Here is a 50,517-nt window from a genome sequence, read left to right as displayed (position 1 = left end):
TTCTTCAACATCTTCTTCTGCCCGGTTGTCACGCCGTCCATTTTGTGGGTTACGACTTCACCCTCGCCGACGTCGAGGACCTGACGTCGGACGACGGCCGCGGCGCGCTCGCGGGGGGCGCCGACCGGGAGCTGTCGACGCGTACGCGCCTCGCCGACATCGGCTGGGCGCGTACGCGTTTCGGCGATCGTGCCGGAATGCTGGTCGAAACCGTCATCCTGCGGCGCAAGACGGAGGCGAAGATCGCCGGCGGCGGCGAGTGGGTGCTCACCGACGACGCTCTGCAGCAGTCCACGCCCACGCGCGTCGCGGCCCACCGCGCGAAGCGGTTGCGAGGGCGCACAGTGCACGACGTGACGTGTTCGATCGGCGCCGAGCTCACTGAACTCGTCGGGGTCGCCGAGACCGTGATCGGCAGCGATCTCGACGACGTGCGGCTGGCGATGGCCGCGCACAACGTCCCCGGGGCGTACCTCCTGCGCGCCGACGCCCTGCGTCCGGTCACGCGAGGCACCACCGTCATCGCCGATCCCGCACGCCGTTCGGGCGGGCGACGGACCCACGATCCGGCCGCGCTGCAACCACCGCTGCCCGATCTCCTCGACGCCTACGCGGGCCGCGATCTCGCCGTGAAGTGCGCACCAGGACTGGATTTCGACTCGTTCGACTGGGCCGGTGAGGTCGAGGTCGTCTCGCTCGACGGTGGAGTCCGCGAAGCGTGCCTGTACTCGCCGGGATTGAGCACTCCCGGCGTGCGCCGACGGGCTGCAGTACTGCGTTCGGACGGAACCGGTTTCGAGATCACCGACGCCGCGGACGACGACATTCCGGAACGGGAGCCGGGGGAGTGGATCGTCGACCCCGACGGCGCGATCGTGCGCGCCGGTCTCGTCCGCCACTACGCGGCAGCCCACGGACTGTGGCAACTCGACCCGCGGATCGCCTATCTCACCGGCGACAGCCTGCCCGACGGAGTACGGGGTTTCCGGATCGTCGAGCGTCTCAAGTACAGCGAGAAGACACTCCGTCAGGCGCTCGCCCGCCACGACTGCGGCGCGGTCGAGATCCTCGTGCGCGGCGTCGACGTCGACCCGGCGGTATTGCGTCCGCGCCTGAAACTGCGCGGGTCGGCCTCGCTCAGCGTGGTGCTCACCCGCATCGGCCGGACGCCGGAAGCCTTCGTCTGCACGCCGTCGCGCTGACCGCCCTCACACGGGCGGCCGTCCTCACACGGACTGCGGTTCGCGCAGCACCACCACGTCCCCGTCGAGGGTCGTGATCACGAACTCCCCGCCCGGGCCGACGCCGGTGCCGACCGGCAGTCCGGTGGCGGGATCGAGGGGTTCCTCCTCCATCGTCGCTCCGTCCGCGAGATCGAGCACCGCCGCTGCGAGACCCCGATCGCCGTCGACGACCACATAGGCCCGGCCGTCGGCGGTCACCGCCGGCGCACCGTACGGAGTCACGTCCGCCCGCTCCCACTCGACTTCGACGCTGTCGCCGCCGTCGCGCAGGGCCGTCAGCGGGGCGCTGCCGTCGGCCGACGCGAGGAGCAGCAGTCCGTCCTCGGTGACGGCGGGACCGAGCGCCGTGGGACGGCCGGTCTCGTGGGTCCATCGCGCTTCGCCTGTCTCGGCGTCGAGCGCCCACAGGGCACCCTCCCCGTCGTGGACGTAGACGGTCGAACCGTCAGCAGACAGAACCGGACTCGTCACCGCACCTCCGGGGAGGTCGGGTACCGACCACTCCTCGATGACCACGGCGTCGTCACCGGCCGTGTAGCGCAGCGCCACGAGCGCCGACCTGTCCGAACCCGGACGCCACACGGTGACGAAGACACGGTCGGTGGCGGTGTCGACGGCCGGGGTGGTGGCGACCGGGCAGTCCTCCGAGCCCCCGAAGCAGGCGGGGAGGCCGTGATCGCTCGCGAGTCGCGGCAGGTTCTGCCCGTCCTCGAGGGTCGGCACCGGCACCAGATCGAACAGCGGTGCCTCGAGTTGTCCCGTCTGCGGGTCGACGACGTTGACCTGACCGAAATGCGTGACCACCAACAGGCTTCCGTCGGAGGTGAACTGTGCGCTGCGGGGGCTGCCGCTCACGGGAATGCGCCAGCGACGCTGGCCGTGCTCGTTGAACGACAGCAGTCCGCCGTCCTCACCGACGTAGATGTTCGCGACGCCGTCGGAGACGGGGGTGATCGTCGTGACGGCCGGGGCGAGACGCGTGCACCAGCGCTTGCGGCCCGTGTCCATCTGGAAGGAGAACAGATTGCATCCGGCCTCCGTCGCGGCCGCCACCGAGACCTGGCCGTTGGCCGCGATCCCGGCGGGGGAGCCGACCGGGCCGCCCAGCGGACGCGTCCAGCCGGGCGCGAGGTCGTCGACGCTCTCGGCGGTCGCGGTGTTGCTGTTGCGGGCATCGGAGTGCCGTCCCGGCCAGCCCCCGCTCGACAACACGTCGTCGGTGCCGGCCCCACCGCCGCACGCGCTCAGCGCGAAGACCACCGTCAGCGCCGGGACCGCGGTCCGCAGGACACCCCGCATCACTCAACTCCTCCACAGGCGAACGATTCGACGTGTCAGCGTATCGGGCCGGGGGTCGTGAGCCGCGAACGAGGCGGACCGTAGGCTGCCCCTATGACGAGCATGTGGGGTGCACCTCTGACGGCGAGGTGGCGCGGGTCCCGTCGGAGGGATCCCGAACAGGTACGATTCCTGACGCTGTCCTCTCTGAAATGGGTGCTGGACAACAAGGCGTACACGCCCTGGTACCTGGTCCGGTACTACCGCCTGGCGAAGTTCCGGCTGGCCAATCCGCACGTGGTGCTGCGCGGCATGGTCTTCCTGGGCAAGAACGTCGAGATCCACGCGACGCCCGAACTGTCGCGCCTCGAGATCGGCCGCTGGGTCCACATCGGCGACGGCAACGCCATCCGCTGCCACGAGGGTTCGCTCCGGATCGGCGACAAGGTCGTCTTCGGCAAGGACAACGTCGTCAACACCTATCTCGACATCGAGATCGGCGCGTCGACGCTGGTCGCAGACTGGTGCTACATCTGCGACTTCGACCACCGCACCGAGGACATCACCTACCCGATCAAGGACCAGGGCATCGTCAAGAGCCCCGTCCGGATCGGTCCGGACACCTGGATCGCCGCGAAGGTCACCGTGCTCCGCGGCACCCGGGTCGGCCGCGGTTCGGTGCTCGGAGCGCACGCGGTCGTCAAGGGAGACATCCCCGATTTCAGTATCGCGGTGGGTTCGCCCGCCAAGGTCGTGAAGAACCGTAAGGTGGCGTGGGAGAGCGCCGCTGCCGAGCGTGCCGCCCGGGAAGCGGCGCTCGCAGATATCGCACGGAAGAAGTCGGTAGACACGCCCGCGGGCGTCCCCCAGTAGCGACGCGGGCCGGGACACTGTCGGGGGACAGCAGATGGACTACTCGGAGTATCGGAGTCACGACGCGACCGGCCTGGCCGAACTCGTCGCGACGGGGCAGGTATCGGCGAGCGAGTTGCTCGAGACCGCGATCGCGCGGCTCGACACGGTCGAACCGACACTGAACACCGTCGTCCGCAGGCTCGACGACAAGGCCCGGGTCCTGGCACGCGAACCGCTCGACGGTCCGTTCGCCGGGGTGCCGTTCCTGCTCAAGGATCTGGGGCAGGATCTGGCCGGTGAGCCGACCTCGTGCGGGTCCCGTGTCCTCGCGGACCTGCCGATGGACGAGAACTCGGTGATCGTCGACCGGTGGCTCGGAGCCGGCCTGGTCCCGTTCGCCAAGACCAACACCCCCGAGTTCGGGGCGAAGGGCATCACCGAGCCCGAGGCGTTCGGGGCCACCCGAAACCCGTGGGATCCGTCGGTGACGCCGGGCGGGTCATCGGGTGGTTCCGCCGCGGCGGTCGCGGCCGGCGTCGTTCCCGCGGCGGGAGCGAGCGACGGCGGCGGCTCCATCCGCATTCCCGCCGCCTGCTGCGGGCTCCTCGGGCTCAAGCCCGGACGCGGACTCGTGCCCACCGGTATGCGCGGCGGGGAACCGCTGCACGGCGCGGCTACCAACGGGGTGATCTGCCGGACGGTGCGCGACGCCGCTGCCTTCCTCGACGTCATGGCGGGCCCGTACGCGGGTGGGCCGTATCTCGTCGAGCGTGCCCGGTCGTACGCGGAGGCCGCGCGCTCGGCGCCGAAGCGGTTGCGGATCGGATACGAGACCGCGTCACCGATCGGGACGCCGGTCGATCCGGAGGCGAAGGCCGCGGTGGACGCTGCCGTCGCGGTGCTCGAGGAACTCGGCCATCACGTCGAACCCGCCTCGACGGGTATCGACGAACGGCGTCTCGCAGAGGACTTCCTCATCATGTGGTTCGCCACGGCTGCCGCGGAGGTCGCCGAGGCCTGCCGCCTCACCGGAGCACGACCCGAGGACTTCGAGTTCGACACCCGCATCATCGCCGCCGTGGGCAAGGCGACCTCGGCGTCGGACTACATTGCGGCCCATGCCCGCTGGGCCGAGTACGCGAGCGGTCTCGCGCAGTTCCACGAACGCTACGATCTGCTGCTCACGCCGACACTCGCCTTCCCGCCGTCGCGCATCGGCGAACTCGACACGCCCCGCTGGATGCGGCGTGCCGGCGAGGCGCTCCTGCGTACCCGCACCGCGTGGATCGCGACCCGGGCCGGTTTCATCGACCGGGTGGTGGACGACAATCTGGGGCGCACCCCCTACACGCAGCTGGCCAATATCACCGGGCGCCCGGCGATCTCGGTGCCGTTGCACTGGACGGTGTCCGGTCTGCCGCTCGGGGTGCAGTTCGTCGGCCCACTCGGTGGGGAGAGTGTGCTCCTCGCCCTCGCAGGCGAACTCGAACAGGCCCGGCCGTGGTTCGATCGGCAGCCGCCGCTCGCTCCGGCCGAGTTGTCCGCTACCTCGTGAGTCGAAGGTCGACTCAGGGTCGGCCCAGTGGCTTCCGGTAGACGACCGTTTCACATAGGACCGCAAGAGCCGGAACGAGTTCCGGATGGCGCGTATCGAGCGGCGCGGGCTCCTCCGGCACGTACCCGAGCCGGGTGTAGAGCCGGTCGAGGAACACCTTCGACTCGTGTGAGGTGTCGCGCGGACGGATCACCTCGAGTTGCATTGCCTCGAAACCTCGCTCGGCGAACTCCGTCTCGACGGTGTCGATCAGGACGCGGCCGACGCCCGTGCCGCGGACCTTCGGGTCGGAGGCGAGCATCCCGAACTCGGCCGTCGTCGCGTCGACCGGGGTCACGCGGATACAGCCGACCACCCGGCCGTGCGAGCGGGCGATGCGAATGCTGCCCTCCCGCGCACATCGGGTGATCTCGTCCGTGTCGGTCCGTGTGGTGCCCGGTACCCACATGCCGTCCTCGGCCACCGCGTAGACCGCGTTGAGCAGTGCGGTGACGGCGACGATATCGGATTCGTGCGGTGCCAGGCGCTCGATTTGGAGCGTGTGCTGCTCGTTCATCCGCGGTCCGGGAGGGGACGTTGGGGGACCGTGGGGCGTGCGAGCGGGTGACGCACCCGCCGCTTCGCCGACGAGTAGACCTGCGCGGTTTCTTCGGCGACGCGGCGCCAGTCGAAGTCGTCGGTCAGTCGTGCCCGGGCCGCCCGCGCGCGCACTCGGGCGGCCTCGGGATCGTCGAGGGTTTCCCGGACGGCCGAGACGAGTCCGGCCACGTCGCCGGGCCGGAACGACAGTCCGGTCACGCCGTCGACCACGGCTTCGCCCAGGCCGCCGGCGGTGGACGCGATGAGCGGGGTACCCGCTGCGGCGGCCTCGAGGGCGATGATGCCGAACGGCTCGTAGCGGCTCGGCAGCACGATCGCGTCGGCGCCGTGCAGCCAGCCGAGCAGTTCGGTGTGGTCGAGGTTGCCGAGGAAACTCACCGAGCGTGCGACGCGGTGTACGCGTGCCTGCTCGCGCAGCCACTCGAACTGGGTGCCCTCACCGGCGACCACGAGGGTCGTGCCGGGATGCGAGCGGCGGATGCGGGGGAGCGCGGCGATCGCGTCCTGCACACCCTTCTCGTATTCGAGGCGGCCGACGTACAGCAGTCGTGCCGGCCCGGGACGCGGTTCGCGGTCGCGGTACGACCAGGTGGTGATGTCGATGCCGTTGCGGATCACGGAGATCTCCGGCAGGTCCGGACCGTACAACTCGGTGACCTCGTCGTGCATCGACGCCGAACACGTGATGAGACGGTCGGATTCGTTGGCGAGCCACCACTCGACGGAATGCACCTGGCGGTTGATCCGGCCCGACAGCCAACCGCTGTGGCGACCGGCCTCGGTCGCGTGCAGGGTCGACACGAGCGGCACGTCGAAGTACTCGGCCAGCGCGATCGCGGGGTGGGCGACGAGCCAGTCGTGGGCGTGGACGACGTCCGGATACCAACCTTCGCCGATGCCGCCGCGGGTCAGCCCGATCCCGGCGCGGACCATCGCGTGGCCCATCGCCAGCGTCCAGGCGATCATGTCCTCGCCGAAGTCGAAGTGGGGTGCGTCCTCCGCGACCGCCACCACGAGCACGCCGTCGGCGATGTGGCTGATCGTGGGGTGGGTCGACGCATCGGTGCCGGTCGGGCGACGTGACAGCACCACCACCTCGTTGCCCGCCGCGGCGAGTTCGGTGGCGAGATGATGGACGTGTCTGCCCAGGCCGCCAACGACGACGGGTGGGTACTCCCATGAGACGAGCAGAATCTTCATCGCGGGCCTCCGTGGCGTCCGGGCAGTCGTCGGGCGTCGAGTCCTGGGAAGAGATTGTCGGCGCGGTTCCATCCGTCGGCCAGACGCCGTGCCGTCTCGGTGCGTCCGGAGTCGACCGCCTCGGCGATCTCACGCAGGGCGTGGGCGTGTTTGTGCGCGCGGTCGCGGGCATAGGCGGCGGCGGTGTCCTTGCTGACCATGAACGCCCAGTCGCTGGAGACCGTCAGCAGCGCTTCGCGCACCATCTGGTCGTGCACGCGGTTGCGGAGCGCGACCGACGACATGCTCTGCTCGCGGGACTTGTCGATGCTGTCGAGGGTCGTGCGCACCACCTCGTCGTTGAGACGCACGAGATCGGCGACCTGGTCGCCGGCCCAGACCCGCCAGTCCTTGCCCGAACCCCACGACGAATTCTCGAGATCGACGGAGGCGCCGACGTATCCGCGGTCGCGGGCATCGGCGAGGGTTCCCACCTCGATGCCGGCCTCGGGAAGCGCGCGGAGCAGTCGTTCGAGGAAGATCGGACCTTCGAACCACCAGTGGCCGAACAGTTCCGTGTCGAAGGCCGCGACGACGAGTGCGTCCCGGCCGATGCGGCCGGATTCGCTGCGCAATCGCTGCCGGACGGTCTCGACGAAGTCGGCGACGTGCCGGTCGACGGCGTGCGACGCGAGTTCGGGATCGTAGGGCGCCTTCTCGTGCGAGGGCACCGTGCGGCCCGTGACGCGGGACGGTTTGAGTCCGGTGTCGTGGCAGTAGGTGTGGAAGTCGCGGTAGGCGGAGTGGCCGGGATAGCCGGACTTCGGCGACCACACCCGGTACGAGACCTGCAGGTCGCGGCCGAAACACACGACGTCCGAGTCGCGGACCGTGCGGCCGAGCGAGGTGTCGCCGCGCAGCGCAGGACCGTCGACCATGAAGTGCTCGACTCCCGCTGCGGCGTAATCGTTCTCCATGCCCGGCGTGTAACCGCATTCCGGGCCCCAGATGCCGCGGGGGCGATGGTTCCAGCGGGCGTGCGCGTCGGCGAGACCTTCGGACAACGAGAAGGTGCGCAGTCGCGGGTCGAGGAGGGGCTGGAACGGATGGGCGAGAGGCCCACCGAGCAGTTCGATCGCGTCGGCGTCGATCAGCTGCCGCACGACGGGGGATCCGCCGTGGCGCCATTGGGTTTCGAAGTCCTCCAGTGCCGCGGTGGCGGCGCGGTGCTCGCGGGCGCCGAGTGCGCGGTAGGACTCCTCCCGCATGCCGGCCGCCTCGTGCGCGCGCAGTTGCCAGTTGCCGAGCCAGTGGTGCATCCCGGCGAGGCAGTGCGGGTCGTCGAGTTGCGCGGCCAGTACCGGGGTGATGCCGAGTGTGAGCATCCGGGTTCGGCCTTCGGCGGCGAGCCGCCGCAGCACGTCGGTGACGGGCAGATAGGTCGCTGCCCACGACTGGTAGAGCCATTCCTCGCCGACGGGCCACCGGCCGTGGTGGGCGAGCCACGGGAGGTGGGAGTGGAGGACGAGCGCGAACATCCCGGGTTCGCGGGACGATGCGGCACTCACGGAGCGGTGTCCTTCGCTGCGGGGTCCTTCACGGCGATCGCGACCAGATCGAGGCTCGCATCGATGTTCTCGGGGACGATGGCGAAGTCGTCGGTGGAGACCATCGCGACGTCGGCGGTGAGATCGTCCGGCCACGGCTGCCCGGCGAGGGCGCGCTCGATCTGGGCGTCGATGAACGATCCGCCGTGCTTGGCATCGAGTGCGCGCAGCGTGGGGCCGTGGTGCACGCCGGTCATGAGTTCGACGCGGAAGCCGGCGTCCTCGAGCAGTTCGGTCAGTTCGGCGGCGTTCAGCTCACGGGTGTGGAAGGGGTTGAGCGGGGTGTCGCGGCCGGGGGAGAAGGTGATCCGGTTGGGAGTGCTGATGAGCAATTCGCCGCCGGGGGTGAGAACGCGGTGACATTCGCGTAGGAACTGTGTCTGATCCCACAAATGCTCGATCACCTGGAAGTTCACGACCGTATCGACCGATTCGTCCTCGAGGGGAAGTTCGGCGAGGTTTCCGTGCCGGATGTCCACGCGGGGGTAGCGCGCGCGGATGTGTGCGACGGCGCTCTCGTCGTAGTCGAGGCCGATCACGCGCGTCGCCACATCGGCGATCATGTCGGCCCCGTAGCCTTCGCCGGCGCCGGCCTCGAGCACGGCCCGGTTCACGCAACGGGGGAGAAAGTTCTGGTAGACGACCTCGTGACGTCGGAACCAATAGTTCTCCTCGGCGATGCCGGGGACCGTCCGTTCGCCGGTGAGGGGGAGGGCGTGCGCGTCATCGGCGCGGGCGGGGGTGTCGCTCACCGCCACGACATTAGACCTCTCCCCGGAGGGGTGGTCTCCGGTGTTCCAGATCACAGGTTTCGTCGTCCTTCCGTACGGCTATGGTGAACCGGGAATCCCGTCAAGTTACTGACTGGTAACTTAGCGGCTGATAATCTATCGCACACGCCGTGCGAAAGACACGAGTGCTCGGTTCAGGCAGCGCCTTGCCGACCAAAGGCAGCTACACACAGGAGGTCGACGCAGACCCATGACGAACATCGTCGTTTTGATCAAGCAGGTCCCCGACACGTGGTCCGAGCGCAAGCTCAGCGACGGCGACTACACGCTCGACCGTGAGGCCGCCGACGCCGTGCTCGACGAGATCAACGAGCGCGCCGTCGAGGAAGCTCTGCTCATCAAGGAGCGCGACGGCGGTGAGGTCACCGTTCTGACCGCCGGCCCGGACCGCGCCACCGACGCCATCCGCAAGGCGCTGTCCATGGGCGCCGACAAGGCGATCCACCTCAACGATCCCGCCATGCACGGCTCCGACTCGATCCAGACCGCGTACGCGATCGCCGCTGCGCTCGGCCAGATCGAGGGTGTCGAGCTGGTCATCGCCGGTAACGAGGCCACCGACGGTCGCGTGGGCGCCGTGCCCGCGATCATCGCCGAGTACCTGGGCCTGCCTCACCTGACGCACCTGCGCAAGCTCACGATCGCGGACGGCAAGGCCGCCGGCGAGCGCGAGACCGACGAGGGCGTCTTCGGCATCGAGGCTCCGCTCCCCGCCATCGTCTCGGTCACCGAGAAGATCAACGAGCCCCGCTTCCCCTCCTTCAAGGGCATCATGGCCGCGAAGAAGAAGGAAGTTCAGACCCTCACCCTCGCCGACATCGGTCTCGATCCCGAGATCTTCGGTGTTGCGAACGCTGCGTCCACCGTCACCGGTGTGACTCCGAAGCCCCCGCGCACCGCGGGTGAGCGCGTCACCGACGAGGGCGACGGCGGCAGCAAGATCGCTCAGTACCTGGTCGGCCAGAAGATCATCTGATCGCGCCCCGCGACAACATCTGACATATCTAGGAGAGAAGTAGTAATGGCAGAAGTACTCGTGCTCGTCGAGCATGCCGAGGGCGCGCTCAAGAAGGTCAGCACCGAACTCATCACCGCCGCGCGTGTGCTCGGCGAGCCCTCCGCCGTCGTCGCAGGTGCCCCCGGCACCGCCGACGCGCTGCAGGACGCCCTCGCCGCCGCCGGTGCGGTCAAGGTCTACGCCGCCGAGTCCGAAGACGTCGACAACTACCTGGTGACCCCGAAGGTCGACGTCCTCGCGTCGCTCGTCGAGTCCACCAGCCCCGCCGCCGTCATCACCGCCGCGTCCGTCGAAGGCAAGGAGGTGTCGGGCCGCCTCGCCGCCCGCATCGGCTCCGGTCTGCTCGTCGATGTCGTCGACGTCAAGGCCGACGGCTCCGCCGTGCACTCGATCTTCGGTGGCGCGTTCACCGTCGACGCCAAGGCCAACGGTGAGGTCCCCGTGATCTCCATCCGCCCGGGCGCCATCGAGGCCAAGCCCGAGGCTGCCGCCGCCGAGCGTGTGGCCGTCGAGGTTCCGGCCCAGGAAGAGAACGCCGTGAAGATCGTCTCGCGCGATCCGATCGTCGGCGGCGACCGTCCGGAGCTGACCGAGGCGTCGATCGTCGTCTCCGGTGGCCGCGGTGTCGGTTCGGCCGACAAGTTCTCCGTCGTCGAGGAACTCGCCGACTCGCTCGGTGCCGCCGTCGGTGCTTCCCGCGCCGCCGTCGACTCGGGCTACTACCCGGGCCAGTTCCAGGTCGGTCAGACCGGTAAGACGGTCTCCCCGCAGCTGTACGTCGCGCTCGGCATCTCCGGCGCCATCCAGCACCGCGCCGGCATGCAGACGTCGAAGACCATCGTCGCCGTCAACAAGGACGAAGAGGCCCCGATTTTCGAGATCGCGGACTACGGCGTCGTCGGCGACCTGTTCAACGTCGCTCCGCAGCTGACCGAAGAGGTCAAGAAGCACAAGGGCTGATCCGCTCCGGCAGATCGATCCCTGCGCGGCCCCGCTCCTTCGAAAGGAGCGGGGCCGCGTGCATTCTGCGGGAGTGTTCATCGGCGATGCATCGCCGCGACACCCCGTCGCCGCCGGCGCGCCTCCCACGGTCGTTACACCTTGGGGCATGACCACATCGCCGGTGCTGTACCGCCCGAGTGGGTTCACCGCTCCCGTCCTGTCCGGCCCCCGCTACTCCCTCGTCGTGTCGACGGAAGCGTCGGATCGCCTGGCTGCGCAACGCCTTCGGTACCGGGTTTTCTCCGGTGAACCCGGCTTCCGGATCCCCGATGCGGGGGGCGGATCCGACGCCGACCGGTTCGACGAGTTCTGCGACCACGTGCTGGTGCGCGATCGGGTCACCGACGACGTCGTCGGCTGTTACCGGATGCTGCCGCCCGAAGCCGCCCGCGAGGCCGGTGGGTACTACACCGCCACCGAATTCGATCTCTCCGCACTCGACCCACACGGGCGCGGCCTGGTGGAGATGGGCAGGGCCTGCGTCGATCCAGCCCACCGTTCCGGATCGGTCCTCACCCTGATGTGGGCCGGCATCCTGCACTATCTCGAGGCGACCGGACACAACGAGGTCGTCGGATGCGTCTCGGTGCCCATGCGCACGACGCCCGACGAACCCGAGGCGTCGAACGTCCGGGCCGTGCGCGACCTGCTGCTCGAACGACACGCCGTCGAACCCGCAGCGCGGGTCCGACCGCTGAATCCCGTGATGGTCGAAGGCCACCCGCTCGACGAGATCGCTCCGTTGCCGCGTCCCGTGGTCCCGCCGCTCCTGCGCGGATACCTGCGGCTCGGTGCCCGGATCTGTGGTGAACCGGCCCACGATCCGGACTTCGGGGTCGCCGACTTCGTCGCGATACTAGCCGTGGACCGGGCGGACACCCGCTATCTCGCCCGCCTGCGCGCGGCCGCCGAGCGTGCCGAGCGGGGGTCGCGGTGACTCGGGTCGGTACGACACGGGTGCACGCGTGGATGCCGTCGAGTCCGTGCGGGATCCGGTGCCTGCCGGACGGGACGGATCGTGTGGGTCTGCCGACGGTGTGGTTGCGCATCGCGACGGTCGCGGTCGTGCTGACGGTGGTGCCGCTCCTGCTGGCAGGACGGATGATTCCCGCGGCGCGTCGGGAGAGCACGGTGCGGCGCAGTGCGCGCCTGTTGTTGTGGTGCGTAGGCATCCGTCCGACGATCGACGATCGGCGTGACCGACGGGCGCGCGCAGGGGGCGTGCTCGTCGTTGCACCGCACATCTCGTGGACGGATGTCCTCGTCCTCACCGCAGTCGCTCCCGCGGAGTTCGTCGCACGAGCGGACCTGCTCGACTGGGGCCTGCTGGGCGCGCTCGCACGCCGGATGCGTGTCATCCCCATCGAACGGGAACGACTGCGACTGCTGCCCGCCGTGATCGAGCGAGTACGCACCCGCTTGCTGGAGGGCGGGTGCGTCGCCGTCTTCCCCGAGGGCACGACGCGATGCGGACGGTCCCACGGCGGTTTCCGCCCCGCCCTGCTGCAGGCGGCCGTGGACGCGCAGTGCCCCGTCCAGCCCGTCGGCCTGCGATACGGCGAGCGCGGGGGAGACCTCACCGCCGCGCCGGCCTTCGTCGGTGACGAGACGATCGGTTCCTCGATCCGGCGGATGCTCCGGAACCGCGGTGTCGTCGTCGAAGTCGTGCTCGCTCCGCTCGAACATCCGGGTCGGGACCGGCACGATCTGGCAGCCCGATGCGCCCGCGCGGTCCGTGCCGAGCGCCCGGTCGAGGCCGTGACGTTCCTGCCGGTCGGCGGCTCACGGGCCGGTGGAGCGGCACGGACGGTGGACGCCGCCTGACGGGCGACCCCCCTGAGCGCGGCGGGCACCTGCGCCGACCCGCTATCCTGGATCGGTCATGACCTCGCCCGCCGCCGGTCCCTCCGGTACCTCCACGACCGTCTACCTCGATCACGCCGCGACGTCGCCGATGCTTCCTGCGGCCGTCGAGGCGATGACGTCGGTCCTCGCCACCGTCGGAAACGCGTCCTCCCTGCACGGATCGGGGCGCGCAGCGCGCCGGCGCGTCGAGGAGTCGCGGGAGTCGATTGCGGCCGCCCTCGGCGCCCGGCCCTCCGAGGTGATCTTCGTCTCCGGTGGCACCGAGGGCGACAATCTGGCCGTCAAGGGCATCTATTGGGGTCGCCGCGCCCAGGACCCCCGGCGTCGCCGGATCCTCGCGAGCGCGGTCGAACACCACGCCGTGCTCGACGCCGTCGAATGGCTCGTCGAGCACGAGGATGCCCAGGTGACGTGGCTGCCGGTGGACGGCTCCGGCCGCGTCGATCCCACCACGCTCCGCGAGGAACTCTCGCGCCACGCCGACGAGGTCGCCCTCGTGTCCGTGATGTGGGCGAACAACGAGGTCGGCACCGTCATGCCGATCACCGAACTCGCTGCGGTCGCCGCCGAGTTCGACGTCCCGATGCACAGCGACGCCGTGCAGGCGGTCGCGCATCTCCCAGTCGATTTCACCGCGAGCGGACTGTCGGCGCTGACCCTGGCCGCTCACAAGTTCGGTGGTCCGCAGGGAGTGGGAGCGCTGCTGCTCGACAGGCAGGTACCGTGCGTGCCGCTCGCCCACGGTGGGGGCCACGAACGCGACGTGCGGTCCGGGACGCAGGACACCGCGTCCATCGTGGCGATGGCCGCGGCGTTGCGCGAGGTCACCTCGGATCTGCCCGGCCGCACCGCCGAACTCGCGCACCTGCGCGATCTTCTTGTCGCGGGTGTCGAGGCGGCGATCCCCGACGCGATCCTCAACGGTCCTCGCGAGGTCGGACGACTGCCCAACAACGCGCACTTCACGTTCCCCGGATGCGAAGGCGACTCGCTGCTGATGTTGCTCGACGCGGCCGGTATCGAATGCTCGACCGGTTCGGCGTGCACCGCCGGGGTCGCGCGCGCGAGTCACGTACTCGTCGCGATGGGGGCGGACCCGATCACGGCACGCGGTTCGCTCCGATTCTCGTTGGGGCACACCACAACCCGCAGTGACATCGACAAACTGATCGAAACTCTCCCTTCCGTGGTGGACAGGGCTCGCGCCGCCGGACTGGCGAGCGCCGGTGGACGAGGAGGTGACCGGAGATGAGGATTCTTGCGGCAATGAGCGGCGGTGTGGACTCGGCGGTCGCCGCCGCCCGCATGGTCGAGGCCGGACACGACGTCGTGGGAGTGCATCTCGCGTTGTCGGCCGCGCCGGGCACACTGCGCACCGGCTCGCGCGGATGCTGCTCGAAGGAGGACGCCGGCGATGCTCGCCGCGCCGCCGACGTGCTCGGAATTCCCTTCTACGTCTGGGATTTCGCAGACCGCTTCAAGGAGGACGTGATCGACGACTTCGTCGCGTCCTATGCCGCCGGTGAGACCCCGAACCCGTGCCTGCGTTGCAACGAGAAGATCAAGTTCTCGGCGCTGGCCGACCGTGCCGTCGCGCTCGGCTTCGACGCCGTCGCCACCGGTCACTACGCGCAGTTGAACGACGGGGTGTTGCGTCGGGCCGTCGACGCCGACAAGGACCAGTCGTACGTACTCGCTGTGCTCACGGCGCAGCAGTTGTCGCGCGCGGTGTTCCCCGTCGGCGACACCCCCAAGAGCCGGATCCGCGAGGAGGCCGCCGAGCGCGGACTCGCGGTGGCGAACAAGCCCGACAGCCACGACATCTGCTTCATCCCGTCGGGCGACACCCGCGCCTTCCTCGGTGCCCGCATCGGTGTGCGTCCCGGCGCCGTCGTGGACGACCGTTCGGGTGAGGTGCTCGCGCAGCACGAGGGCGTGCACGGTTTCACCATCGGCCAGCGCAAGGGACTCGGTATCGCCGGGCCCGGACCGGACGGACGCCCCCGCTACGTCACCGCGATCGAACCGGAGAGCGGCACCGTCCGGGTCGGCAGCGCCGAACAGCTGAAGGTCGAGTCGATCCGGGCCGAACGCGCCGTGTGGACCTCCGGCACCGCTCCTGTCGGACCGATGGAGTGCGTCGTCCAGGTCCGCGCTCACGGTGGCCTGGCCCCGGCCGTCGCCGAAGCGGTGGGTCCGGGCATCGAGATCTCGCTGCGCGAACCGCTCACCGGTGTCGCCGCCGGTCAGGCCGCCGTGCTGTACCGGTCCGACGCTGCGGGCGACATCGTCCTCGGCAGCGGAACCATCGCGGCAGGGGACCGGTGACGGCACCTGCCACCGGCCGCGAGGTGTGGTCCGGTCTCGCGACAGGCATCGGTTCGTGGCCCGGGACGGACCCGCGCGAGGCCGCGGCGGTCGTCGTCGGCGAACTCACGGATCTGCCCCACCTCGTCGAACTGCCGGCACGCGGCCTCGGTGCCGACATGATCGGGCGGGTCAGCGCCCTGCTCGTCGACATGTACCTCGACACCTCGACCACCGGCTACCGCCTCGTGTCGCGACGCGGCGGTGTGGCCGCCCGGGCGCGCGACCTGCTCGCCCAGGACCTCGATGCGCTCGAGGAAGCCTGGGAACGTGCCGGGCTGGATGCCGGCCGCCCCGTGAAGGTGCAGGCTGCCGGGCCGCTCACCCTCGCCGCCCACGTCGAACTCGCCACGGGACGCCGGGTGCTCACCGACCGCGGCGCCGTTCGCGACCTGGCCGAATCGCTCGCGGAGGGCCTGGCCCGACACGCCGCCGAGATCACCCGCCGGCTCGGGGTTCAGGTGGTCGCGCAACTCGACGAACCGTCGCTGCCGGATGTGCTCGCCGGAACGCTGAAGGGCCGGACCGTCCTCGAGACCGTCCCTGCCGTGCCGGACCCGGAAGCGCTGGACGTGCTCGACACGACGATTCGGGGCACTGGGCTCTCCGTCGCGGTGCACTGCTGCGCGGGCACCTTCCCGGCCGACTTCCTGCGGCGCAGCGCTGCCGACGCTGTGGCCTTCGACGTCGGATGCGTGCGACGCTCCGACCTCGACGGACTCGGGGAGCTGTTCGACTCGGGCACGGTCCCGATACTCGGACTCGTGCCCGCCACCGCGCCGGCCTCGACGGGCTGGCGCGAGTACGCGGCACCGGCCGTCGAGCTGATCGACCGGCTCGGGTTCCCCAGGAAGGTGCTGCAATCGGTGGCGGTGAGCCCGGTCTGCGGGCTGGCCTCGGCCTCCACGGAGGGGGCACGGGCCGCTCTGCGTTCGTTGCGCGACGTCGCGTCGGCCTTCGCTGAGGAAGCCGACACGCTCTGAGTATTCCGGTCGGTCCCCTCGACTAGGCTTGCAGGCTGTGAGTGAACCGACGGACGCACCCATCACCGCTCCTCCGGAGGCGCGTGAGCGCTGGCAGGATCTCGCCGAACAGGTGCGCGAGCATCAGTTCCGTTATTACGTGCGCGACGCCCCCATCATCTCCGACGGTCAGTTCGACGCGCTCCTCGGCGAACTGCAGGCACTCGAGGATCAGTACACCGAACTCCGCACGCCGGATTCGCCCACCCAGCTGGTCGGCGGCGGCTTCGCCACCGAATTCGGTGCCGTCGAGCATCTCGAACGGATGCTCAGCCTCGACAACGTCTTCGACGAGGACGAACTGCGCGCGTGGCTCTCGCGCGCCGAGGTCGAGACCGGCACTCACCCCGATTATCTGTGCGAGGTGAAGATCGACGGCGTGGCGCTCAGCCTCGTCTACGAGAACGGCAAACTCGTCCGCGCGGCCACCCGCGGCGACGGACGCACCGGGGAGGACGTCACCCTCAACGCCCGCACGATCGACGACGTTCCCGAAAAGCTCACCGGCACCGCCGAGTACCCGATCCCGACGTTGCTCGAAGTGCGCGGCGAGGTGTTCTTCCGGCTCGAGGACTTCCAGACCCTCAACGCCGGGCTGGTGGCCGAAGGCAAGCCGCCCTTCGCGAATCCCCGCAATTCCGCCGCCGGTTCCCTGCGGCAGAAGAACCCGGCCGTCACCGCGCGCCGGCGTCTGCGCATGTACTGCCACGGCTACGGCCGCATGGAGGGCTTCGAACCCCGCTCGCAATCCGACGCCTACGCGGCCTTCGCGGCCTGGGGCCTGCCCGTCTCACCGCACACTGTTCGCGTGCAGGGCGCCGAGGCGGTCGTCGAGCGGATGCGCTACTGGGGCGAACACCGCCACGACATCGAACATGAGATCGACGGCCTGGTGGTCAAGATCGACGACATGGGGCTGCACCGACGCCTCGGTGCCACGTCCCGCGCCCCACGGTGGGCGATCGCCTACAAGTACCCGCCGGAGGAGGTCACCACCAAGCTCCTCGACATCCGCGTAAGTGTCGGGCGCACCGGACGCGTGACCCCCTTCGCCTACATGGAGCCGGTCACCGTCGCCGGGTCCACCGTCTCGCTGGCGACGCTGCACAACGCGTCCGAGGTGGAGCGCAAAGGCGTGCTCATCGGCGACACCGTGGTCATCCGCAAGGCCGGCGACGTGATCCCGGAGGTCCTCGGCCCGGTCGTCGACCTGCGCGACGGTTCCGAGTACGCCTTCGAGATGCCCACGCAGTGCCCCGAATGCGGTACCACCCTCGCCCCGGCGAAGGAGGGCGACGTCGACCTGCGCTGCCCCAACTCGCGGTCGTGCCCGGCGCAATTGCGCGAGCGGGTCTTCCACGTCTCGGGCAGGGGAGCGTTCGACATCGAAGCCCTCGGCTACGAGGCGGCCACGGCCCTGCTCGAGGGGAAGATCATCGCCGACGAGGGCGACCTGTTCTCGCTCACGAAGGAAGACCTCGAACGCATCCCGTTTTTCCGCACCACCAAGGGCGTGCTGTCGAAGAACGGCGAACGTCTGCTGCAGAACCTCGACAAGGCGAAGGAACAGCCGCTCTGGCGCGTGCTGGTCGCCCTGTCCATCCGGCACGTCGGACCGACCGCTGCGCGTGCGCTGGCCACCGAGTTCGGCAGCCTCGACCGGATCCGGGCCGCGTCCGTCGACGAGCTCGCGGCCGTCGAGGGCGTCGGACCGACGATCGCCGCGGCGGTGACCGACTGGTTCACCGTCGATTGGCACGTCGCGATCGTCGACAAGTGGGCGGCAGCGGGTGTGCGGATGGCCGACGAACGCGACGAATCGATCCCGCGAACCCTCGAAGGACTGTCGATCGTGGTTACGGGCACGCTCGCGGGATTCTCCCGCGACCAGGCCAAGGAGGCCGTCCTCGCGCGCGGAGGCAAGGCCGCCGGATCGGTGTCGAAGAAGACGGCTTTCGTCGTCATCGGCGACAACCCGGGTTCGAAGGCCGACAAGGCCGCCGATCTCGGAGTACCCGTGCTCGACGAGGACGGTTTCCGGATCCTGCTCGACGAGGGGCCCGACGCCGCTCGCGCCTATCTCGAAGGGCGCGAAGGGGAGAACTGAGACGCTCTCCGCCGGGAGGTGCCCTGCCCGCGGATTCTCAGGAGGCCGTTGCGGATTCCGGTTCCTCGGCGCTGCGCCTCCCGAGGAATACCGCCGCGGCGAGCAGGAAGCAGATCGCCCCGACGAACGTGCCGGTGTTGGCAAGGCTCGGGTCGAGAGTGTTTCCGTCGTCGAGGACGAACGAACCGACGGCGGAGACCCCGAAAGCGATCGACCCGAGCATGTTCAGCCACCCGCTGATCCAGTCCTTCGAGCGCGGCGCCCAATGCGAGCCCGCTCGCCAGAGGACTGCACACGCGATCGCGCTCGACACCAGAAAGCACAGGGAACCTTCGAGATTGGGGTTCCACACCAGGTGCTTCTCACCCTTGACGGTGTGGGCGTGCAGTGCGGCTCCCGTGCTGACGTTGAACAGCAGCGTACCGATGAACTGGATCAGCGACGCGAGCCAGTCGGCGCGGATCGCCGGGCTGCCCTTGTCCGTGACGGTGGCCGGCCCACTGAGCATCAATTGGACGAATGCTGCACCCGTGAAGAACCAGGAACCCACGAAGAACGAAGTATTTGCACCGGCGGTGCCGAGAAGCGTCGCAATTCCGGGCGCCGAACCCAATGCGAACAGGGCGGCGCCGATGACGAATCCCCAGGACTGCATGCGCAATGTCGGGTGAATCAGCATTGGCGCAGTGTAAGTCGAAGATCGGAAATATGTGTGTTTTCAAAAGAAACTATCCGATCGAATAGGTGCAGTTCAGAACGAACTTTCGAAAAGGGTGAACGGTTGGGGTGAATTGGTTCGGGATCCTTTCTGTTGGTCGGAAGTCGTGTTCGATGCGCGTTAGCGTCCCAGCCATGACGGAAACCGGTAAGTCCACTCAGCGCCTTCTTTTTCGTAATGTGCGAGTTTTCGACGGAGTTTCCGGAGAGCTCGTCACCGGCGACGTACTGATCGACGGAGACCGCATCGTCGCCGTATCCGAATCGCCGATCGGCGACGAACCCGGCCGCGAGACCGACGTGATCGACGGCGGCGGGCGGGTCCTCATGCCCGGCATGTCCGACGCGCACGTCCACCTCGTCGGTAACGCGAACTCCTACATCGACATGGTGATGGGCAGCGAAGCGCACATCGCGCTCAACGGCCTCGCCGAGGCCCGCAACATGCTGCTGCGCGGCTTCACCGCCGTCCGCGACATGGCCGGCGACACCGGCAGCATCAAATCGGTGATCGACCGGGGATTGTTCGACGGTCCCCGCATCTACCCGTCCCAGGCCGCGATCTCGCAGACGTCCGGGCACGGCGACTTCGGCTTCGTCTACGAATGCCCCACAGCCCTCGGTGGGGATCAGGCCCGCGCCGAACAGATCGGCTTCATGCGGGTCGCAGATGGTGAGGACCGGGTCCTCGCAGCCGTGCGCGAGCAACTCAAGAAAGGTGCATCGCAGATCAAGCTGATGGTCGGCGGCGGAGCGGCGTCCATGTACGACCCGCTGTACACCGTCCAGTTCATCGACAGAGAACTGCGTGCCGCCGTCCAGGCCGCATCCGACTACGGCACGTACGTGGCCACCCACGTCTACAACGTCACCGGGATCCGCCGCGCGGTCGCGGCCGGGGTGAAGTCGATCGAGCACGGCCACCTCGCCGACGAGGAGACCGTCGCACTGCTCGCGGAGAAGGAGGTGTGGTTGTCGATGCAGCCTTTCGCGCTCGGCGACCACCACTATCCCGACCCGGATCGCGCGGAGAAGGACAAGCAGATCTGCACCGGCACCGACCACGTCTACGAGTGGGCGCAGAAGCACGGCGTGAAGACGGCCTGGGGAACCGACCTGCTGCTCGAGCCGCAGATCGCGCCGCGCCAGAGCGAGATGGCCGCGCGGCTCGGCGACCACTACAGCAACCTCGACGCGCTGCGGATGCTCACCTCCGGAAACGCCGAACTGTTCCGGCTCGCAGGCGAACGCGATCCCTACCGTCAGGCCCGATGGGGTGTGATCGACAAGGGCGCCTGGGCGGACGTGCTCCTCGTCGACGGCAACCCGCTCGAGGATCTGAGTCTGATCGCCGATCCGGCAAAGAACCTGTCGGTCATTGTGAAGGACGGCCACGTCGTCAAGAACAGCCTGTGACCGTGGCAGCGCATCGGACACGGCACCACACCCCACTCGCTCGGCGCAAGGACAGTCGGTGACTCACTACGGGCAGCACAGCGACGCAGAGGCCTGGGACGAGTTGTCGGACGAGCAGCTCGAGGATCCCTTCGTCGTGGACGGAAACTACGGCGGAACGCCGGTGGGCACAGCCGAACCGGATGATGTCGGGACTCCGCCGTACGGCGCTCCGGTCGTGCAGCGGGCAACCGCCCGGCAGACGCCGGGCACACTCGTGTCGGCGCGCGGGATCGAACTCCACGGACCCTGGGGCCATGTCTTCGGCCCCCTCGACCTGGACCTCGACGCCGGGGGAGTGACGGTTCTGGCCGCGCAGGCCGGTGCTGCGCGTACCGCGTTGCTCATGGCTCTGTGCGGTCGCATGCGACTGACCCGGGGATCGCTGACGGTTCTCGGCGAGGACAGACCGCAGAAGATCATCGCGCGGTCGGCGATTGCGTGCATGAACGAGCTCGACGAGGTACGCCCGTCGGTCACCGTGCGCGATCTCGTCACCGAGCAGAAGCGGTGGGATTCCCCGTGGTACAAGTTCGTTCCGCGGGTCCGTGAGTACGGTATCGCCGAGATGTGCGAGGAGATCTTCGGCGACGTACCGCTGCCACCGCTCGAGGCGTTCGTCGACGACCTCCCCGAACTCCAGCAAGTGCTCCTGCGGATCTCGGTGGCGAACACCCGGCGTCCGCCACTGCTGGTGGTGGGCCGGATCGATCGGATCGCCGACGACGTCGAACGTGCCACCCTGCTCGGCCGGCTCGTCGCGCTCGGTGAGAACCAGGCGGTGATCATCGGCGACGTGAACCCCGTCGACCCCGATAGCGGGGTACGGGCCGTGGTGGACATGCACGATCTGCTCGGGCCCGGTGACATCGGCGTCCTGACGAAGAGGAAGTGACGAGTGCTCGCAGGCGTCTCTCTCGGTAGCGACTCGAAGCGATACTTCCGCGGCACGATGCCGCGCATCGCGATCGCGACGATCATTCTCATGCCGTTGCTGTACGGGGCCATGTACCTGTGGGCCTTCTGGAATCCGTTCGGTGCGGTGAACAAGATTCCCGCGGCGATCGTCAACAACGACACCGGTCGTTCGTCGACGGGGGAACAGGTCGACGCCGGCGATCAGGTCGTGAAGTCTCTCATCGCATCCGGTCAGCTCGATCTGGCGGAGGTGTCGGAAGAGGACGCCGTCGCGGGTCTGGCCGACGGAAAGTACTACTACACCATCACGATTCCGGAGAATTTCACCGAAGCGGTCGAATCCCCCAACGGCGACAACCCGGAGAAGGCGAATCTGGTCTTCACTTTCAACGACGCGAACAACTATCTCGCGACGATCATCGGGCAGGACGCGTCCGAACAGGTGATCGGACAGGTGAACTCCACGATCGGTGCCCAAGGTGTCGGGACCGTGCTCACCGGTCTCGAGAGTGCCGGCTCGGGTCTGAAGCAGGCCGCCGACGGTGCCGGGCAACTCGCCGACGGCATCGACACGGCCAAGAGCGGCGCGGACCAGCTCGCTTCGGGATCGCAGGAGCTCGCGATGAACATGGTCGCGGCGCGAGACGGGTCGGCGCAGCTCGCTACCGGCGCGAACGAACTCGCCACCGCGATCGACGGCGTGACGGGTCCGCTGCTCAGCGCGCTCGACAGCGGTGCCCTCTCGGGTGTCGCCGGGCAGGCAGCGGAGCTGCGGGCCTCGCTCGACGCCCTCGAATCGCGGGTACCGCAGACCACGCAGTCGACGGTGAACCAGGCCGTACAGCAGGTCGTCGACATCCTGAACCGGAGCTCCGATCCGGTCGTGCAGCAGGCGATCACCGCGTTGACACCGCTGACGGCGCAACAGGCGGCCTCCGATGCCGACGCCCTACGCGCTGAGATCATGCGTCTGCAGGCAGGCGCCGAACAACTCGAGTATCAACTCGGCAACCCGAACAGTCCGCTACAGGGAGCCCTGGCGACGTTGTCGAACGGGGGACTGGCGGCGGACGTGAACCGACTCCGCAGCGGTGTCGACGAACTGAGCTCCGGTGCCGCCACGCTGAACTCCGGTCTCGTCCAACTCACCGACGGCAGTGTCCAGTTGGCCGACGGAGCAGGAGAGCTGTCCTCGGGCATGGTCGAGTTGCAGTCGGGTTCGCGGGAACTCGCGCAGGCCCTGAGTCAGGGTGCCACCCAGGTGCCGAACTGGACGGACGAACAACGCACCGCCACCGCCGAGACGTTGTCGACTCCGGTTGCTCTGCAACAGAACTACACGAACGAGGCACCCACCTTCGGTACCGGTTTCGCCCCGTTCTTCCTGTCGCTCGCCCTGTTCGTCGGCGGCATCATCACCTGGATGCTGCTCACCCCGTTACAGTCGCGGCCCACCGTCGCGGGACTCGGTGCCTACCGCACGGTCCTCGCGTCGTACTGGCCGGCTCTGCTGGTAGGCATCCTGCAGGTGGTCGTGATGTACACGGTCGTCCATTTCGGCGTCGGACTGGACGTGAAGCACGTCGTGGGGACGATCCTGTTCCTGATGTTGATCTCCGCAACGTATCTGGCCATGATCCAAGCGTTCAATGCGATCTTCGGCGTCGCCGTCGGTCGGGTGGTGACCTTGGCCTTCCTGATGCTGCAACTGGTCTCGGCCGGCGGTATCTACCCCGTGCCGACCACGGCGAAGCCGTTCCAGTACATCCACCCGTTCGACCCGATGACCTACACCGTCAACGGTCTGCGGCAGCTCACCGTCGCCGAGAATATCGATTCGCGATTGTGGATCGCAATCGCTGTCCTGGCCGGAATCCTGCTCGTATCGTTGACGCTGAGTGCCCTGTCGGTTCGGCGCAACCGCCGCTACACGATGGAGAGGCTGTACCCGCCGATCGAGGTGTGAGAGCCGCCCCGTATGTCCTGAAGTCACCGGATCGACGAGTGTTCGATGCGGGAAATGGAGGAAATCATGTCAGAGTCCAATGCTCCAGCCGAGACACTCGCACCTGCCTTCACCGGCAGACTCGGTACCGACCCGATTCCTGCTCTGCGACTTCCCAAGTCGGAGACCGATCCTGAGGCGACGTACCAGTTCATACACGACGAGCTGATGCTCGACGGCAGCTCGCGGCTCAACCTGGCGACCTTCGTCACCACGTGGATGGATCCGCAGGCGGGTCGTCTCATGGCCGAGACGTTCGACAAGAACATGATCGACAAGGACGAGTATCCGGCCACGGCGGAGATCGAGACCCGCTGCGTCAACATGGTCGCGGCCCTGTTCCACGCCGAGAACCTCGATCCGGCCGATCCGTCGTCGGCCACCGGCGTCTCGACGATCGGTTCGTCCGAGGCCGTCATGCTCGGCGGTCTCGCGCTCAAGTGGCGCTGGCGTGAGGCCCGTAGGGCCGCCGGCAAGGACGCGTCGAAGCCGAACCTGGTGCTCGGCAGCAACGTGCAGGTGGTGTGGGAGAAGTTCTGCCGCTACTTCGACGTCGAGCCGAAGTACCTGCCGATGGAGCCCGGCCGTTACGTCATCACCCCCGAGCAGGTCCGTGAAGCGGTCGACGAGAACACCATCGGCGTCGTCGCGATCCTCGGCACCACCTTCACCGGTGAACTCGAGCCCGTGGCGGAGATCGCCGCCGCGCTCGACGAGCTCGCGGCCTCCGGCGGTCCCGACGTCCCGTTGCACGTCGACGCCGCCTCCGGTGGCTTCGTGGTGCCCTTCCTCCATCCGGACCTCGAATGGGACTTCCGTGTGCCGCGGGTCGTGTCCATCAACGTCAGTGGTCACAAGTACGGCATGACCTATCCGGGTATCGGTTTCGTCGTCTGGCGCTCGAAGGAACATCTGCCCGAGGACCTGGTCTTCCGGGTCAACTACCTCGGTGGCGACATGCCGACGTTCACGCTCAACTTCTCGCGTCCTGGTAACCAGGTCATCGGCCAGTACTACAACTTCATTCGGCTCGGTGTCGCCGGGTACACGCAGATCATGGAGACCCTGCGCGACACCGCGCTCATGCTGTCGAAGCAGATCTCCGAGATCGAGAACATGGCGATCATCACGGACGGCTCCGCCATCCCGGTCATCTCCTTCGAGGTGACGGGCGACCCCGGCTTCACGGTGTTCGACATCTCCCACGAATTGCGGGCCCGCGGATTCCAGGTTCCGGCCTACACGATGCCGGCCGACGCGGAGGACGTCGCGGTCCTGCGAATCGTGCTTCGCGAGGGCTTCAGCCGGGACATCGCCCACAAGCTCGGTGAAGACATCGCCGATGTAGTCGGATATCTCCGCGAGGGTGTCGGTCGCGGCCACACCGACCAGGCATTCGCACACTGAACGAAGTCGCAGCGGGGGAGAAGCTCACCGAGTTTCTCCCCCGCCGACGTGAAATCCGTTCGTGGACCGTGTGAATGGAGGTGCGGAACTACTTCGATGTGATTCCTGGCGCGCGATCGGAATCCCGGCGAAATCCGTCATTTCCCCCGCCGGCTGCTAATATTTGCACATACTTGTGAGTCCGTTTCGAGGGCGATGCTGCCCGGATGCGAAAGGGATAGTGGACGTGCCGAGAACACTGCCTTTGTCCCGTCGCCGATTGTTCTCCGTTCTGTCCGCGCATTCCGAACTCGCCGTGATCCTCGGTGGCCCCTTCTCCGGCAAGACGACCCTCGTCGACACGTGGCTGGCGACCGACCCGTGTCCCGAGTGGGCGCCGGTGGTGATTCCCGAACCCGCGCACGACGTCACACCCGAGACCTACTGGGCGACGGTGGCATCGTCGCTGTGTACCTCCCTCGGAGTCGACGAACCCGTTGCGGCGGAAGGCTCCTTCGACTCGTTGTGTTCGATACTGGTCCGGCACCCCTGGCCCGTGATGTTCGTGCTCGACGGTGTCCGGTCGGTCGAAGCGATCGAAGACCGGGTCGGGCAGTTGCTGCGGCTCGGGCCGCAGGTGCGGATGGTGGTCACCAGCAGGGCCGCAGGCTCGTGGGCCGAACTTGTCGACGGACACCCGCACAGGACGATCGTCGGCGACGACGACCTGGCGTTCACCGTGGACGAGACCGCTGCACTGTGCCGGCTCTTCGGACTTGCGCGGGACCAACGCACCATCGAGTGGATCACCCGCCGCACCGAAGGATTCGCCGCATTCGTCGCGGCGGTGTGTGCGACGCTGCGTGCCGAGAAGCCGGATCGGGTCTACGGCACCGACGCCCTCGACGTCCTGGTCGACTCGACCGTCGATCTCGTCGTCATGCATGTCGTGGCCGCGGATCCCTCACTGGCACTGTCCTCCCGCTCGGTCCTCGTCTCCGCCGCACCCAACACGGTGACGGAGTTGTCGATTTCGGCTCTACCGCACATCGACGACAGCGACGCCTTCCTCACCTCGCTGACCGAGTCGGGACTGATCGAGGCCTGCTCGACGGACGAGGACTCCACGGACGGCGAGACCGCCTGGCGCTATCCCGAGGTCGTCCACAGATCACTCCTGCGGGTGGGCAGCGCCGAATACCCGAAGGAGCTGTGGGATGCGCGGTCGGCTCTCATCGACTACTGGTTGCAGCGCTCGCGTCCGGACATCGCCCTCGAACATGCCGTGGAGCGGCGCGACTGGCGATGCGCGATCGACATCGTCGAGAAGAACTGGGTGGCGCTGTACGGAAGCGGATCGCTCCGCTCCCTGGGGATCGTGCTGCTCGAGCTGCTCCCCGACGACATGACGACCAACGATCGCACCGTCGCGTCGCTGCGGACGATCACCCGTGCCCGGAACAAGGCGGGAGAGCCGGAACAGTGGGCCTTCCCTCGATCCTTCGAAACGATCCTTCGCCTCGGAAGTCTCCGGATGCAGGGTGCCTACGACGAGGCGATGGAAGTGTGCGACGGCCTGGCCACCGAACCCGTGCCGAATTTCGAGACGCTGGACGACACGACCCGGCACGCCCACGGACTGAAATACCTCAACTTCGGCACCGTCTACCTCCTCGGCGGACGCACCACCGATGCCGGAACGATGCTGCGCCGTGCCCACACGGCGGGTCGCGGTGTGTTCGTCGAGCGAGAGGCCGCGGGCAAACTCGCGCTCCTCGAAGCCCTCCGGGGCCGGACCCACGAGGCGACCCGGTGGATCGAGGAGGAGCTCCGGCATCCGCCGATCATGGGAGAGGCCGAGGCCCTCATCCGTACGGCGGGCCTGGTCGCCACCGCGCTCGTGGCCCTCGACAGGCTCGACACCGGCACGGCCTTCCGCGCGCTCTCCGAACTCGGCACTCCCCGCCACACGGAAGAGTTGTGGGCGGCCGTCATGTACGCGCGGGGGCGACTGGCGCTGCTGAGCGGTGTGCCTGCCGACGGCCTGCTGTACATCGATTCGGAACTTCAGCACTTCTCCCATCGCCTCACCGGTATCTCCGCGGTGTTGGTCGATGCCGCGCGTGCCGACCTGTACCTCGCGCTCGGCGAGGCCCGCGCGGCGCGCGAGCTGGTCGACAGCTCGACGCACCCCCTCACGGCTCCGGCCCGTGCGCGATTGCGTCTGCTCGGCGGCGATCCCGGAGGCGCGGAGGTGATCGTGCATCGTGGGGATGCCGCCCGTGAGCACTGTCCGGCCGTCGGTGCGGAACTCGCCCTGATCGGATCGGTGGCGTCTCTGAGACTCGGTCGCCGCACCGATGCGCGACGGCATCTCCAGCGGGCCGTGGTGCTGGCGGAACATGCCGGGGTGACACGGCCGTTCGTCGGAGTCCCGCCCTCGGCCGTGCGCGACATCCTGTCGCTCGGGGTCGACCTGCCGATCGATCTCGACCCGGCGATGGCCGAGTACGGCATCTTCCGCGAGATCCGTGTCGTCGTACGGCTGACCCCACGCGAGCGCGCGGTCCTCGACGCGTTGCTCGCCGGCGGCACGGCGAGCACGATCGCCAAGGAACAGTTCGTCACCCTCAACACCGTCAAGACCCAATTGCGTTCCCTCTACCGGAAACTGGGCGTGCATTCGCGTGAGGAAGCGATCGCGCAGGCGCACAGGCTCGTCGTCGGCTGAGACCCTTTCCCGAAGCTGCGACCGGAACCCCGGGGACTATCGGAGGACGGTGCCGACGATGCCCGCGAAGTAACCGATGCGTGCGATCTCGGACGGACGGAACTCCGGTCCGCCGGGGCGGCCGAGGACGAGGACACGTTCGGGCGATCCGAGGGGAGCGGCCGCGAGCATCGTGTCCATGTCGCGCCAGAGCTGCGGCACCCACTCACCGTCGTGGTCGAGCAGGGTGGCCTCGGCGAGCGGCATCCAGGGGACGCCGTCGAGGCGGGTCTCCGGCGAACCCGGGCTCCCCGCGAGGCGGAAGATGCCGTTCGGGCCGACTCCGAGCACGGTCGCCCAACCCACGCGGAGCACCCGGGGAGCACCGTCGACGAGGATCTGGATGCGGTCGTCGCGGGCGGCGGCGACGTGATCGATCAGTTCGAGTTCGCGATGGGTGTCGAGGATTCCGGCGTAGGGACGGATCGAGTCGACCGTCACACCGGGCAGGGCCTCGGCCGCGGTGAGGAGCGTGTCGGGGAGCTTGCCCGGCTCGACGTCGACGACGAGATCGTCGATCGCGAAGTCCGTGCCGCGTTCGACGACGTCGAGCGACAGGATGTCGGCGCCGACCGAACCGAGCGCCAGGGCGAGCGAGCCGAGGCTACCGGGACGATCGGGGAGCCTGACACGCAAGAGGTACGACACGTGAGTCCTTTCCCCAGTCGGTTTCGTGCCGTCGACGAACGCCACATCGACGGCACATGGTGCGCCGGCATCCGAGTGCCGGCCCAGGGGCCCGTGTCGACCTCTGGCAGACCACATCCTTGCACCTCGGCGCCGGCGTCCGGGACGGCGCAGATCCGAAATTATGCCGACCCCATCGATAATCCCCGGTCGCGACGGTGCATGTCACACGAACGCAACACAGCGTTGCGAAGCTTGCAACATCGGCGGACGGGACGCGACGCCGACCGGGCGACGAGTGATGTCGCCGAACCGCGTGCGCCGTCGCTTCCAGGACGCATTACCCTGGACAGGACGTTCACTCTCCATCGGAAAGGGGCCATTCACGGTGCCTGCCATCTCCCGTGACGAGGTCGCGCATCTCGCCCGGTTGTCCCGGCTTGCGCTGACCGATGCCGAACTCGACGAGTTCGCCGGTCAGTTGGATTCGATCCTCAACCACGTCAAGGCGGTGTCGGAGGTGGCCGCGGACGATGTGGCTCCCATGGCGAACCCGAACGCCGTCACCAATGTGACGCGACCCGACGTCGTCGTCCCCGGTCTCACACCCGAGCAGGCGCTCTCCGGTGCGCCGGCCGTCGAGGAGGATCGCTTCTCGGTCCCGCAGATCCTGGGAGAGGGCGAATGAGCACGGATACGACACGCCTCGACGCCGCGACCCTGGCGTCGAAGATCCATGCCGGCGAACTGTCGTCGGTGGAGGTCACCCAGGCCCACCTCGATCGCATCGCCGAGGTCGACGGCGAGTACAACGCCTTCCTGCACGTCGCCTCCGAGCAGGCGCTCGCCGCCGCGGACGAGGTCGACCGTGCCGTCGCCGCGGGCGAGAAACCGGCCTCGGCGCTCGCCGGTGTGCCGCTCGCGCTCAAGGACGTGTTCACCACCACGGACATGCCCACCACGTGCGGTTCGAAGATCCTCGAGGGCTGGGTCTCGCCCTACGACGCGACGCTCACCACGAAGCTGCGCGAGGCCGGGATCCCCATCCTCGGCAAGACCAACATGGACGAGTTCGCGATGGGTTCGTCCACCGAGAACTCGGCCTACGGCCCCACCCGCAACCCGTGGGACACCAGCCGTATCCCGGGTGGCTCGGGTGGCGGTTCCGCTGCGGCGCTCGCGTCGTATCAAGCACCCCTCGCGATCGGCACCGACACCGGTGGCTCGATCCGCCAGCCCGCCGCTGTCACCGCCACCGTCGGCACCAAGCCCACCTACGGCACGGTCTCTCGGTACGGCCTCGTCGCCTGTGCGTCGTCGCTCGACCAGGGTGGTCCCTGCGGCCGCACCGTCCTCGACACGGCGCTGCTGCACGAGGTCATCGCCGGGCACGACCCGCGCGACTCGACGTCGGTGAACGCCCCCGTGCGTCCCGTCGTGGAGGCGGCGCGCCAGGGTGCGGCCGGCGACCTGAAGGGCCTGAAGGTCGGCGTGGTCAAGGAGTTGCACTCCGACAGCTACCAGCCCGGCGTGCTCTCGTCGTTCGATGCGGCGGTCGAGACGCTCACGAAGCTCGGTGCGGAGGTCGTCGAGGTCTCGTGCCCGCACTTCGAGTACGCGCTCGCCTCGTACTACCTGATCCTGCCGTCGGAGGTCTCCTCCAACCTGGCCCGCTTCGACGCGATGCGGTACGGCATGCGCGTCGACGACGGCACGATGAGTGCCGAGCAGGTCATGGCCGCGACCCGCGCCGCCGGTTTCGGCAAGGAGGTCAAGCGCCGCATCATGATCGGCACCTACGCGCTGTCCTCCGGCTACTACGAGGCCTACTACGGTCAGGCACTCAAAGTCCGGAGCCTCATCGCGCAGGACTTCGACAAGGCCTACGAGCAGGTCGACGTGCTGGTCTCGCCCACGAGCCCGTTCACGCCGTGGAAGCTCGGCGAGAAGGTCGACGATCCGCTGGCGATGTACCTGTCCGACCTGTGCACGCTCCCGACCAACCTCGCGGGGCACTGCGCGATGTCGGTGCCGTCCGGCCTCTCGGCGGACGACGGTCTCCCCGTCGGTCTGCAGATCATGGCCCCGGCCCTGGCCGACGAGCGCCTGTACCGCGTGGGTGCGGCCTTCGAGGCGGCACGAGGACCCATCGTCGCCTGATCCTTTCCCACACCACGACCCGTCGTGCCGTTCGTCGGCCGGCGGGTCGCGGTGTATCCGGACGCCGATCCGTGTGGGCGCGATCTACCCGTCGGCGGAGGTGCACCGCGCCTGATCGTCGCCGTAGCGATGACCGTGACCGGGTGCCGCCTCGAGCGAGGTGAGCAGGTCCACCGTTGTGTTCACGAACGACACCACCGGCAGCCACGGCGGGGTCGGGGCATCGGCGCGCGCATGCGACAGATCGGGCGGCGACCACAGCAGCGACGGCCGCCACCACACCACCGGGTCGGAGGTGTTCGCCCGGACACTCGCACCGGCGGTGCGGACCCCCGCGGGTGGCCCCGCGAGGAACAGTGCACACGGCTCCGGTTCGTCGTCGAAGACGGCGCTCGCGCCGGACGCTCCCAGAGACTGCCCGTAGACGTGCAGGGCGGGGCGTCGCTCGTCGGGCAGCGTGGACAGGTACGCCCGCAAGGCGGTGACGAGCGCGCGGGCCTCCTCCTCCGCAGCACCGCGATCGAGGACGAAGGTCACCCAGCTCGGCATGTCCGAGTACTGCTGGGCGACGATGGCGACATCGTCGCCCCACCGGTCCTCGAAGCCGCGAACCGCAGCGGCATCGACCCAGCCCGAGCCGGTCGGCACGGCCACCACGAGATGCGGTCGGTCGAAGGCTCTCGCCCGGCGGAGTTCGTCCACCGCGAACTCGGCGCGCGCAGACGGATCCGGCGCGGCCGACAACGGTATGTAGATCCGGATCGGTGACCCCTCGGAGGGCAGGGACACGAACTTCTGCCCCTCTCGACCCAACCGGTTCCACAACACCGCCGATCCCACGCCACCCGACAATCCCGCCGAGAGCGCGGTGGGGGAGGCGACCGTGTCGACCGCCCCTCCGGTTGAGAAGGCCGCCGTGGTGCCGATCCCAACCGTGGCGCCGATTCCCAGCGTCGCGGCGACGGCCACCGCCACCCCGCGTCGCGACAGGAGGTGCACGAGGCGCGGAAGGGCGAGCAGCGCCGCGACGACCACGATCGCGACTGCCAGTGCCTCCAGCCACCAGCGCACATCCAGCGCCGGGACCGCCATCGCCTCCCGCAGACCGTTCTGCCACCGATGCGCACCGGCGGCCGTGACCAGAACGACGGATCCGCCGACGAGGCCGACGGGCACACGCAGTTCCGGTCTCGCCGGCCGCGGAGCCCGACCGGTCCGCCGCCTCGCGGTCACGACGAGACGGAGAACGGCCAGCGCGACCACGACGAACACCCCTGTGACGACGCCCTGCACGACCGACTGTCGCGGCAGCAGGGGAGGGGCGAGGGAGATCACCGTCGCGAGAACCACCGTGAGGATCGTCATCGCCGTACCTTTCGTGCCGTGAAGCCCAGAGCGACCGAGCCCGCAGCGACGGCCAGGGCCCACGGCGATTCCGCGACAGGTGTCCGGTGACCCTGTCGCCACGAGTTGAATTCCACTGCTGCAGAAGAAATCCCTGCGATCGGCGTGCAGGAGGGGGTGCCGGGTTCGGAACGGCAGACGGTGTCGAGATGCCGTGCGAACAGACCGTCGAGGTCGCGGCGGGCACCGGTGTCCAGCTCGCCACCGGTGGTGTGGGCGTACCGCAGGAGGTCGTACCCGAGATCGTGCACCCGGCATGCCGATTCGAACGCCGCCGGCAGCGGCACCGGGGCGGAGCAGTCACCTTCGGGGTCGGCGAGCACCGTCGTCCCGTCCGCCCACTGTTCGACGATCGGCGCATACCCCATCACGGCGGTGAAATCGGCCGGCAGGGACGACAGTGCTCCCTCCGCGTCGTCGGCGACGAGCGCCGTCACCGTCGCTGCGGCCGCGGCGTCCTCCGTCGGGGGCGCGGCGGAGTGGGCGAGCGCCCCCGGCACGGCGCCATATGCTGCGGTGGCGAGGAAGGCGACCGACGCGACTCGGACCGCTGCGGATCTCACTGTCATGCCGGTGACGCTAGGAACGCGCAGCCCTGCACCGGACCCCGCGACGGAGCGATCTCGAGGAGGCCGACACCACCCGCAGAGCTATGCGGATCTCACCCCCAGGTATGAGGACAGTCGAGACCCCGGCTCCTAGCGTGGGTGAGGTGAAAGAGCTTGCGAAGTCCGGCGTGAGAACCGCGGGACGCCTGGGCCGGGGACGGTGGAGCGTCATCACCGTGGTCACCGTGACGTTGATCCTCTATGCGATCGCGTGGCCGACGCTGCCCCTGACCCACGACGTCTCCCCACCCCTGTTGCCGCTGATCTCGGGGATGGCGGTGTTCCCGTTCCTCCTCGTGCTCGTCCGGCCGGCGCTCGGGTGGGCGGTGGCCGCGGCGGCGGGACTCGTCATCCCGATAGCGTTCGACCTGGTCCCCGGCTACGACTATCCGTGGCAGGTAGTGCACATCATGGTGATGCTCGCGCTGGTGTTCGCCGTGGCGATCCGCGAGGAGATCCGGATCGTCCTCGTCGTCTGGGTCTCGACGGTTCTGCTCTTCGCGGCCTTCGTCCCCGGCAGCGACGGCTGGGGCTGGGGGATCGGGATCAGCGCGCTGGTGGTGTTCGGGCTGTTGGTGCGCTGGCTGGTGATCTCCCGACGGCAACTCGCCCAGCAGGAGGAAGCCAGCGAGCTCGAACGTGCACGGCGCGCCATCCTCGAGGAGAAGGCCCACATCGCACGCGACCTCCACGACATCGTTGCCCATCACATGTCGATGATCGTCGTGCAGGCGCAGAGCGCGCCCTACCGGCTCCCGGACGTGAACGACGACGTGCGCGCCGAATTCGACGCCCTCGGTGCGACCGCACGGGAGGCGCTGAACGAGGTCCGCACCCTGCTCGGAGTACTCCGCAGCGACGGGCAGCTCCCCGAACACGAACCGCAGCCCGACATCGACCGCATCGGTGAGCTGTTCGAGTCCTCCCGCCGAGCCGGGATGGCGCTCGAGACGGAGACGGTCGGCGTCCCCGCACCCGTCTCCGACGGTGTCGGACTCACCGTCTACCGGATCCTGCAAGAGTCTCTGGCGAACGCGGCCCGGCACGCACCCGGCGCCCGCGTGTCCGCACGACTGCAGTGGGAGCCGGCGACCGTCACGGTGGAGGTGACCAACGGGCCGGCCTCGCCCGGTCAGGTCGACACCACCGTTCGGCAGTCGGACCGCAGCGGCGGCAACGGAATCCTCGGCATGGTCGAACGTGCGTCCGTCGTGGGCGGGCAACTCGTCGCCCATCCCCGCCCCGGCGGCGGTTTCGAGGTCCGAGCGGTTCTCCCGGTGCTGACCGGGGCCTAAGGTGGGTGCCGATGACCGAACCGCACCCTCCCATCACCGTGTTCATCGCCGACGACCAGGCAATGGTCCGGCAGGGCTTCGGAGCACTGCTCGGAGCCCAGCCCGACATCAGCGTCGTCGGCGATGCCCCCGACGGTCGAGCGGCTGTCTCGGAGGTCGCGCGACTGCGGCCCGACGTCGTCCTCATGGACGTGCGCATGCCCGAGATGAACGGTCTCGACGCGGCGCGGCACATCCTTGCCGACACCCGTGAGCCGCGGTCGAAGGTGCTCATGCTCACCACCTTCGATCTCGACGACTACGTCTACGAGTCGCTCGGGATGGGAGCAAGCGGGTTTCTGCTCAAGGACGCCCCCGCCGACGAACTCGTGCGGGCCGTGAGGGTGGTCGCCGATGGTCAGGCACTGCTCGCGCCGACCGTCACCCGTCGCCTCATCGCCGACGTCACCAGCCGGCGCCGGCCGGCGAGAGGGCGCGACCGCGTCCTCGATCCGCTGACCCCGCGCGAACTCGAGGTGCTGGAACTGATCGCACACGGCCTGTCGAACACCGAGATCGCAGAACGATTGTTCGTCGCCGAGCAGACCGTGAAGACCCACGTCGGCAAGGTTCTCGCAAAACTGCACCTGCGCGACCGGGCACAGGCCGTGGTGCTCGCCTACGAGTCCGGTCTCGTCACACCCGGCTGAATCGGGCTGCCGTCGCGCCGGTGAACGGGCAGGATGGCAATGCAGCAGCGGTCCGGGCGGTATCGGTCCGTGCGGTACGGAACCATGCGACGGGAGGTAGTGCGTGACGAGGATCGGAATTCTCACCAGTGGCGGGGACTGCCCCGGGCTCAACGCGGTCATCCGCGGTGCGGTGCTCAAGGGCACCGAGGTCCACGGACAGGAGTTCGTCGGATTCCTCGACGGCTGGCGCGGTCTCGTCGAGGGCGATGTGATCCCGTTGGACCGCAGCCGTGTTCGCGGTCTCGCCCAGCAGGGTGGCACGATCCTCGGCACGAGCCGGTTCGGTCCGTACCAGGGACCCGACGGTGGGGCACAGAACATCCAGAAGACCCTCGGCCGCCTCGGGATCGACGCGGTGATCGCCATCGGGGGAGAGGGCACCGCTGCCGCCTCGAAGCGACTGTTCGGTGAAGGGATCCGCATCGTCGGTGTGCCGAAGACGATCGACAACGACCTCAGCCACACCGACTACACCTTCGGTTTCGACACGGCCGTCGAGATCGCGACGGTGGCGATCGACCGTCTCCGCACCACCGGCAACTCCCACAAGCGGTGCATGGTGCTCGAGGTCATGGGCCGGCACGCCGGATGGATCGCATTGCACGCGGGTACTGCCGGTGGTGCACACGCCATCCTCATCCCCGAACACCCCGAGAGCCTCGAACAGATCTGCGAGTGGGTGACCAGCGTCCGCGACCGCGGGCGTTCGCCGATGGTTGTCGTCGCTGAGGGCTTCACACTGCCCGAGATGGAGGAGGCGTACTCCACCAAGGGGCTCGACGGATTCGACCGGCCGCGTCTCGGCGGTATCGCGGAGGTGCTCGCGCCGCTCATCGAGAAGCACACCGGCGTCGAGGCCCGCGCGACGGTGCTCGGTCACATCCAACGGGGCGGTGTCCCCACGGCATTCGACCGGGTGCTCGCCACGCGACTCGGCATGGCGGTGACCGATCTCGTCGCCGAGGAGGATTGGGGGCGCATGGTCGCGCTGCACGGCACCGACATCGCTCGGGTCGATTTCGACGAGCTCGCCGAACCGAAGTACGTGCCCGACGAGCGCTATCAGGAGATGCGGATCCTGTTCGGGTGAGGCGGCGCGTCGGCACTGTCGGCGCCGTCTAAAATCGACACCATGACTGCCTCCGTGTCCGCTGACCTGCTCGCCTACGACGACGTGCTCGCGAAGTTCGAGCCCGTGATGGGCATGGAGGTGCACGTCGAGCTGCACACCGCTACCAAGATGTTCTGCGGCTGCCCGACCGCCTTCGGCGCCGAGCCCAACACGCAGGTGTGTCCGGTCTGCCTCGGTCTGCCGGGGGCGCTGCCCGTCGTCAACCAGGCCGCGGTCGAGTCCGCGATCCGCATCGGCCTCGCGCTGAACTGCTCGATCACCCCGTGGGGTCGCTTCGCGCGTAAGAACTACTTCTACCCGGATCAGCCGAAGAACTACCAGATTTCGCAGTACGACGAGCCGATCGCCACCGACGGATATCTCGATGTCGTACTCGATGACGGCACCACCTGGCGGGTCGACATCGAGCGCGCGCACATGGAGGAGGACACCGGCAAGTCGCTGCACGTCGGTGGCGCCACCGGTCGCATCCACGGTGCGAGCCACTCGCTGCTCGACTACAACCGCGCCGGTGTGCCGCTCGTCGAGATCGTCACCAAGCCGATCGTCGGTGCCGGCGAGCGCGCCCCCGAGGTCGCCCGCGCCTACGTCACCGCCCTGCGCGACCTGCTCGAGGCACTCGACGTCTCCGACGTCCGCATGGACCAGGGTTCGATGCGGTGCGACGCGAACATCTCGCTGATGCCCATCGGCGCGAAGGAGTTCGGTACCCGCACCGAGACGAAGAACGTCAACTCTCTCAAGTCCGTCGAGGTGGCCGTGCGCTACGAGATGCGGCGCCAGGCGGCCGTACTGGTCTCCTGTGGTGAGGTGATCCAGGAGACCCGGCACTTCCAGGAGGCCGACGGCACCACCTCGCCCGGTCGCCGCAAGGAGACCGCCGAGGACTACCGCTACTTCCCGGAGCCCGACCTCGAGCCGATCGCGCCCGACGCCGCCTGGGTCGAAGAGCTGCGCGCGACGCTGCCCGAGCTGCCGTGGCTGCGCCGCGCCCGCATCCAGGCCGACTGGGGTGTCTCCGACGAGGAGATGCGCGACCTCGTCAACGCCGGAGCGCTCGACCTCGTCATCGCGACCACCGAGGCCGGCGCCCCCGCCTCGGAGGCCCGCTCGTGGTGGGTCGCCTACCTGGCCCAGCAGGCCAACACCCGCGGTGTCGAACTCGCCGAACTGCCTATCACACCCGAACAGGTCGCCCGCGTCATCGCGCTGGTGGCCGACGGCAAGCTGACGAACAAGCTGGCCCGTCAGGTCGTCGACGGTGTGCTCGCCGGTGAGGGCGAGCCCGACGAGGTGGTCGCCGCTCGCGGTCTCGAGGTCGTGCGCGACGATTCGGCGCTGCAGGCCGCGGTCGACGCCGCGCTGGCCGCCAACCCCGACATCGCCGACAAGATCCGTTCCGGCAAGGTCCAGGCGGCAGGCAAGATCGTCGGCGACGTCATGAAGGCCACTCGCGGACAGGCCGATCCGGCGCGCGTGAAGGAACTCGTCATCGCTGCGTGCAGTTGATCTTGCGCGGCTAGAGTAGCGGCGCATGGACGCTGCTGTCGCCACCTCGCTGTTCTGGATCGCCGTCGCGGCGGTGCTGGCACCGCTGATCGCCGGCGCCGTCCCGCGTCGGCTGGTGCCCGAGGTCGTGCTGCTGCTGGTGGCCGGTGTCCTCATCGGCCCCTACGCGTTCGACCTCGCGGAGACGGGCAGCGAGATCGGCATCCTGCGCGAACTCGGCCTGGGGATGCTCTTCCTGCTCGCCGGATACGAGATCGACCCCGCCGAGTTGCGCGGGCGGGGTGGGCGCCGCGCGATGCTCACCTGGTGCGTGTGCATGCTGTTGGCGCTCGGTACCGTCGCCGCCCTGGGAGCGGTCGGCCAGGTGCACGCCGAGATTGCCGTGGCGATCGCCCTGACATCCACAGCGCTGGGGACGCTCCTGCCGATCCTCGCCGACCGCGGGCTCGTCGCGACCCCACTCGGACGGTCGGTGCTCAATCACGGTGCGTTCGGAGAACTGCTGCCCGTTGTGGCCATGGCAACCCTGCTCGGTGCGCGCGGCGCACTCGGCTCGCTGATCGTCCTGCTGGCGTTCGCGGTCGTGGCCGTCGCCGTCGCCGTGCTGCCGACCTGGATCCTGGGGGAGGGCTCACGGTTCACCCAGTTCGTCCGGCTCGGCTCCGACACCACCGCCCAGATCCCGGTGCGCCTGACAATGTTGCTGCTCGTCGGACTCATCGCCGTCGCCGCCGCCTTCGATCTCGACATCATTCTCGGGGCCTTCGCGGCCGGCTTCATCCTGCGCCGCACGATCCCGGCGGGCGACGAGCGGCTCGAGAAGAAGCTCGACGGTCTCGGATACGGCTTCCTCATCCCGATCTTCTTCGTCACCTCGGGCATGGCGATCGACGTCGGTGCCGTTGCGAGTACCCCGGGCATCCTGCTGGCATTCCTCGGACTGCTCGTCCTGGTGAGGGGTGTACCGGTGTTCGTCGCATCGCGCCTCGAACGCGACGAGACCGGCAACCGCATGTTCGGAACCGCCGAACAACTGCAGATCGCCCTGTACTCCACTACGGGTCTGCCACTGATCGTCGCGGTCACCGGCGTCGCGGTGAGTGCCGATCAGATGACGAACGCGAGCGCGTCGATCCTCGTGGCGGCGGGCGCCGTCACCGTCCTCGTTCTCCCGATGCTCGCGGGGCTGCTCCACCACCCCGCTGCGGCGGAGACACCGGGGCGGGCATGATCAGTCGAATCCGCCGCCACCGGCCGGGAACTGGATGCGGATGACGCGGTCGTCGTTCGGTCCCGGTTCGGCGCCGGACTTGTTGACCGTCGAGACCCACAGCAGGCCGTCGGGCGACGAAGAGGCGCCGCGCAGCATGCCGTAGCGGTCCTCCGCCGCGAGGACGGGGGACGCCGTGACCGCGCCGGTCCCCGGATCGGTAGCGACGACCGCGACGGCCTTCGCGTCGGTGAGCGAGATCGCGATCCCGTCGGGAGCCGCCGCGCACCCGGCGACACCGGGCCGCTCGGGCCACGTCCAGGCCGGGCCGGTGCCGGTCGAGCCGTCGACCCCGACCCGCTGGAGCCGGTCCTCGAGGGGAGTGCGGTCGGTGACCCACAGATTGCCGTTCGGATCGCGGCACACATCGCCTGCGGTGCCGATGCCCGACAGCACCACCGAGGGAGTGGGTGCTGCGCCGGGTGCCGGGAGCGGCAGGTTCAGGAGCTTGCCGGACAGGACGTTCGGATCGTTTGCGGCCGCTGCGTTTCCGGCGTCGCCGGTCAGGACGGCGAGCTCGGTGGGCGAGACGAATTCGATGGCGCCGGAATTGCCCGTCGCGCCGCGCGGGATTCCCGTCAGCACGTCCTTGGGAGTGTCGCCCGCGGCGATGCGAACCACGCGGTTGTCCGAGGCCGTGGTGATGTAGGCGTAGAGCAGTCGGTCCTCGGCGAAGGTGGGGGAGAGTGCCACGTCCAGGAGCCCACCGTCCCCGGATCCGTCGACCGGGATCGTCGCGATCTCCACCGGCTCGGTCTCCGGCGCGACCTGCAGTATCCGACCCGTCCGGCGCTCGGTGACGAGCGCGGAGTTGCCGTCGGGCATCGTCACCAGGCCGCCGGTGACGTCGAGGCAGGTCGCGATCACGGACGGGTCGGGATCGACACACGGCCCCGGAGGCTTGGGGGAGGCGCTCGGCGTGGTCGTCTCGGTGGGGTCCTGGGGCCCGACGCCCGGTCCCGGATCGAAGGTGGGTTCGGGAGTGAACGGGCTCGATGCGGAGTCGTCGAAGCGGGCGCAGGACGGGACGGCGAGGACTCCGACGGCGAGCGCCGCCGCTGCCGCACGTACGCCCCACGAACCCGTCCACCGCGTACCCCGTGTCATGCCGCAAACGTTACCGGCACGACGCGCGCACCCGCGGATGCCGGGTGTGGGGGCAGTCACGGGCCTAGGCTGGGAGCGTGGCCGACAACAAGAACGGTGGCATACCGGACGCGGGTTCGAGTTCCTACGGAAACCAGCCCGACGAGCACACACTCGAGATGCACCGACCACGCGAGTCGTATCTCGGATCGGACGACGACTTCGGGGCCGGGGGAACGCCCCTCGGCACCGACGCCTACGCCGCTCCCACCGAGCAGATGTACCGGCCGGAGCCGGTATTCGGTGCGGATGCGGGCGGCGCGGTGGCCGTCGGCGAGCAGACCCCGAAGGTGCGCCGCGGGACGCTCGACCTCGGATTGTTCGTCCTGCGCGCCGCGGTCGGGGCGATCCTCGTCGCACACGGACTGCAGAAGCTGGTGGGTCTGTGGAACGGCCCGGGTCTCGACGGTTTCGAGTCGTTGCTGCGCGACGCGGGGTACCAGCAGCCCGCCGTGCTCGCGATCGTCGGCGCGGTCGGTGAGATCGCGGCCGGAGGACTGCTCGTCCTGGGTCTGCTCACTCCGTTCGCCGCTGCTGCGATCGTGGCCATCATGGTCAACGCGGTGCTGTTCAAACACGAACTCGAGCCGGGCGTCCAGTTCTTCGCCGCCGAATCATCGGGCTTCGAGTTCGAGGCCCTTCTCGTCGCCTGCGCGGTGACGATCACCCTCACCGGACCTGGACGCATCGCGATCGACGGACGACGCGGCTGGGCGACGCGTCCGTTCCTGGGCTCGTTCGTCGTGCTGCTGATGGGTGTGGCGGCCGGCGTGTGCCTGTGGATCTTCGGACGCTGACATACGAAGGACGGACATCAGGCGAGGGCCCCGCGATCGGGATGATCGCGGGGCCCTCGTTCCTGTTGTCGTGAAGTGTTACGGCACGCGCCGGACGGCACCCTTGTCGGCGGAGGTCGCCAGAGCGGCGTAGGCGCGCAGTGCCTTCGAGACCGTGCGCTCACGGTCGACGGGCTGCCACGGACGCTCGGAGGCCTCCATCTTCGCGCGACGATCCGCGAGCACCTCGTCCTCGACGAGCACCTCGAGGGTGCGGGTCGCGACGTCGATGCGGATCCGGTCGCCCTGCTCGATCAGGCCGATCACACCACCGGACGCGGCCTCGGGGGAGACGTGCCCGATGGACAGACCGGAGGTGCCGCCCGAGAAGCGACCGTCGGTGATCAGGGCACACACCTTGCCCAGACCGATGCCCTTGAGGAAGGAGGTCGGGTGCAGCATCTCCTGCATGCCGGGGCCGCCGGCCGGGCCCTCGTAGCGGACGACGACGACGTCGCCGGCCTTGATCTTCTTGCCGAGGATGGCCGAGACGGCCTCCTCCTGCGACTCGACGACGTAGGCCGGGCCCTCGAAGTGGAACAGATCCTCGTCGATACCGGCGGTCTTGAGGATCGCGCCGTCCGGTGCGAGATTGCCGCGCAGCACGCACAAGCCGCCCTCGACGGTGTAGGCGTGCTCGATGTCGCGGATGCAACCGTTCGCGGCATCGGTGTCGAGCGACGACCAGCGGTTGTCCGTCGAGAACGGTTCGGTGGTGCGCACACCGCCCGGTGCGGCGTGGAACAGTTCGAGGGCCGTCTCGGACGCCTTGCCGGAACGGATGTCCCAGGTGTCGAGCCACTCGTCGAAGCTCTTCGTGTGGACCGTGGAGACGTCGGTCTCGAGCAGGCCACCGCGGCGCAGCTCGCCGAGGATGGCGGGGATTCCGCCGGCGCGGTGCACGTCCTCCATGTGGTAGTCGGAGTTCGGGGAGACCTTCGCCAGGCAGGGCACCCGGCGGCTGATCTCGTCGATGGTGGTGAGGTCGAAGTCGACTTCACCCTCCTGCGCAGCGGCGAGGGTGTGCAGCACGGTGTTGGTGGAACCACCCATCGCGACGTCGAGCGCCATCGCGTTGCGGAAGGCGGCCGGGGTGGCGATGTTGCGCGGAAGCACCGACTCGTCGTCGTCGCGGTAGTAGCGCAGGGCCGCTTCGACGATCGTTCGGCCGGCGGTCTCGAACAGTGCGCGTCGCGCCTCGTGGGTGGCGAGGGTCGAACCGTTGCCGGGCAGCGCGAGACCGAGGGCCTCGGTGAGGCAGTTCATCGAGTTGGCGGTGAACATGCCCGAGCACGAACCGCAGGTCGGGCACGCGCTGCGCTCGACCTCGTCGAGACCCGCGTCGTCGACGGCCTCGCTGGCGGAGGCCGAGATGGCGGTGATGAGGTCGGTGGGGGCCTGCGCGACACCGTTGACGACGACCGCCTTACCGGCCTCCATCGGACCACCGGAGACGAAGATCGTCGGGATGTTCAGGCGCATCGCGGCATTGAGCATGCCCGGGGTGATCTTGTCGCAGTTCGAGATGCACACCAGTGCATCGGCGGTGTGCGCGTTGACCATGTATTCGACGGAGTCGGCGATGATTTCGCGGCTCGGCAGCGAGTAGAGCATGCCGCCGTGGCCCATGGCGATGCCGTCGTCGACTGCGATGGTGTGGAACTCGCGCGCCACGCCGCCCGCTTCGCGCACGGCCTTCGCGACGATCTCACCGACGTCCTTGAGGTGGACGTGACCGGGTACGAACTGCGTGTAGGAGTTCGCGATCGCGACGATCGGCTTGCCGAAGTCGGAATCGGTCAGGCCGGTGGCGCGCCACAGGGAGCGCGCTCCCGCGGCGTTTCGTCCGACGGTGGTGGTGCGTGACCTCAACGGGGGCATGGGCTGACTTCCTTGACGGTGGCTGGTGCGCAATCGGCCGGGCCGCGTCCGGTCGCCGGGCTGGGCGGATCCGGGCAACGGCACCGACGAATCTACTCGCGTGCTTCCGGATGCCTCTATTCGCACCCGGTCGCGAGGATCAGGAGGAGCGGTCCCCCTTCTTCTCGACGGTGACTGCGTCGTCGGTGGTTTCGGCATCCGGACCGGCTTCGGCGGCCGCCTTCTCGCGGTATGCCTTCTCCTCGGCGAGCTGTGCGGCCGCGTACGGATCGGTGATGCGGCCTCCGCTGGCCTCCGACAGCTGCGGCAGCCGGCCGAAGGTGACGACCGGCAGTGCGACCTCGCTGCCGTCGGTGAGCCGTGCGCGGGCCCAGCCCCGCTTCGGGAACCGGAGGCCGTCGAGTTCGTCCCACTTCAGGTTCGTCGTCTTGAAGGTCGCTCGCGCGACGATGCCCTCGGGGCCGACGACGGTGCGTACCCGCACGACCCAGGCGGCGACGAGGAACGGGATGATCAGCGTCCATGCGAAGGCCTCCGGCCACGCCAGCGCGGGGGAGGCGAGGGCGAGGAACAGCAGAGCGCACGCGAGGAAGGACAGTCGCGAGATCTGGATGACCTGCGTCGTCGAATCGGGCGTGTGGGATGATGGGGGCGGTGGCACGGGCTGCTGGGAAGATGACACCTCTACATCTTCGCACTGCAGCCGCGGCATCTCACATTCTGGGACAGTGGACCGCACCAAGTTGACTGTCTGGACACCATGCGCCTACCGTCGAGCGCGTGAATCAGAATGGGTTGCTCGTAATCGGCCGGCGCGTCGTCGCCTGAGCCGCATTTCGCAACTCGCCCACGACGCGCCACCCTCGTACAGCAGACTTGCTGACGAGGGTTTTTTGTTGCCCGGAGCCAGAATCAGAGGAATTCGCAGTGAGCGCACCAACCGCACGGCCTCAACCCTCGCCGCGAAAGCCGGGGTCCGCCACCCCGACTCCCGCAGCTGCCGCGACGCAGCCCGCCAATCGACGCCAGGTCGCCCCCGAGCGGGTCACCGGCGCCCAGTCGGTGGTCCGCGCACTCGAGGAACTCGAGGTCGACACGGTATTCGGCATTCCCGGCGGCGCGATCCTGCCCGTCTACGACCCGATCTTCGATTCGCGGCGCGTGCGCCACGTGCTCGTCCGTCACGAGCAGGGTGCCGGGCACGCTGCCACCGGTTACGCCCAGGCCACCGGCAAGGTCGGCGTGTGCATGGCCACTTCCGGTCCGGGCGCGACGAACCTCGTCACCCCGCTCGCCGACGCGCAGATGGACTCCGTGCCCCTCGTCGCGATCACCGGCCAGGTCGGTCGCCCGCTCATCGGCACCGACGCCTTCCAGGAAGCCGACATCTCCGGCATCACGATGCCGATCACGAAGCACAACTTCCTGGTCACCGACGGCGCCGACATCCCGCGCATCCTGGCCGAGGCGTTCTACCTCGCCTCCTCGGGCCGCCCGGGCGCGGTCCTCGTCGACATCCCCAAGGACATCCTCCAGGCACAGACCACCTTCAGCTGGCCGCCGGAGATGCACCTGCCCGGCTACCGCCCGGTGACGAAGCCGCACGGCAAGCAGGTCCGCGAGGCCGCGCGACTGATCGCCGACGCGAAGAACCCGGTGCTGTACGTCGGCGGCGGTGTCATCAAGGCCGAGGCGTCGGCCGAGCTGCTCGAGCTCGCCGAGCTGACCGGCATCCCGGTCGTTACGACGCTCATGGCCCGCGGTGCGTTCCCCGACAGCCACAACCTGCACTGCGGCATGCCCGGCATGCACGGCAACGTCGCCGCGGTGGCCGCACTGCAGAAGAGTGACCTGCTCATCACCCTCGGTGCCCGCTTCGACGACCGCGTCACCGGTCAGCTGGACTCCTTCGCGCCCGACGCCAAGGTCATCCACGCCGACATCGACCCGGCGGAGATCGGCAAGAACCGGCACGCCGACGTGCCGATCGTCGGTGACTGCAAGGAGGTCATCGTCGAACTGCTCGAGGCGATCCGCGCCGACCTGGCGACCGGCACGAAGCTCGACTACACGGCATGGTGGGCCTACCTCGACGACATCCGTCGCACCTACCCGCTGAGCTACGACCGTCCCACCGACGACACCCTGTCGCCGCAGTACGTCATCCAGGCCGTCGGTAAGCTCGCCGGTCCCGACGCGATCTACTGCGCAGGCGTCGGTCAGCACCAGATGTGGGCGGCGCAGTTCGTCGACTACGAGAAGCCGCGCACCTGGCTCAACTCCGGTGGTCTCGGCACCATGGGCTACGCGGTGCCCGCCGCGATGGGCGCCAAGATGGGTTGCCCCGACACCGAGGTGTGGGCCATCGACGGCGACGGCTGCTTCCAGATGACCAACCAGGAACTCGCGACGTGCGCCGTCGAGGGTGTGCCGATCAAGGTCGCGCTCATCAACAACGGCAATCTCGGCATGGTCCGGCAGTGGCAGACCCTCTTCTACGAGGAGCGATACTCGAACACCGACCTGGCGACGCACTCGCTACGCATCCCCGACTTCGTCAAGCTCGCCGAGGCCCTCGGCTGCGTGGGCATCCGCGTCGAGCGCGAGGAAGACGTCGAGCCTGCGATCCGCCGGGCGCAGGAGGTCAACGATCGTCCCGTCGTGATCGACTTCATCGTCGGCAAGGACGCGCAGGTGTGGCCGATGGTCGCCGCCGGCACGAGCAACGACGAGATCATGGCGGCTCGCGACATCCGGCCGCTGTTCGACGACGACGCCGCTGCCGACGATCCCGCCGTCATCCACGAGACCATCGACGCGCTCGAAACCCGCAGCGAGAACGCTGCGGCCCAGGAGGAGACCAAGTGAGCACGAGTCACACCCTCAGTGTTCTCGTCGAGGACAAGCCGGGCGTGCTCGCCCGAGTCGCATCGCTGTTCTCGCGACGCGGCTTCAACATCGAATCCCTTGCCGTCGGTGGCACCGAGGTGCCCGACATCTCGCGGATGACGATCGTGGTGACCGTCGACGAGTTCCCGCTCGAGCAGGTCACCAAGCAGCTCAACAAGCTCGTCAACGTCATCAAGATCGTCGAGCAGGAGGACGAGGCGTCCGTCGCCCGCGAACTCGTGCTCATCAAGGTGCGCGCCGACGCGAGTGTACGCACCCAGGTCATCGAGACGGTGAATCTGTTCCGCGCCAAGGTGATCGACGTCTCGCCCGAGTCGCTGACCATCGAGGCGACCGGTACGCGGTCCAAGCTCGACGCGCTGCTGCGCATGCTCGAACCGTACGGAATCCGCGAGATCGTCCAGTCCGGTGTCGTCGCCGTCGGACGCGGTCCGAAGTCCATCACGGCTACCCGTTAGCCTTAACACACCCATACTTGCTGAAAGAGGTAATCACTGTGGCAGTCGAGATGTTCTACGACGACGATGCCGACCTGTCGATCATCCAGGGTCGTAAGGTCGCCGTCATCGGCTACGGCAGTCAGGGACACGCGCACTCGCTGAGCCTGCGCGACTCGGGCGTCGACGTTCGCATCGGTCTGAAGGAGGGCTCGAAGTCGCGGGCCAAGGCCGAGGAAGCCGGTCTCACCGTCGGCACCCCCGCCGAGGTCTCCGAGTGGGCCGACGTCATCATGATCCTCGCGCCCGACACCGCCCAGGCGTCGATCTTCACCAACGACATCGAGCCCAACCTGAAGGACGGCGACGCGCTGTTCTTCGGCCACGGCCTCAACATCCACTTCGGTCTCATCACCGCTCCGGAGAACGTGACCGTCGCGATGGTCGCCCCCAAGGGTCCCGGCCACCTCGTGCGTCGTCAGTTCGTCGACGGCAAGGGCGTTCCCGCGCTCATCGCCGTCCATCAGGACCCCAAGGGTGAGGGCCAGGCGCTCGCGCTGTCCTACGCCAAGGGCATCGGCGGCACCCGGGCCGGCGTCATCAAGACCACCTTCAAGGAAGAGACCGAGACCGACCTCTTCGGCGAGCAGGCCGTGCTCTGCGGTGGCACCGAAGAGCTCGTCAAGACCGGCTTCGACGTCATGGTCGAGGCGGGCTACGCCCCCGAGATGGCCTACTTCGAGGTTCTCCACGAGCTCAAGCTCATCGTCGACCTCATGTACGAGGGCGGCATCGCCCGCATGAACTACTCGGTGTCCGACACCGCGGAGTTCGGCGGCTACCTCTCCGGCCCGCGCGTCATCGACGCCGGCACCAAGGAGCGCATGAAGGAGATCCTGAAGGACATCCAGGACGGCACCTTCGTCAAGCGTCTCGTCGCCAACGTCGAGGGCGGCAACAAGGAGCTCGAGGGTCTGCGCAAGCAGAACGCCGAGCACGGCATCGAGGTCGTCGGCAAGCAGCTGCGCGACCTGATGAGCTGGGTCGATCGCCCCATCACCGAGACGGCCTGACAGCCACCTGATCCGGTCACGGCGGCCCGGTACCCCTACGGGGGTGCCGGGCCGCCGTCGTCGGTGCGCGTGAGCGATGTCGCAGTCACGGGCCGAGGCCGCGGAGGATACTTGGCTGATGTGGCTCCTCGCCGCGTTCGGGCGGCTCCCGGGTGTCGCCACCGCACGGTCCTACCGGCGGGGGTGGTTGCGGGGCGACGTCACGGCGGGTCTCGCGCTCAGCGCCCTGCTCGTCCCCACCGGCATGGGATATGCCCAGGCGGCGGGACTGCCGCCCTACACCGGTCTCTACGCGACAGTGGTGCCGATGCTCGTGTACGCGGTGGTCGGTCCGTCCCGGATCCTCGTGCTCGGACCGGATTCCGCGCTCGCCCCGCTCATCGCGGCCGCGGTGATCCCGCTCGCCGCCGACGGTGATCCGCAGCGTGCGGTCGCCCTCGCCGGTGTGCTCGCCCTCCTCGTCGGGGCGATCCTCCTCGTCGGCGGGATACTCCGCTTCGGATTCCTGACCTATCTGCTCTCCACACCCATCCGGGTCGGTTTCCTCAACGCGATCGCGATCATCGTCATCGTCGGGCAGCTCCCGCTCCTGCTGGGCACCTCGGCCGACGAATCCGGTGTCGTCGCCGAGGTTCTCGACGTCGTCGACGACGTCTTCGAGGACGGTGTCGAACCGGTCGGACTTCTCCTCGGCGTCGGCACCCTCGCTGTGATCCTCGCGCTGCAGAAGGTCGTTCCCCGCATACCCGCGGTGCTCGTCGCGGTGGTCGCCGCCTCCGCGGCGGTCGAGGTGTTCGGGCTCACCGATCGGGTGGAGATGGTGGGGGCGTTGCCCGCCGGGATCCCCGCGCCCGTTCTGGGCGGTATCGAACGGGGAGACGTGATCGAACTGCTCGCACCCGCCGTCGCCGTCGCCGTCATCGCGTTCGCCGACACCGCGGTGCTGTCGCGCTCGTTCGCGCTCCGACGGGGCGAGGACGTGGACGGCAGTTCCGAGATGCGCGCCCTCGGTGTGGTGAACATCGCAGCCGGTGCGACAGGCGGATTCCCGATCTGCGGCAGCGGCAGTCGCACTCCCGTCCTCGTACAGGCCGGAGCGCGTACCCAGCTCGCGGGTGCCGTCGGAGCGGTGACGGTCGCGATCTTCCTGCTGGCCGCGCCGGGGGCGACAGCGTACCTGCCGCAGGCCGCGCTCGCTGCCGTCGTGATCGCCGCGGCGAGTGCGCTCGTCGATGTGAAGGGGCTCGGTCGCCTGTGGCGGGTCAACAAGATCGAATTCTGTTTGTCCTTCGCCGCATTCGTGGCGGTCGGTCTCGCCGGTGTGTTGAGGGGTGTACTCGTCGCGATCGCATTGTCGTTGGCGGTCGTGATCGTGCGTGCCTGGCAACCCCACCGGACCGAACTCGTCGAACTCGAGGACATCGCCGGATATCACGACCGGGAGCGGCATCCCGAGGGCCACCGCATCCCGGGTCTCGTGCTCGTGCGATTCGACGCCCCGCTGTTCTTCGCGAACGGTGTGATCCTCACGAAGTTCGTCCGTGAACTCGTCCGCGAACGCGAGGACCGTATCGAGTGGGTGGTACTCGCGGCCGAACCGATCACGGATCTCGACATCAGCGCCGTCGAGGAGATCGAACGTCTCGACGACTACCTCGCCCACAGGGGGATACGGCTCGCCTTCGCCGCGATGAAGGGGCCGGTCAAGGACAAGTTGCACCGGATGCAATCGGGGAATCGCTTCGGGGCCGGGCGATTCCATCCGACCGTCCGCACCGCCGTGGTGGCCTTCCGGCACCGGAACCAGCCCGGCATCGAGCGCAGTGTGCTCGACGCACCCCCGCAGGACATCGTCCCGCCCCCGCGGAAGGATCGGCCCGCACCACCGTGATCCCGGTCCCGGTGGCCCCGTGGGAGGGGCCGGGGCACTAAACTGTGGGCGGTCGCGGGTGCCCACGCATGCTGTCGGGCGCGAGCGCCGTCGACCACTCACACATTCACGACACAGGGAGTCCGCACGTGAGCCAGAATGGCCGTCCAGTAGTCCTGATCGCCGACAAGCTTGCGCAGTCGACCGTCGATGCGCTCGGTGACGGTGTCGAGGTGCGCTGGGTCGACGGCCCCGACCGCCCCGCCCTGCTCGCGGCCGTGCCCGAGGCCCAGGCGCTGCTGGTCCGCTCCGCGACCACCGTCGACGCCGAGGTGCTCGCTGCGGCGCCCAACCTCAAGATCGTCGGTCGCGCCGGTGTCGGCCTCGACAACGTCGACATCGCCGCTGCCACCGAGCGCGGTGTGATGGTCGTCAACGCGCCCACCTCCAACATCCACTCCGCCGCGGAGCACGCGGCCGCGCTCCTCATGTCCGCGGCGCGTCAGGTTCCCGCCGCCGACCGCACCCTGCGTGAGCGCACCTGGAAGCGGTCGAGCTTCAACGGCACCGAAATCCTCGGCAAAACGGTCGGCGTCGTCGGCCTCGGCCGCATCGGCCAGCTGTTCGCCCAGCGTCTCGCGGCGTTCGAGACCCACGTCATCGCGTACGACCCCTACCTGCCGGCCGCCCGCGCCGCACAGCTCGGCATCGAGCTCGTCGACATCGACGAGCTGGTCGCCCGCGCCGACTTCATCTCGGTGCACCTGCCCAAGACCAAGGAGACCGCCGGCCTGATCAACGCCGAGCGTCTGTCCAAGGCCAAGGACGGCGTCATCATCGTCAACGCCGCCCGCGGTGGCCTGATCGACGAGGACGCGCTGTACGACGCGCTCGTCGAAGGCAAGGTCCGCGCTGCCGGCCTCGACGTCTTCGAGACCGAGCCGTGCACCGATTCGAAGCTGTTCGACCTCGACAACGTCGTCGTCACCCCGCACCTCGGTGCATCCACCGCCGAGGCCCAGGACCGCGCCGGTACCGACGTCGCCAAGAGCGTGCTGCTCGCCCTCGCCGGCGAGTTCGTGCCCGACGCCGTCAACGTCTCCGGTGGCCCCGTGGGCGAGGAGGTCGCGCCGTGGCTCGAGCTCGTCCGCAAGCTCGGTCTGCTCGCCGGCACCCTCTCGCCCGAGGCCGTGCAGAACGTGCAGGTCGTCGTCAGCGGTGAGCTCTCGGCCGAGAACACCGACATCCTCGGCCTGGCCGCCCTCCGCGGCCTGTTCTCGGCGAGCAGCGACGAGCCCGTCACCTTCGTCAACGCCCCCAAGCTCGCGGAGCAGCGCGGCGTGACCGTCGAGGTCGAGAAGGTCAGCGAGGCCACCACGCACCGCAGCGCCGTCGAGGTCCGCGCCGTGGCGCCGGACGGACACGTCACGTCCGTCGCGGGTGCGCTCACCGGCCTGCAGCAGGTCGAGAAGATCGTCAACATCAACAGCCGCAGCTTCGACCTCCGCGCCGAGGGCCACAACCTGATCGTCCACTACCAGGACCGTCCGGGTGTCCTCGGAACGCTGGGCACCGTGCTCGGCAACGCGAGCATCGACATCCAGGCCGCGGCGCTGAGCCAGGACGCGGAGGGCCCCGGCGCCACCGTGATCCTCCGTGTCGACCGCGTCGTCGGCGACGCCGAGGTCGGACAGATCACCGAGGCGCTCGACGCGCGCGTCGCCCAGGTCGACCTGTCCTGATCCTTCGGTTCTCCATCATCCGGTGGCGGGGGCCCGGGGGCCGGGGGCGGGGCCCCCCCGCGCGCGAGGGGGATGTGGTGGTGGAAAGAGGGGGGGGGGCGCGGGGGGGGCGCGGGGGGGGGGGGGCCGCGGCGGGGGGGGAGG

At 68.7% G+C, this 50,517-nt stretch carries 41 protein-coding genes; 29 read left to right on the top strand and 12 right to left on the bottom strand.

Annotation, left to right across the window (positions count from 1 at the left end):
- The first annotated feature begins 44 nt into the window (after window positions 1-44).
- A complete protein-coding gene (locus A5767_RS19800; RefSeq protein ID WP_064852984.1) occupies window positions 45-1,202 on the top strand; it encodes a THUMP-like domain-containing protein in 1,158 nt (385 codons plus the stop codon).
- A 24-nt stretch (window positions 1,203-1,226) separates the two neighbouring features.
- On the opposite strand, the gene A5767_RS19795 is transcribed toward A5767_RS19800, so the two are convergent.
- On the bottom strand, window positions 1,227-2,543 hold the full coding sequence (locus A5767_RS19795; protein WP_033097729.1) for an outer membrane protein assembly factor BamB family protein: 1,317 nt from the start codon (window positions 2,541-2,543) through the stop codon (window positions 1,227-1,229).
- A 93-nt stretch (window positions 2,544-2,636) separates the two neighbouring features.
- Between A5767_RS19795 and A5767_RS19790 the strand changes: the two genes are divergently transcribed.
- Together A5767_RS19790 and A5767_RS19785 are read left to right on the top strand one after the other, a co-directional pair.
- A complete protein-coding gene (locus tag A5767_RS19790) occupies window positions 2,637-3,395 on the top strand; it encodes an acyltransferase (RefSeq protein ID WP_033097730.1) in 759 nt (252 codons plus the stop codon).
- Window positions 3,396-3,429: 34 nt separating this feature from the next.
- Window positions 3,430-4,932 carry an amidase gene (locus A5767_RS19785; protein ID WP_033097731.1) on the top strand — a complete coding sequence of 501 codons (1,503 nt, stop codon included), beginning with the start codon at window positions 3,430-3,432 and terminating at the stop codon, window positions 4,930-4,932.
- A gap of 13 nt (window positions 4,933-4,945) precedes the next feature.
- On the opposite strand, the gene A5767_RS19780 is transcribed toward A5767_RS19785, so the two are convergent.
- From A5767_RS19780 to A5767_RS19765, 4 genes are read right to left on the bottom strand one after another with little or no spacing between them, the layout of a single operon-like run.
- Window positions 4,946-5,488, bottom strand: coding sequence for a GNAT family N-acetyltransferase (locus tag A5767_RS19780; RefSeq protein WP_082937752.1), 543 nt, complete (start codon window positions 5,486-5,488; stop codon window positions 4,946-4,948).
- Window positions 5,485-6,732: a glycosyltransferase family 4 protein gene (locus tag A5767_RS19775; protein ID WP_006554568.1), complete on the bottom strand. Its 1,248-nt coding sequence runs from the start codon at window positions 6,730-6,732 to the stop codon at window positions 5,485-5,487. Before A5767_RS19775 ends, A5767_RS19780 begins: the two co-directional genes overlap by 4 nt.
- Entirely contained in the window at window positions 6,729-8,249 is a 1,521-nt protein-coding gene (locus A5767_RS19770) for a 1,4-alpha-glucan branching protein domain-containing protein (protein WP_039586065.1), read from the bottom strand. Before A5767_RS19770 ends, A5767_RS19775 begins: the two co-directional genes overlap by 4 nt.
- A gap of 26 nt (window positions 8,250-8,275) precedes the next feature.
- A complete protein-coding gene (locus A5767_RS19765; RefSeq protein ID WP_006554566.1) occupies window positions 8,276-9,076 on the bottom strand; it encodes a class I SAM-dependent methyltransferase in 801 nt (266 codons plus the stop codon).
- Window positions 9,077-9,299: 223 nt separating this feature from the next.
- Here A5767_RS19765 and A5767_RS19760 point away from each other — a divergent pair, with 223 nt between their 5' ends.
- The 8 genes from A5767_RS19760 (at window position 9,300) to ligA (ending at window position 18,491) form a co-directional block, all read left to right on the top strand.
- Window positions 9,300-10,085 (top strand): electron transfer flavoprotein subunit beta/FixA family protein, encoded by a 786-nt coding sequence (locus A5767_RS19760; protein ID WP_006554565.1) that lies wholly within the window; start codon window positions 9,300-9,302, stop codon window positions 10,083-10,085.
- 45 nt (window positions 10,086-10,130) lie between these two features.
- The gene (locus A5767_RS19755) at window positions 10,131-11,087 is read left to right on the top strand and encodes an electron transfer flavoprotein subunit alpha/FixB family protein (RefSeq protein WP_006554564.1); all 957 of its coding nucleotides are present in this window, start codon (window positions 10,131-10,133) and stop codon (window positions 11,085-11,087) included.
- A gap of 148 nt (window positions 11,088-11,235) precedes the next feature.
- The gene (locus A5767_RS19750) at window positions 11,236-12,066 is read left to right on the top strand and encodes a GNAT family N-acetyltransferase (RefSeq protein WP_006554562.1); all 831 of its coding nucleotides are present in this window, start codon (window positions 11,236-11,238) and stop codon (window positions 12,064-12,066) included.
- Between the two features lie 32 nt (window positions 12,067-12,098).
- The gene (locus A5767_RS19745; protein WP_064852983.1) at window positions 12,099-12,953 is read left to right on the top strand and encodes a lysophospholipid acyltransferase family protein; all 855 of its coding nucleotides are present in this window, start codon (window positions 12,099-12,101) and stop codon (window positions 12,951-12,953) included.
- A gap of 58 nt (window positions 12,954-13,011) precedes the next feature.
- Entirely contained in the window at window positions 13,012-14,247 is a 1,236-nt protein-coding gene (locus A5767_RS19740; RefSeq protein WP_064852982.1) for a cysteine desulfurase family protein, read from the top strand.
- On the top strand, window positions 14,244-15,323 hold the full coding sequence (mnmA, locus tag A5767_RS19735) for a tRNA 2-thiouridine(34) synthase MnmA (protein ID WP_024101402.1): 1,080 nt from the start codon (window positions 14,244-14,246) through the stop codon (window positions 15,321-15,323). The genes A5767_RS19740 and mnmA overlap by 4 nt, the downstream gene beginning before the upstream one ends.
- Window positions 15,320-16,345 carry a methionine synthase gene (locus A5767_RS19730; protein ID WP_006554558.1) on the top strand — a complete coding sequence of 342 codons (1,026 nt, stop codon included), beginning with the start codon at window positions 15,320-15,322 and terminating at the stop codon, window positions 16,343-16,345. Before mnmA ends, A5767_RS19730 begins: the two co-directional genes overlap by 4 nt.
- A 37-nt stretch (window positions 16,346-16,382) precedes the next feature.
- Window positions 16,383-18,491: an NAD-dependent DNA ligase LigA gene (gene ligA, locus A5767_RS19725; protein WP_006554557.1), complete on the top strand. Its 2,109-nt coding sequence runs from the start codon at window positions 16,383-16,385 to the stop codon at window positions 18,489-18,491.
- Between the two features lie 37 nt (window positions 18,492-18,528).
- Here the strand turns inward: ligA and A5767_RS19720 are convergent, their stop codons facing one another.
- Window positions 18,529-19,170, bottom strand: a complete 642-nt coding sequence (locus tag A5767_RS19720) for a hypothetical protein (protein ID WP_064061611.1) — start codon at window positions 19,168-19,170, stop codon at window positions 18,529-18,531.
- A 173-nt stretch (window positions 19,171-19,343) separates the two neighbouring features.
- Between A5767_RS19720 and A5767_RS19715 the strand changes: the two genes are divergently transcribed.
- The 5 genes from A5767_RS19715 (at window position 19,344) to A5767_RS19695 (ending at window position 27,703) form a co-directional block, all read left to right on the top strand.
- Complete coding sequence (locus A5767_RS19715) at window positions 19,344-20,624, top strand: metal-dependent hydrolase family protein (protein ID WP_064852981.1); 1,281 nt, start codon at window positions 19,344-19,346, stop codon at window positions 20,622-20,624.
- A gap of 58 nt (window positions 20,625-20,682) precedes the next feature.
- On the top strand, window positions 20,683-21,558 hold the full coding sequence (locus tag A5767_RS19710) for a hypothetical protein (protein WP_064852980.1): 876 nt from the start codon (window positions 20,683-20,685) through the stop codon (window positions 21,556-21,558).
- Window positions 21,559-21,561: 3 nt separating this feature from the next.
- Window positions 21,562-23,547, top strand: a complete 1,986-nt coding sequence (locus tag A5767_RS19705) for a YhgE/Pip domain-containing protein (RefSeq protein ID WP_064852979.1) — start codon at window positions 21,562-21,564, stop codon at window positions 23,545-23,547.
- A gap of 54 nt (window positions 23,548-23,601) precedes the next feature.
- Window positions 23,602-24,993, top strand: coding sequence for a glutamate decarboxylase (locus A5767_RS19700; protein ID WP_064852978.1), 1,392 nt, complete (start codon window positions 23,602-23,604; stop codon window positions 24,991-24,993).
- Between the two features lie 226 nt (window positions 24,994-25,219).
- Window positions 25,220-27,703, top strand: a complete 2,484-nt coding sequence (locus tag A5767_RS19695) for a LuxR C-terminal-related transcriptional regulator (RefSeq protein ID WP_231913237.1) — start codon at window positions 25,220-25,222, stop codon at window positions 27,701-27,703.
- A gap of 36 nt (window positions 27,704-27,739) precedes the next feature.
- On the opposite strand, the gene A5767_RS19690 is transcribed toward A5767_RS19695, so the two are convergent.
- Window positions 27,740-28,390, bottom strand: coding sequence for a hypothetical protein (locus A5767_RS19690; protein WP_064852977.1), 651 nt, complete (start codon window positions 28,388-28,390; stop codon window positions 27,740-27,742).
- A gap of 367 nt (window positions 28,391-28,757) precedes the next feature.
- On the opposite strand from A5767_RS19690, the gene gatC reads away from it, so the two are divergent.
- Together gatC and gatA are read left to right on the top strand one after the other, a co-directional pair.
- Entirely contained in the window at window positions 28,758-29,057 is a 300-nt protein-coding gene (gene gatC, locus A5767_RS19685) for an Asp-tRNA(Asn)/Glu-tRNA(Gln) amidotransferase subunit GatC (protein ID WP_006554549.1), read from the top strand.
- Window positions 29,054-30,529, top strand: a complete 1,476-nt coding sequence (gene gatA, locus A5767_RS19680) for an Asp-tRNA(Asn)/Glu-tRNA(Gln) amidotransferase subunit GatA (RefSeq protein WP_006554548.1) — start codon at window positions 29,054-29,056, stop codon at window positions 30,527-30,529. The genes gatC and gatA overlap by 4 nt, the downstream gene beginning before the upstream one ends.
- Window positions 30,530-30,613: 84 nt before the next feature.
- Here the strand turns inward: gatA and A5767_RS19675 are convergent, their stop codons facing one another.
- Complete coding sequence (locus A5767_RS19675; protein WP_064852976.1) at window positions 30,614-31,894, bottom strand: alpha/beta-hydrolase family protein; 1,281 nt, start codon at window positions 31,892-31,894, stop codon at window positions 30,614-30,616.
- Window positions 31,891-32,502: a hypothetical protein gene (locus A5767_RS19670; protein ID WP_064852975.1), complete on the bottom strand. Its 612-nt coding sequence runs from the start codon at window positions 32,500-32,502 to the stop codon at window positions 31,891-31,893. Before A5767_RS19670 ends, A5767_RS19675 begins: the two co-directional genes overlap by 4 nt.
- 167 nt (window positions 32,503-32,669) lie before the next feature.
- Between A5767_RS19670 and A5767_RS19665 the strand changes: the two genes are divergently transcribed.
- The 5 genes from A5767_RS19665 to A5767_RS19645 all read left to right on the top strand — a co-directional run bounded on the left by A5767_RS19665 (window position 32,670) and on the right by A5767_RS19645 (window position 38,439).
- Window positions 32,670-33,836 (top strand): sensor histidine kinase, encoded by a 1,167-nt coding sequence (locus A5767_RS19665; protein ID WP_428835189.1) that lies wholly within the window; start codon window positions 32,670-32,672, stop codon window positions 33,834-33,836.
- 11 nt (window positions 33,837-33,847) lie between these two features.
- Window positions 33,848-34,525, top strand: a complete 678-nt coding sequence (locus tag A5767_RS19660) for a response regulator (protein ID WP_033097743.1) — start codon at window positions 33,848-33,850, stop codon at window positions 34,523-34,525.
- Window positions 34,526-34,628: 103 nt separating this feature from the next.
- Window positions 34,629-35,657 carry a 6-phosphofructokinase gene (locus tag A5767_RS19655; protein WP_024101390.1) on the top strand — a complete coding sequence of 343 codons (1,029 nt, stop codon included), beginning with the start codon at window positions 34,629-34,631 and terminating at the stop codon, window positions 35,655-35,657.
- A gap of 42 nt (window positions 35,658-35,699) precedes the next feature.
- Complete coding sequence (gatB, locus tag A5767_RS19650; protein WP_064852973.1) at window positions 35,700-37,208, top strand: Asp-tRNA(Asn)/Glu-tRNA(Gln) amidotransferase subunit GatB; 1,509 nt, start codon at window positions 35,700-35,702, stop codon at window positions 37,206-37,208.
- A gap of 25 nt (window positions 37,209-37,233) precedes the next feature.
- Complete coding sequence (locus tag A5767_RS19645) at window positions 37,234-38,439, top strand: cation:proton antiporter (protein WP_064852972.1); 1,206 nt, start codon at window positions 37,234-37,236, stop codon at window positions 38,437-38,439.
- On the opposite strand, the gene A5767_RS19640 is transcribed toward A5767_RS19645, so the two are convergent.
- Window positions 38,440-39,585, bottom strand: coding sequence for a PQQ-dependent sugar dehydrogenase (locus A5767_RS19640; RefSeq protein ID WP_064852971.1), 1,146 nt, complete (start codon window positions 39,583-39,585; stop codon window positions 38,440-38,442).
- A gap of 77 nt (window positions 39,586-39,662) precedes the next feature.
- Between A5767_RS19640 and A5767_RS19635 the strand changes: the two genes are divergently transcribed.
- Window positions 39,663-40,421: a DoxX family protein gene (locus tag A5767_RS19635; protein WP_019288387.1), complete on the top strand. Its 759-nt coding sequence runs from the start codon at window positions 39,663-39,665 to the stop codon at window positions 40,419-40,421.
- 78 nt (window positions 40,422-40,499) lie between these two features.
- Here the strand turns inward: A5767_RS19635 and ilvD are convergent, their stop codons facing one another.
- Both ilvD and A5767_RS19625 read right to left on the bottom strand, forming a co-directional pair.
- Window positions 40,500-42,341, bottom strand: coding sequence for a dihydroxy-acid dehydratase (gene ilvD, locus A5767_RS19630; RefSeq protein ID WP_064852970.1), 1,842 nt, complete (start codon window positions 42,339-42,341; stop codon window positions 40,500-40,502).
- Window positions 42,342-42,480: 139 nt separating this feature from the next.
- Window positions 42,481-43,002, bottom strand: a complete 522-nt coding sequence (locus A5767_RS19625; protein ID WP_006554537.1) for a PH domain-containing protein — start codon at window positions 43,000-43,002, stop codon at window positions 42,481-42,483.
- A 266-nt stretch (window positions 43,003-43,268) separates the two neighbouring features.
- Here A5767_RS19625 and A5767_RS19620 point away from each other — a divergent pair, with 266 nt between their 5' ends.
- The 5 genes from A5767_RS19620 (at window position 43,269) to serA (ending at window position 50,373) form a co-directional block, all read left to right on the top strand.
- A complete protein-coding gene (locus A5767_RS19620; RefSeq protein ID WP_024101384.1) occupies window positions 43,269-45,209 on the top strand; it encodes an acetolactate synthase large subunit in 1,941 nt (646 codons plus the stop codon).
- On the top strand, window positions 45,206-45,709 hold the full coding sequence (gene ilvN, locus A5767_RS19615) for an acetolactate synthase small subunit (protein WP_006554535.1): 504 nt from the start codon (window positions 45,206-45,208) through the stop codon (window positions 45,707-45,709). The genes A5767_RS19620 and ilvN overlap by 4 nt, the downstream gene beginning before the upstream one ends.
- 50 nt (window positions 45,710-45,759) lie before the next feature.
- Complete coding sequence (gene ilvC, locus A5767_RS19610; RefSeq protein WP_170318577.1) at window positions 45,760-46,761, top strand: ketol-acid reductoisomerase; 1,002 nt, start codon at window positions 45,760-45,762, stop codon at window positions 46,759-46,761.
- A gap of 118 nt (window positions 46,762-46,879) precedes the next feature.
- The gene (locus A5767_RS19605) at window positions 46,880-48,652 is read left to right on the top strand and encodes a SulP family inorganic anion transporter (RefSeq protein WP_059380776.1); all 1,773 of its coding nucleotides are present in this window, start codon (window positions 46,880-46,882) and stop codon (window positions 48,650-48,652) included.
- Between the two features lie 128 nt (window positions 48,653-48,780).
- Window positions 48,781-50,373 (top strand): phosphoglycerate dehydrogenase, encoded by a 1,593-nt coding sequence (gene serA, locus A5767_RS19600; RefSeq protein WP_064852969.1) that lies wholly within the window; start codon window positions 48,781-48,783, stop codon window positions 50,371-50,373.
- Window positions 50,374-50,517 lie beyond the last annotated feature (144 nt).

This window comes from Rhodococcus sp. 852002-51564_SCH6189132-a (assembly GCF_001665495.1).
Taxonomy (GTDB): Bacteria; Actinomycetota; Actinomycetes; order Mycobacteriales; family Mycobacteriaceae; genus Rhodococcus; species Rhodococcus pyridinivorans.
The sequence above is the reverse complement of the archived record's forward strand: the minus strand, read 5'-3'. Positions and strand labels throughout refer to the sequence as shown.

Excerpts from the sequence above, each read along its gene's own strand:
- A5767_RS19795 (WP_033097729.1), bottom strand. The coding sequence starts at position 2,543 with ATGCGGGGTGTCCTGCGGACCGCGGTCCCGGCGCTGACGGTGGTCTTC.
- A5767_RS19790 (WP_033097730.1), top strand. The coding sequence starts at position 2,637 with ATGACGAGCATGTGGGGTGCACCTCTGACGGCGAGGTGGCGCGGGTCC.
- A5767_RS19785 (WP_033097731.1), top strand. The coding sequence starts at position 3,430 with ATGGACTACTCGGAGTATCGGAGTCACGACGCGACCGGCCTGGCCGAA.
- A5767_RS19780 (WP_082937752.1), bottom strand. The coding sequence starts at position 5,488 with ATGAACGAGCAGCACACGCTCCAAATCGAGCGCCTGGCACCGCACGAA.
- A5767_RS19775 (WP_006554568.1), bottom strand. The coding sequence starts at position 6,732 with ATGAAGATTCTGCTCGTCTCATGGGAGTACCCACCCGTCGTCGTTGGC.
- A5767_RS19770 (WP_039586065.1), bottom strand. The coding sequence starts at position 8,249 with ATGTTCGCGCTCGTCCTCCACTCCCACCTCCCGTGGCTCGCCCACCAC.
- A5767_RS19760 (WP_006554565.1), top strand. The coding sequence starts at position 9,300 with ATGACGAACATCGTCGTTTTGATCAAGCAGGTCCCCGACACGTGGTCC.
- A5767_RS19755 (WP_006554564.1), top strand. The coding sequence starts at position 10,131 with ATGGCAGAAGTACTCGTGCTCGTCGAGCATGCCGAGGGCGCGCTCAAG.
- A5767_RS19750 (WP_006554562.1), top strand. The coding sequence starts at position 11,236 with ATGACCACATCGCCGGTGCTGTACCGCCCGAGTGGGTTCACCGCTCCC.
- A5767_RS19745 (WP_064852983.1), top strand. The coding sequence starts at position 12,099 with ATGCCGTCGAGTCCGTGCGGGATCCGGTGCCTGCCGGACGGGACGGAT.
- A5767_RS19740 (WP_064852982.1), top strand. The coding sequence starts at position 13,012 with ATGACCTCGCCCGCCGCCGGTCCCTCCGGTACCTCCACGACCGTCTAC.
- mnmA (WP_024101402.1), top strand. The coding sequence starts at position 14,244 with ATGAGGATTCTTGCGGCAATGAGCGGCGGTGTGGACTCGGCGGTCGCC.
- A5767_RS19720 (WP_064061611.1), bottom strand. The coding sequence starts at position 19,170 with ATGCTGATTCACCCGACATTGCGCATGCAGTCCTGGGGATTCGTCATC.
- A5767_RS19715 (WP_064852981.1), top strand. The coding sequence starts at position 19,344 with ATGACGGAAACCGGTAAGTCCACTCAGCGCCTTCTTTTTCGTAATGTG.
- A5767_RS19700 (WP_064852978.1), top strand. The coding sequence starts at position 23,602 with ATGGAGGAAATCATGTCAGAGTCCAATGCTCCAGCCGAGACACTCGCA.
- gatA (WP_006554548.1), top strand. The coding sequence starts at position 29,054 with ATGAGCACGGATACGACACGCCTCGACGCCGCGACCCTGGCGTCGAAG.
- A5767_RS19675 (WP_064852976.1), bottom strand. The coding sequence starts at position 31,894 with ATGACGATCCTCACGGTGGTTCTCGCGACGGTGATCTCCCTCGCCCCT.
- A5767_RS19670 (WP_064852975.1), bottom strand. The coding sequence starts at position 32,502 with ATGACAGTGAGATCCGCAGCGGTCCGAGTCGCGTCGGTCGCCTTCCTC.
- A5767_RS19660 (WP_033097743.1), top strand. The coding sequence starts at position 33,848 with ATGACCGAACCGCACCCTCCCATCACCGTGTTCATCGCCGACGACCAG.
- gatB (WP_064852973.1), top strand. The coding sequence starts at position 35,700 with ATGACTGCCTCCGTGTCCGCTGACCTGCTCGCCTACGACGACGTGCTC.
- A5767_RS19645 (WP_064852972.1), top strand. The coding sequence starts at position 37,234 with ATGGACGCTGCTGTCGCCACCTCGCTGTTCTGGATCGCCGTCGCGGCG.
- A5767_RS19640 (WP_064852971.1), bottom strand. The coding sequence starts at position 39,585 with ATGACACGGGGTACGCGGTGGACGGGTTCGTGGGGCGTACGTGCGGCA.
- ilvD (WP_064852970.1), bottom strand. The coding sequence starts at position 42,341 with ATGCCCCCGTTGAGGTCACGCACCACCACCGTCGGACGAAACGCCGCG.
- ilvC (WP_170318577.1), top strand. The coding sequence starts at position 45,760 with ATGTTCTACGACGACGATGCCGACCTGTCGATCATCCAGGGTCGTAAG.
- A5767_RS19605 (WP_059380776.1), top strand. The coding sequence starts at position 46,880 with ATGTGGCTCCTCGCCGCGTTCGGGCGGCTCCCGGGTGTCGCCACCGCA.